Origin of the sequence: Teredinibacter haidensis, from assembly GCF_014211975.1 — a bacterium.
Taxonomy (GTDB): Bacteria; Pseudomonadota; Gammaproteobacteria; order Pseudomonadales; family Cellvibrionaceae; genus Teredinibacter; species Teredinibacter haidensis.
Map to the genome: position 1 here is coordinate 3,134,043 of NZ_CP060084.1, position 57,671 is coordinate 3,191,713.

Sequence of the window (57,671 nt, forward strand, 5' to 3'; positions counted from 1 at the left end):
ACCATGTTTTATTCCAGTCGTAATCGCCGCAACCAGCAAATAAATACCAACTAGTCTTATCCCAATCCCATAAAGCTCTTTTGATTTCATCATACTCTCAATAAAAATTTAACGTTTACATTTGTGGCGAAAACGAGCGCTAGCGAGTTTGAGTCCTAGCCCGGCGTTGCGAAGCAACGGCACTATAGGGCGATACAACATGTACTTGTTATGAGTTGACAAGTCGTTTAATGTACCTTTTAATTTCGGAAGTTTCACCAAAGATACCCGCATAAAAGTTTCCATCCAATAATTTTCCATGCTCCTCAACAGTAGCTTTAACATCTGCACCATTTTTTACTAATAGCTCAATGACTTTTGTAGAGTTGCGACTACAAGCCTTCAAGAATGCTGTTTTTTCCATATATGCTCTTAGTTCTAGATTAGCGCCAGCACTAATTAGTAGTTGCAAGATAGAAAGCGCTAACTCTTCTTTATGTTCTGAGACATTAACGATTTCCTGAACAGGTGTTTCTCCACACTCATTTAAATAGTTGGTGTCTGCTCCACGGTTTAGCGCATACATTACTAATTGCTTATTAAATCCCTTGCACGCCCAAAGTAATAACTTATCGCCACTATCATCGATAGAGTCGATATTCTCAAAGTCATCAAAGATTTCAATGATATCTTCATTGCTCATATCTCTAAAATCAAAGCCGTAATTGATATCAAAATCCATAGCTACTCATAACGCCTCAAACACCGGCATGGTGAAGTTGGCGGCTTTTTTGGAACAAAAAAGATGACAGCTTTACCATGTCCGCGTGCTTTGACTTGTTAGCTGTGTTACTCGTGGATGAAATAGACATCCGTTTCCTTTCCTTCATCTACCATTGGAACTTCTATTGACTTCAGTGTTTCCAATATAGCTATGAATTCATTCTCTGGGACAATACGCCCCTGCTTTTTACTATAAAGGTTTCTTAGCTCGTGCCTAGCAACGTTAATTTGATCAATATTCAAAAGACTCTTCTCATTCAGAAGCTCAGCTAGCTTTCTGATATCTTCAGATGGCGCTTCTGACTCTTGTACGTGCCAGATAAATTCTTGAACCTCTTCTGGGTCATTAATTTCGTAAATAACCACTCCGGAGATGCTTGTATCTGCTTCCTTCTGCCATTGAATTTCTTTGGCACCTAGAGCGCCTAGGAATTCCATAAGAAATTGCTTTCTTCGCATGACTCTCTCGTACAGATAACGCCCTAAGCAGAGGCGCCGCTTGCGGCGTCCTGCTGACTTAGCTTGTTAAATGTTTTACTGAACAAGAAACTGCTTAGGTAATATTTTTTCGGGTTCTGTTTGGAAAAACATTGATGTAGCACCAACGCCTTTTGAGCCACTGTAGTAGTTTGCTACCGCAAAAGCTGGCCCATTTTGATACTCCAATATGCCGATGATATAGCATGATTTTGATCCGAGAGCTTTTGTGCTTAAAACCGAAGCTGTTTCTATAGGGCCGAAAAATTGCTCGATTTGCCCTAGTGCTTGCGCCTGACTCAATGATCTCGTGTCATTTTCTAATGGACCATTTTTAAGAACGCGCTTCATAAAAGCTGTGCCACCTTCTTTCTTATATACCTCGACAGCCTGCGCAAACTCTTTAGACGCCTTATCGCAGACATCACCAGCAATTACATTGGTGCTAAAAATTCCAAGAATTCCAATAAGTAATAACTTCTTCATATTTCTTTCCATTAATAGTTTAGATCTTTCAGATATCGTGACATTTAACGTTTTGCTAAACGGCGCAGCTTGCTGCGTCCAGTGGAGGCCATCTTTTCGGCCGGAACGATGTTTAAGTAATTTGTTATAAGCGGAACCGCACTGAACTTTCTAGTGAGGACCACAATACCTTACTCAAAGACCCTTCTTCAATATTTTGACTTAGCCCACGCAAAGATGGTTGGAACGAAGTCAAACAACCAGCAACAAACCGATTGACTAAGCCAAGCTATATTGTTGCTCTTTAACAATTTAGATTGACTGGTATAACTCGCACCGAGAACGAACACTCTTAATCTCAAACTATGGCGGCCGACAGGCTGCCTTTTAGCTTAAAAATGATTCCACAAAACCTTCAGTAAAGCTCAGCGTTCAATTGAAACACGTAAAAGCATTACAACCAACTACGAGCGTTTATAACGCCGCAATTACCTGCCCCGAAAGTGGCGCTGGTTTAGTTTATAATAAAGCGTAGCGGAATGAAGAACTAAACCAGCGACGCTTTTGGGGTCAGGTAGATTGCCTTGTTAAATGCTGACACTTTGAGGCCCAATTTCAATATTTTTAGCCGTAACATAGCGATTGCCAGCATTGGTCTCCAATTTTATGGTTGTATAGCCACCCTCCTCTTTTATAACTGATACAGCCAGAATAGTTGGGTTGCCCTCGAATGGAATTTCTTCGACAAAATGGGAGTGATAGCCACTGAATCGTACTTCTTTTGGCACAAAAATATTTTGATCCCAGCTTTCAGGATACTGAATATTGTAGATCAAATAATCTTTAGCCGGAATCTCTATGACTGATTCAATTTCAGAATCATGCCAGTGTATTTCGTTTATATTATCCATTCTATCCTTGGTATATAACGCTCAAAAACTACTTTTTCTACGCTGCACTTCCGCCAGAGAAAAAATACACAATTACTCCAATGATTAAAAATACCACTATTACCTGCCCCATCATCGAGTCAGCTTTACGCTTACGTCCAGATTTAGTTGTCGGAATTCCTGTAGCTTTAGCAACACTCCTCTTCATGTTTCTTTTGGCTTTTTTTAGTGGATTCATACCCAATTCTCCTTGAAACATTTAACGTTGTTATAAACTGCACTTTTTATGTAATGGAATGTTGTGCAATTATGCCGCAGGCATGCACAACATGAAATGGAGTAAAAAGTGTCAGGTTTGATGACTTTGTTATAGCAAAGCAGCGTTCATACCTACAAACTTTCCCCATTTCTCTAACAAAGCCATCGCCGACAATAACGACCAGACCGCCCCGCCCTATTACCCTTTAAACACTGCCACCAACGACAAAAGCCGAGCAACAGCACAACATCCAAACTGGCAAAGACTCGTAGTTAAATACCACCAACGATAAAGAAACTACGTTAGCGATGCCGAATCTCGTAATTTACGACCCAACTGCTTGGCCAAGCCCCTACGAAGTAAGGTAAGGGATACTTGAGACTCACCTAAAAATGTAAAATGCTAAAGACCGTTATAACGCCTCAAACACCGGCTTGGTGAAGCTGGCGGCTTTTTTGGAGCAAAAAAGGTGACAGCTTTACCAAGTCCGCGTGCTTTGACTTGTTAGTAGCGATACTCGCAGAATGGCAAGATACGCTGCCATTTTTGTTGCTCTGATTCATTATTTTTGAAACCATATTTACAATTCTTATAAGCATCAATCATGAATTCAACTGCATACTCGTAACGTTGTTCAGCGGCCATTCGAATATAACTGAGGCCGACTTTTTCATTTCCATCAATTCCATTGCCGTGCAAGACATCTAAACCGTAACACCATTGTGCTGGCGCAGAATCTTCTTGTGCAGCTTTAAAATAGAACTCTATAGCTTCTCTTACTTTCCCAGAATCATAAAGATTACAGCCAAGTCTGTATTGCGCCTCCGGACAGCCACCTTCTGCAGCAAGACGTAGAAGATTTTCGTACATTTCATCTACCTTTTGATCTTCAAGAGGTAGCGAATCTTCAGCAAGGTTCGGCATTCCAGATTTTAGCCAAAGCGCTCTCGGGTGTGATTTAATCCAATACGGCTTTAAAATCGCTTTAGCCATACTAAGTAAAACGTCGTACTGTTCTTCATCAGAACACCAGCCAAGTGCATCAAGAATGGCCTCTGCCTGTCGTATTTCGCTTTCTATTTCCATTGCTCAATATCTAGGTGCTACTAACGCCGCTATAAATTGCCACCGAAGTGGAGTGACGTTTTGTGTGATAATTTGCGAAGCAAATACACCAAACGGCGCGTAGCTTCGGTGGTCAATTTGATAGCTTTGTTAGGCTAACGAATTTTTACTGACTCATACAGCTTTCCATTACAATCCCCAATAACATCATCACAATTAGCTAGAACAGCTCTGTACTTGCTATAAGACGCTGTTAACTCCAAATATTCATACAAGTCTACATACTCAACTTCAGTTTCAGAAACTATCAGCGTATGCTCTACAACATACCTCCCATCACACTCCCACACCCCAGACTCTTTCTGTGATTCATCTACAACGCCATCAGCAAAGTTAAATACCATTTCAAATGTTCCATCTTTATTAAAGGTGGATTGAAACGTTTTCTGGGATTGTATGCTGTACTCAAAACTACTACCAACCCAAGTACCGACTAAGTATTCACAATTCAACTCTTCTTCTGCCGAAGCGTATGCACCAACAAAGATTACCAAAAATATAGCGGATAATAATTTCATAAAATTTACGCCTAACGCCGAGCTCACCGGCGCATATTGCGGAGAGCGTTTTTATGTAAAATGGAGCACCGCGACATACATAAAAACGAGCGTAGCGATATGCGTCCGAGTGCAGCGATTTGTTATGAGCTGGGTGGCACTTACTTCCTACAACGCTCGTTGTGGAGCGAACGCGGAACTTTAGCCTATTAAAAACCCAACCAGTTTAAACTACTATTATTCTAGTTCGTACCTTCTTGATGAAGCCTTGAAGATGCGAGCCACTCACTTTTGTTTCGCAGTGAAATCTCAAACGGTGAACCAAGGAACGAATGGTTTTGCACTCACCTTATTCCAAGGATTTCTATTGTAACCACTTCGTGACACTCTTGCGCCGAGTGAAACTATTTATTCTTGCTCGAAGCTTGCACTTACTAAACTGCGAACTCTCAAATTAGAAAATATTCTGGAACCACAACTAAATTATTTAAACCCGCCATAACGTTGTTATAAACTGCACTTTTTACGTAATGTAATGTTGTGCGATTATGCCGCAGGCATGCACAACATGAAATGGAGTAAAAAGTGTCAGGTTTGATGACTTTGTTATAGCAAGGCAGCGTTCGTACCTACAAACTTTCCCCACTTCTCTAACAAAGCCATCGCCGACAATAACGACCAGACCGCCCCGCTCTATTACCCTTTAAACACTGCCACCAACGACAAAATCCGAGCAACAGCACAACATCCAAACTGGCAAAGACTCGTAGTTAAATACCACCAACGATAAAGAAACTACGTTAGCGATGTAGAATCTCGCAATTTACGATCCAACTGCTTGGCCAAGCCCCTACGAAGTAAGGTAAGGGATACTTGAGACTCACCTAAAAATGTAAAATGCTAAAGACCGCTATAACGTTGTTATAAACTGCACTTTTTACGTAATGTAATGTTGTGCAACTATGCCGCAGGCATGCACAACATGAAATGGAGTAAAAAGTGTCAGGTTTGATGACTTTGTTATAGCAAGGCAGCGTTCATACCTACAAACCTTCCCCATTTCTCTAACAAAGCCATTGCCGACAATAACGACCAAACCGCCCGCCCCTACTTTCCTTTAATCACTACCACTACTGACAAAAGCAGAGCAACAGCACAACATCCAAACTGGCAAAGACTCGTAGTTAAATACCACCAACGATAAAGAAACTACGTTAGCGATGCCGAATCTCGTAATTTACGACCCAACTGCTTGGCCAAGTCCCTACGAAGTAAGGCAAGGGATACTTGAGACTCACTTAAAAATGTAAAATGCTAAAGACCGCTATAACGCCCCGCTCACCCGCACATACTGCGGAGAGCATTTTTGTGTATAGTGGCGCGCAGCGACACACAAAAATGAGCGTAGCAGTATGTGTCGGCGTGCAGCGGTTTGTTATGCAAACCTGCCGTTTTATTCATATAGGTATTCCATTTTCCTATAATTATTAATATTTAACGATTCGTTCTCGGTTTTACTCTGTTTCAGCATATATTCCGACCCAAACTGGAAATAACCTTCTGGTAGCGGGTTTACCGCTAATGGATTATGAACTATCACATAATCACTGCCAGTTTCACATGGTCTTGACCAAAGAGAACTCTCTGAGAACAGCAGAGCGCTAATATTTTCAAATTCCTTGATTCGAAAGAAATTCGTGCAAATCGAATTATTATTGTATTTATCTATTTCCGGTCGATAATCAATTTGTCTAGATTCTACTGAGCCTGTAGCTTTATCAAAAATAAACTTATCGCTACCACCCTCAAACACAGCTTTTACGATCCTGGGCGTGAAATCATCGAGTCCAGGGCCCGGTGTGAGCAGCGAACCGTTGACTGCAATTATGAATGGTTCAGCCTCTTTACATATACACTGCTCTAAATAATGCTTATGCTTCCTATCTTTATCATAAATAGCGCTGGTTAACCTCAGCATAATTTTTTCACTATCAATACGCAGGGCCCGACCGGGCTCGCCTAGTGAAACCTCATCTAATGAGTTTCCTCTGGTTGCGCAGACCGCTTCGATCCAAATTCGATTTCCACCGGTATTGATTAGACACAGATCAGGCCCTTTATTTCCGCTATATTGTTCTGATAGTTTAAAGCCGCTATCAAGTAGGCTGCAGGCGAGATCCATCTCCCAAAAAGCCGAAAAGAACTCTAACTCGAATTTCCGTTTAAAATCTCTGTCCGAATACGGCTTGAACTTCGAGTATAGTTGATTGCAAAGTTCTCTTTTGTATCCTTCCCTTGATTCGGCAATCGATCTCCATGATTTGTGAGAATTCTTGCTTCCTTTACTATCAAATAGATTTTCATTCTTCATATACTTCTCTATTTAATACTCTCTTGCATAACGCCGAGCTCACCGGCGCATATTGCGGAGAGCGTTTTTATGTAAAATGGAGCACCGCGACATACATAAAAACGAGCGTAGCAATATGCGTCCGAGTGCAGCGATTTGTTATGAGCTGGGCGGCACTTAGTTCCTACAACGCTCTTTGTGGAGCGAACGCGGAACTTTAGCCTATTAAAAACCCAACTAGCTTAAACTACTATTATTTTAGTTCGTACCTTCTTGATGAAGCCTTGAAGATGCGAGCCACCCACTTTTGTTTCGCAGTGAAATCTTAAACGGTGAACCAAGGAACGAATGGTTTTGCTCTCACCTTATTCCAATGCTTTCTATTGTAACCACTTGGCTACTTTCTTGTGCCGAGTGAAACTATTTGTTCTTTCTCGACGATGGCACTTACTAAACTGCGAACTCTCAAATTCTTACGAATTCAAGAACGATATACAAATTATTTAAACCCGCCATAACGCCGGGCTCAACTGCGTAGCGAACTGGCGCTTTTTGTGCGGTTTTTTGCACAAAAAGTGACAGGTTGCGGAGTCAGATTGCAGCCCCTTGTTAGGCATTTACTATCTACGACAGCCAGTGCCCGAACAAGACTTGGTATTGAAATTATACAACGTAGAATGGCCTAGTTTTCCCTTCGGAAATGGAACACCTTTGTTTAAAAAGAAAGTGGCAGAATTACCACCGTATAGGCCTGAAGGAATAGTAATTTCCTTAAGTATTACATACCCGTTATGAATACTTCTTGGTCGAAATGTTGATGAGATAGAGCCTGAAGCTACTGGCGGCAATTCATCTTTATGCATCTCAGCTTTCATTTGTGCCCACCGCTCAGAGTCTTGTACAGTAGCTTTTCGAATTAATCCCTTCCTGACAAAATCTTCTAAACCGGCCTGACCTGCTAATGGAACGGTTTTATCAAAGAATAATTCCGGTGGAGTATCTTTAGATGTAAACAATTTGTCATTATGATTAATCTGGTCACCAAAAACCAAGCTACCTTTACTGGCATAATGCACTAATGTCACATCTTTATTAAAAACCTTCCTAGACAGAGGGTTAATTTTCCTTAGATTTTTTTCTGCTACATAGACGTAACCACACGGGCCACGATTATCATAGGAACTTATTAATATTGGTGTATCTTGAGGTAGACCTGCAACGGCTTGCCTATGATAGCCAGTGGCAACAACAGCAGATATTTTTGTTCCTTGTGTCCAGGCTATATTCCAAACAGAGGGTTCATAAGCCCCTAAAATTAATGCTACTGGATTATTGGGAGAGTTAACAATCACCTCAAATTGAGTTGCTTGATGCCCACTTTGATCGATTTGAAAGTTGATTTTTTTACCGCTATAAGATCCGCCAGCATAAATCTTTGTATCATCAAAAATCACTTCAGTATCAAAGCTACACGCACCTTTCACACCTTGAAACATACTTTTCTTTGAATATGTATATGGAATAAGGTTTTCGTGTTCCTTTCTAAGCTCTAGAATTCTCGTTTTGTAAAGTTCCACTAGACAAGTAGCATCATTGAAACCACACTCTACTGCTCTCTGCTTTAGCCATACCCTTTGATTCTTAAGGAATTTATCGGACTTTTTCTCATTAAGGGTTTCTTTAAGTTTAAAATAATAGGAAGACATATCCTCATCAAGTTTACTTAAATTTTTATTCAAGCAAATTGTTTTATCTAGTTCTCGGTCAGCCTTACTGCAATCAAAACTTGCAGCAAGGGATGCATTTGATAGAAATGCTGTAAGAAGTAATATAATTCTAATCATCTAATGTGAATTCCTTTTTTTGTTGCCTAACGTTCGCATATGGGGCGAGTAAAAAGCGCAGCTTTTTGCGAGTCCAAGACGCGAAGCGGCTGAACCATGATGCGCTTGTTATAACGGATAAACATTCGGTAAAACCACCATGCAAAATAAACACAACCCAGTAGAAACAGCCAGGTATGAAAGCCCTCTAATAATTTTTTTCTTAATTATTACAACCCAACTAAACAAGAAGGAAGTAATAGCCAAAGAATAAACAACAATAAGTATTGGCCCGTAGACATACCAGAGAAAATACTGAGGATTTATTGTTTCTTCCGATGGCGGAAAAAAGCTAATGCCGAATAAAGCAATTATAAAAATCAACGCTACAACTAAAATCTGTTGTGTGGATTTAGCCCAGCTATTGGGTAGAAGCCTCAAAACGTATCCTCGAATTAGTTATAACGCCGCCATAATTTGCCGCCTGAAGCGCAGCGTAAGACGGTCAAATTGATGGCTTTGTTAAGCATTTCTAGCCTCACGTAAAAAACTAAGTAATTCATCTCTTCTTTGGGTATTTTCGAAATCACGTTTTGGTAAAATGTGCCATTGAGCACCAGGCATCGTAATGTAGATTGTGCCTAGCCTAGTAAAGACATTCGATATGGCGTTGTATTTGTGATGTGATTTATTATATTCAGTAGACTCGACAAACTCATCGTCATTGAACTCAAAATCATGTGAACCGAGAACACCCTTTTTAAACATAGATCCAAATAAAGCCATAGCAACGCCGAAGCTACCAACAAAAAACAAGATGAGTATTAAATAGAAGAAAAATAAGTATACGAAAAAAAGTACCTCTACTACACCGAAAGAACTAAACAGCGAGTTCCACTCACCATAAGCAAAGAAAACAGCAAAAAATGAATACAAAACCTTATTGAAGGTCATACTTATTTGTGTAAAAAACGTGCCTATTGCCAAGTCCCTTCTATGAATTACAGATGTGTGCTTCATTAATTCTCCGTATGCTTAACGCCACGTTAAGCGGCAAATAATAGATGGCTAAAATGTGTGAGGCACGAACAACAGCCAGCTGTTATTTGTCCGTTTGAACGTCTTGTTAGCATTTTTTTACTTGAAATCGACATTAAAGGAGTTAATCCAAGCAATGCCCGCACCACTCATAATTTCAGTTCCTAATTCGATATCAGAAATATACCATTCTTGTTTCAGAATATCCTTTTCAATAGCATATTGAATAAGTTCAAGAGCATTAAAGCTACTCTTTAGATCTGAATTCGTTGCTCTAAAGGTAACATATGTCCATTTGTTATCATTTTCTCCTGATAAGTCTCCCCAATTCTTCTCTACCCATACTTCCCAGTTTTTATTTCCTGCTTTAAAAGTATCGTACAACTTACCAGCAGGATTAAAGTGCTCTGGTGTAGAGTATGTCCAAATCATTAATTCAGCCATTATTGAGGATTTACTTAACTTCTTTACCTCATTAGGAGAGTCAATTAGCCACATTGAAGTTGCCAAATTATGTTGACCGTTTGTATCGATTAAAACATCATGAGAAATAGTTAGTTCATTTAATTCCGATATTTTCAACGGAAACTGGTCATCAACAAGTGGTTTTGGATCCCAAGGGGAACTTCCAAGTTTAATTTGTGGGTAAGCATAAATAACATTGTTTGAGGAGGGCCAATCCCATGACCACCCATATATTTCACCACCGATGATCGGATTTTTCTCAAGGCATTGAGTCCATTTATAGCTTTTTGCTGCTTTCTTATTCCAGACATTGTTATACAAAGTTCCATCTGGACTTTTGATAGATAAATAGTCAGAGCAGCCCAAAGAATTGGATTCAGGTTTAATCCATGTCTCATTTTCACAAGAAAATAGCATAAACAGTAACGTTAAGAGACAAATTATTTTAGTTATTTTTATAACACCCATCCGTGGAGTTTCCCTAAATGCTAACGTTTTGCTAAACGGCGCAGCTTGCTGCGTCCAGTGGAGGCCGTCTTTTGGCCGGAACGATGTTTAAGTAATTTGTTATAAGCGAAACCGCGCTGAACTTTCTAGTGAGTACCACAATACTTTAACCAAAGGCCCAGTTTCAATATTTTGACCTAGCCCACGCAAAGATGGTTGGAACGAAGTCAAACAATCAGCAACAAACTGATTGGCTAAGCCAAGCTATATTGTTGCTCTTTAACAATTTAGTTTGGCTGGCATTACCCGCACCGGGAACGAACACTCTTAATCTCAAACTATGGCGGCCGACAGGCGGCCCTTTAGCTTAAAAGTGATTACACAAAACTCTCAGAAAGCTCGTTGCTCAATTGAAACACGTAAAAACATTACAACCAACCACGAGCGCTTATAACGTTTTGCTAAACGGCGCAGCTTGCTGCGTCCAGTGGAGGCCGTCTTTTGGCCGGAACGATGTTTAAGTAACTTGTTATAAGCGGAACCGCACAGAACCTGCTAGTGAGGACCACAATACCTTACTCAAAGACCCTTCTCCAATATTTTGACCTAGCCCACGCAAAGATGGTTGGAACGAAGCCAAACAACCAGCAACAAACTGATTAACTAAGCAAAACTATATTGTTGTGCTTTAACAATTTAGCTTGGCTGGTATAACTCGCACCGAGAACGAACACTCTTAACCTCAAACTTTGGCGGCCGACAGGCGGCCTTTTAGCCTAAAAGTGGTTCCACGAAACCCTCAGGGGCCTCAGCGCTCAATTGAAATATCTGAAAAACCTTACAACCAACTACGAGCGCTTATAACGTTTTGCTAAACGGCGCAGCTTGCTGCGTCCAGTGGAGGCCGTCTTTTCGGCCGGAACGATGTTTAAGTAATTTGTTATAAGCGGAACCGCACTGAACCTGCTAGTGAGGACCACAATGCCTTACTCAAAGAGCCTGCTTCAATATTTTGACTTAGCCCACGCAAAGATGGTTGAAACGAAGTCAAACAACCACCAACAAATTATTTACTAAGCCAAACTATATTGTTGTTCTTTAACAATTTAGTTTGGCTGGCATTACCCGCACCGGGAACGAACACTCTTAATCTCAAACTATGGCGGCCGACAGGCGGCCTTTTAACGTAAAGGTGATTCCACAAAACTCTCAGAAAAACTCAGAGTTCAATTGAAACACGTAAAAACTTTACAACCAACTACGAGCGCTTATAACGCTTACATAAGCGGAAAATGATAGTTGGCTATAATGTTTGAGGAACGAAAACAGCCAACTGTAATTTTTCCGTTTGATGTTCTTGTTAGCAGTCGTGATACTCTTTCATCATATCCATTAAATTCACTTCAACTCTTTTTATTTAACACTCTTATTTGACGATTAGCAAGACGAAGCATTTGATTAAACTTTGGGCATTCAAAATGATTTGGCTCAGGACAACTTGCCGCATGTCGCAGACCATCACGCATTGTACTTAAATGCATAATCTTTTGCTCTAACTCATCCGCTTTATTTGATAATTGTTGTCTATTTATTTTTGCAATACCATCGCGAGAAAACATCGTATTGATTTCTTCTAACGACATACCTGCAAGTCGCCCCAATGAAATCAAGGATAATCGATGCAGTACACTGACATCAAACATACGCCGCAACCCATGTCGGCCAACTGATTTAATTAAGCCTTTTTCTTCATAATAACGCAAAGTTGATGCAGGCAATCCCGCGCGTTTTACTACTTCGCCAATATCTAAGGATTTTTTTAACATTTACACTTGACCTCAAGTTAACTTGAAGTGTAATCATAGCGAACTAACACTGAAACACCAAATTAAAGCAAGTTTTGATATCAGCTGTAAATTTAACTTTTTATAACAAAATTTAAGAGAGAATTATTTAATGAATGATGAATTATTATTTAGACTGTTTACCAGTTCTGTCATTATTGGCACTGGTGCAACCTTGGTAATGGATCTTTGGGGCATTCTATTACAGCGTATTTTGGGTATTGTTCCACTTAATTATGCTTTGGTCGGTCGCTGGTTAGCAAATATACCTAGAGGTGCATTTTGTCATGAAAATATCAGTATGGTGAAGCCAGTTGCGTTAGAGTCAGTAATCGGTTGGGTATCACACTATTTGATCGGCATTACATTTGCGGCAGCACTAATAATATTTACCGGAAATAAATGGTTGATTGAGCCATCTATAGTGCCTGCGATAACATTTGGCGCATTAACCGTAGCTTTTCCCTTTTTTATAATACAGCCTTGCTTTGGTTTCGGTATTGCCGCAGCCAAGACCCCTAAGCCAAATGTGGCTCGCTTTCGCAGTTTATTAACTCATCTAGTCTTTGGCTTAGGCCTCTATTTCACTGCCATAATCAATCTATTGTTTTTGGAGTAATAAGTAAAAGCATGACGTTAATTAATTGTGAAGAGAAAACGAATGAGTCAAACTCACAAAAATCTAACTGTAAATATTGACTATAAAAGACTGCTAACGCCGCCAGCAACTGACGGAGTGAGGTGGCTGCTTTTTTGCGTGTTTTTGCAAAAAAGAAGACAGCTTACGGAGGTCAGATTGACTGGCCTTGTTAGTGTGATTCTCTACTTTATGTTGAATTACTAACATTAGAGCGATTCAACCATTTTTTTGATTTTTAATGCCTTCTCAAAATGATCTAATTTATGCGTCATAATCCACCATTCAGCGGCTTCCATTAGCAGTTCAGGATCATCATTTTTATTCGCGAAAAAAGCGTAGAACGACAAGCCAACATTCGTACCTTTTTTTTCAATTTTGTCGTCGCAAACTTTAATAATCTTTAATTTAAGGCTTTCTCTCATACTTCCCTACAATATTTTGATGATGCCCAGCTAAGCAAAAATGCTGATAGCACACTAACGCCCAAAGCACCGGCGCTGAAAGCGTCCGGTGCCTTTGATTGTTAGGTCATTTGTCGAAATTAAATGGGATCGTTTCATCATCGCCCATGCTATTAATTGCATCTTCAACTAGCTTGTCAGGATCCACGCCATTTCTGATCAAATTGAAGCCTTGTTCTAGATCTTCTTTGGTGAGAAGAATTATTCTATTTTCATGCAAATCTATTCCAGATGTCGCAACTTGATCTTTAGGTAGTCTGCATATCAGGGCACCATAGACAACTGAATGATGAGAACTTTCCTTAAGTGATTTTTCTAATCCTCCTCTCCGATCAACTAACTTTCCTACCTTAGAGGAAAAATCGGCGATTCGCGTGGTACATTCTATTAAAATTAGTTTTCCACCGGGGGTATAAGCAATCAAATCTGGTGAGTCTGTTTCAAGCTGTACAGCTGGAGTGAACCCCAGCATAAATAATAGAAGCGCAATACCTTCTTCAAATTTATTCGAATCCGGCAAGTCAAAAACGGCTCTTCTAGCCATTTTCAGTTCTTTGTCGAAATATTGAACTGGAATCTGCCTGTTATTTCTTGCTTTGTTAGCATCGAGAAGCCATTGTCTTCTCACTGTGCCGCCGTTTATAAGTAGTATAATTAGGACACTATCAGCACCTTTTAGGCTAATTTCCGCAATTCCTTCTTTGTATTGACCCTCCGAAATTGACCATTTAATTTCTGTCGTAATCTGCCTTCTTGAACTCACATGTTCCCTTGGAATTGGGCAGATAGCTACTTGAGCTGTATTTGTATCAAAATCTGGATGTGCCTTTAGGCACACAGTCAGGCCATCGTTAATTAACGAACAGTTCTCGAAATTCAGCTCTACTGGTGGATTGATCCATATGTTTATTTCGCTTGATCTAGACCCCAATAAATGTAAACCGCCAAGATCTAGCCAACCAAGAGCGTCATTTAAACCATCAAATGGAGGTGTAGACGATCTCAATTCATTTTCAATTCTGCGAAGTTCATTTTTCTGTGGAAGATAAATATTGTGGCCTGATATTTTAAGGTGAAGGTTATAAAACCATTTATCCGTATGAAGCATTTCTGAATAGTAACGAAGCGACGGATCAGGCTTAAGTGCCATCTCTTTGTCGTATACATTAACAGTCCCTTTAGAGCAACACTCAACAAAATCGATAAGATACTCTTTACTCATATCATTCTTTTGTAACTGTCCAATTACAAAGGAATCAGTTTCTATAATAAAGCTGTTGTCGTGTATTAGCGGCAATGGATTTAAACTAACGGAACAAGCCTGCATTAAAATATTTCCGTTTTCTTTAATAGAAAAAAAACGAATGTCGAGACTATAGTTCTCACAGATCCATTCTGATGACTCCTCAAGGAACGTATCTTTAAATTCATCACTCATCTAAAGCAACTTCCTCTTCAATTCAAAAATATCCATATATTTCTCTTCACCGGTTGGAGACCTAACGCCTTGCTCATTTGCGCAGCGGTTGTAGTGGATTTTTGTGCAACAATGAGCGAAGCGAATGCACAAAAAGGAGCGAAGAACGCTGCGTCAAATGGAGCAATTTGTTATACCCGGACCTACTATTTGATTGGTTTCTCATGAAGCACACCCAACCGTACTAATAGATTAAATCCTATCTCTGCCAGTTCCGATTCTGACAAGTCATGCCCAAATACCTTACTTTTATCATAATCATTAAAAGTAAAAAGAGTGTGGTATTGCCAAGGCCCTTTATCGGCTGAACTTAAGTTTTTTACATCATCGAATATCAGGCGCACTTTTCCATCGTCCAATTCCACTAAGGATGAAACAACTCCGGACTGGCTTCTTTTACCTTCATCGATACTCACGCAAAACTCCATTTGGTATAACGCCGTTATAACCTGTGCCGCGTATGGAGCGGATTTTTGGAGTAAAGTGGCGTAGCCACCCCAAAAAGAAGCGGAATATGCGGCATCAGGTTGATAACTTGGTTATATTTCTTTTCTCGCATATCTAACGAATTTACCATACTTCTCGTAGCATTTTGTGGCTAGCTTGTTCAGGTTTTCCTTATACTCCATTAGATCTAGTCGTTCTTCTCGATCGTTAAATCCAATATCAAGATTCCCACAACCATCACCCGCACATCTTTTTGAATACTCAGATAGAAATTCCTTCACTTGCTCGATAAAGGCAATTTTCAATCGCTCTATTTTCTTTACCTGAAACTCTTTATCAGCCTCAAACCAGTCCTCTCGGAGCTGATAAAAGGGAGTGAAAAGTCTTTGTGGGATAGCATCGGCCATATCCGTATCGCGAAGCATACGGATAGATGGCCCGTCAGAAGGCAACAACTCAAGAAACTCCGAAAGTAACAACCTATCCTTTTGCCGTTTATTCTTGTAATCGAAACCGACAAGCTTACTAAATGAACCCAGTAAAAACTCAATCATCAGTCAGCTCCAAAATATAACGTTTTGCTAAACGGCGCAGCTTGCTGCGTCCAGTGGAGGCCGTCTTTTGGCCGGAACGATGTTTAAGTAATTTGTTATAAGCGGAACCGCACTGAACTTTCTAGTGAGGACCACAATACCTTACTCAAAGACCCTTTTTCAATATTTTGACTTAGCCAACGCAAAGATGGTTGAAACGAAGTCAAACAGCCAACAACAAACTGATTGACTAAGCCAAACTATATTGTTGTTCTTTAACAATTTAGTTTGGCTGGTATAACTTGCACAGAGAACGAACACTCTTAACCTCAAACTGTGGCGGCCGACAGGCGGCCTTTTAGCTTAAAACTGATTCCACAGCACTCTCAGAAAACTCAGTGCTCAATTGAAACACGTAAAAACCTTACAACCAACTACGAGCGCTTATAACGTCGCCAGCAACTGCCGGAGTGAATTGGCTGCTTTTTTGCGTCTTTTTGCAAAAAAGAAGACAGTTTACGGAGGTCAGATTGACTGGCCTTGTTAGTGCTAGTTTTCAGGATCAAAACCATATCTTAGATCATTCAAAAGCCCATTAGAACTTTCAATAGAGTAGATATCCATAATCTCCTCCATGTACTCCAATCCACGCTCTAACTCTTCTGAGTCCATATACTGGAGAAGAACTCCTGAAGCTTCAAATAGTTTTAATACTCGAGAAATATTCAGCTCTGAACTCGGAGTATGAACTAAATCATCTATTAGGCTATCAATTACAGCCTGAGCCGCTTCTCTAATGGCTTCATTCGGTGCGCCAGGATAAAAAGGTAACTTCTCTTTAAACTTTACTTCTAGCTTTAAACTTGAAAGCTCTTCAATGATCTTCGGGGTATTTTCTATATTCATTTCTTTTTCGCTTGAGCAGGAAGCCAAAAATAGCAACAAAGTAATTATTAAGTATTTCATATCTTAAATATGGTGAGCACTAACGTTGTTATAAACTGCACTTTTTATGTAATGTAATGTTGTGCGATTATGCCGTAGGCATGCACAACATGGAATGCAGTAAAAAGTGTCAGGTTTGATGACTTTGTTATAGCAAGGCCGCGTTCATGCCTACAAACCTTCCCCATTTCTCTAACAAAGCCATTGCCGACAATAACGGCCAGACCGCCCGCCCCTACTTTCCTTTAAACACTACCACCACTGACAAAAGCTGAGCAACAGCACAACATCCAAACTGGTAAAGGCTCGTAGTTAAATACCACCAACGAAAAAGAAACTACGTTAGCGATGCCGAATCTCGCGATTTACGATCCAACTGCTTGACCAAGGCCCCTACGAAGTAAGGTAAGGGATACTTGAAACTCACCTAAAAATGTAAAATGCAAAAGACCGCTATAACGCCCCAAGCAGAGGCTTACTTTGCGTTTTGGAGCGAAGCGACAGCAAAGTAAGTCCTTCTGGCTTGGTTTGTTACTTGTACCAAACACCTACTCGCTTTGAACTACACTGCTACGCCAATTGCTTTATTTGTTTAAAAAGCCTGAAGCTTTGGTTAGACCCAACTATAACCGTGGGATAGCCAAAACAGAAGGCATAAAATTGACCCAAAACAACAAGTGATTATGGCAACCAACAGAAAGGAACGAACGGGAGTAATAAGCCGCAATTTCCCTTTGCTAGGTAAAGGTTGGTTACCTAAACTTGATGGAGGGTGACGAATTTAGGAACACCCTACTGAAACTTAAATACACACCAAACTTTTTTGAATAGACAAGTAACAATATTATTAGAATGTAAAACGCCGTATTAAATACGGCAAAATGCCGCCTTTCAACGCGTACATTATTGAAGCATACCGCCAAAACACCACAAATCCTAGGCTCCGGACTTATAAAGGATCGCTATAAGCGTTTTTCGAGCTTTTGCAGTCTAACTGCAGTTAGACTGCAACCCTCTTTTACTGTACAAATACACATGTTAACGATGTAGTTAATTTTGCTAGGCTATAGCCTTTTTTCCATAATGTAATCATCCATAAAGAATCCCCCTCCGATATTTTTTTTCTTTTCGTCTACCACAATAAAGCCCAATTTCTGGTACCACGCAACCGAGCGGGTATTGTATCGGTTTACGGTTAGCCAAACGCTGTCTAATTGTCCTGCTTTACAACTGCTTACCGCAAAATCAAAAAACGAACGCCCTATACCTTTACCACGAACGGACTGTCTTATGTAGATCTTGCTCACCATCAGTTTCTTCCTGTCGCGGTCTGGAACTAACCCCGTGTAGCCAACGGCTTCACCCTCCAGTTGTGCGAGATAGTAGTCTCCTCCGGACGCTATTTGTGCAGAAATAGCGTCGACACTTTGGAATTTGTCGAGCATATAGTCCACCTGCGCGGCCCCGATAATGGGAATAAAGTATTCCCTCCAGATTTCCTGGGCCAATTTTTCGACAAGCTGGATATCAGAAGACGTTTCGACCTTATAGATTGTTAATCTCTTTTCTTGCAATGTACCACCCGCTATATTCGCAGTTTTCCGCCCCCGTCAATATCGTCACTAGGCCGAAATATACCAGCTGTTTTCACCGTCCAATGGCCCTCCACCACTCTTAGGTGTAATTGCGCGCTCAACTCCGCTACACCTCTATGGCCAAATTTGCGCAGACTCATCAAAAAGCTTTTTATTTATTATTTTCTATCGTTAGGTAGAGCTTTAGAAATACTCGTCTTACCCCTAGGGCTCGACGAGCGCTCTCTGTGTATTCGAATATTTAACGCTTCACATTACCGGCAGAAAAGATGCAAAGACAGCTTCGGTAGTTACGCTTTATAAAACCGGAATAGAAGCTGCGTCTTTTTTCCTGCTTGTACCGCGCAGAACGGGTAACTATTCGGCTACATTATTGGGATCCATACCCAGAGCCACAGCAACCCCCGTGCCATAAGCAGGGTCGGCCTTTAAACAGTTACGTATATGACGCTTCCTTACCATTTCATCCACGCTACCTAACTCAGCCGCTGTATTTTCAAACAGAACTTGCTGCTGAGCAGGGGTCATAAGACGGAACAGATTCCCGGGTTGGGTGTAGTAATCGTCATCATCTTCACGGTAATCCCACTGATACGCGGCCCCCTCCAGCCCTAATGGTGGCTCTTTTACCTCTGGGCTCTCCTGCCACAAGCCCATACTGTTGGGTTCATACGCCTTAGTGCCGCCATGGTTGCCATCAACACGCATCATTCCATCCCGATGGAAGCTGGACACGGGACAGCGTGGCGCATTTACCGGAATCTGTGCGTGATTAACACCAAGGCGATAGCGCTGGGCATCGCCATAGGAAAACAGGCGGCCCTGGAGCATTTTGTCGGGAGAAAAGCCAATGCCCGGGACGATACTGGCCGGATTGAAAGCTGCCTGCTCGACATCTGCATGGTAGTTTTCCGGATTACGGTTGAGCTCAAGCACACCCAGATCCATAAGAGGATAGTCGGCGTGAGGCCATATTTTACTCAGATCGAAGGGGTGGAAGCGGTAATTCTGCGCATCCTTCTCAGGCATAATCTGCACCTTGAAATCCCAGCGAGGAAAGTCCCCCTGCTCAATGGATTCGTATAGGTCACGCTGATGGCTCTCTCTATCTTTGGCAACAACGGCGGCGGCCTCTTCATTGCTAAGGTTTTCAATTCCCTGCTGACTCTTAAAGTGAAACTTTACCCAATAACGCTCGTTATCTGAATTAATGAAACTGAACGTGTGGCTACCAAACCCGTGCATATGACGGTAGGTGCGGGGAATGCCTCGTTCACTCATAACAACCGTGATTTGATGCAAGGCCTCTGGCAACAATGTCCAAAAATCCCAATTGCTCTGCGCGCTGCGCATATTCGTGCGGGGATCACGCTTCACCGCATGATTCAGATCGGGAAACTTAAGCGGGTCGCGCAAGAAGAAAACAGGTGTGTTGTTACCCACCAGATCCCAGTTGCCTTCCTCACTATAGAACTTGATCGCAAAGCCTCGAATATCACGCTCGGCATCCGCGGCTCCACGCTCACCGGCAACGGTCGAAAAGCGCACAAAAACATCTGTTTTCTTACCTATCTCGGAAAACAGCTTTGCCTTTGTGTACTTAGAAATGTCATGGGTCACGGTAAAGGTTCCGAACGCACCCGAACCCTTCGCATGCATACGTCGCTCTGGAATCACCTCACGATCGAAGTGAGCAAGCTTCTCCAGGAACCAAACATCCTGTAAAAGCATCGGTCCACGCGGCCCTGCAGTCGCAACATTTTGATTGTCCGCAACCGGGCAACCGTTGGCAGTCGTTAACTTTGTCTTTTCATCTTTCATGTGAGCTCTCCTATAACTGCTTAATAGTGCGCAGCTAGCACAGGCATTACCTGCACCCGAAGTGGAGCTGGCTTAAAGCACCAACGGCTGTATACCAGCGTAGTTTTGGGCATCAGGTAGACACCCCTTATTTAAATTTCGTCTAGCTAAAATAATGGCTCCGTCAATGTTCACATTACGGCTCTTATTTATATGTTCCACATCGACTAATTTATCAATTTAAAGGCTTTCAAGCCCTTTACCATCCTTATTAATGACTAGCATTTCAACCCTACTTGACGCCCGAATTGCCTATTTTTTGCGACAACAACTTGTGACGCTATCCCATTCTTTTGACTAAGTTTACCCAAATATCCATTATAGCTTTCTGCGCCCACCGCGCTGTTTAGTTGCGCACCGGAGCGAAAGATTTCGACTTCCTTTAACTATTCACTTCGCAGCGCCTGAAATGCCCCTAACGGACATGTTCCTCGATTTATTTACACTGATTTGTCCAAATGCAATATTCAAGCTTAATCACATTCGCTGCGGAGTTAGGTAGATAGGCTAGGTTCAAGCCAGCTTACAAAGGAACACCCGAAAAACGGCTTCTAGAGAAGTGTTGTAGTCGTCATATCGGCGCTAGCGGCCGAGAACGAGGGAAGAAAAAATAATAAACCATTTTTTTCATCGTCGCTTGAGTGTAGATGCAGTGACTGTGATTACTACAGCCATAGAAATGAAACGGCGCTTAACATACGGGTTTTAGGTGAAATTAATATCAAAGTGATTGGCTTCGCGATCGTATCTCGCTCTTGTTTTCGGCACTGAAGGCATAATTGATAAGGGGATACGAACGCCTCCTCTTAGACATTGCAAGTGGGAATGATGATAGCAGATATCCGCGTCTTCTAATATTCAGTGTCTTTATGTGCGTGAATGAAAAAGGTCGATATGGCGTATATTGCGTTATCTAGCCCTGTGCTTTCTGCGGGGACAATAAGCCTATGGGCGCCCGCCATAAGCGGTGGATTTCTGTTCGCTTCCTCAGCCTTCCGATGGTGTAGCACAGGCCTAATATGTCTGGATAGACTCTGCATTCTTCCGATGAAGGCCTATACTCTCGTGAGCCCCACCACCTTAAACGTTTCGAAGCCAAACGACGGTGGATACTGTATCATTCGCCGAATTTCACCAAGGTTTCGCGGCGTATCGAGCTTTTTGCTCAACGCCCTTAGGTATATAGGTTCGAATATGAGAGTTTGTGGAGTAGAGATTAAGGGTAAGGAGGCTGTTATCTGCCTTCTTAGCAGTAACAATGGGCTGTTCGAGATTGCCGATTGCCGCGTGCGCAGCTTGGTTTTACAGGACCCTGATACCAGCGAGGGCTTGCGCGCTTTTCAGGTTACGATGGCGAAACTGGCTGAAGACTACCGAATCGACAAAATCGTTATCAAAGAACGGATGAAGAAAGGTAAGTTTGCAGGTGGCGCAGAAGGCTTCAAAATGGAAGCGGCCATTCAACTGATAGAGAATGTCGAGGTGAGCCTTATTTCTACTTCACGCTCTAAGGAACTCCTGAAAGCCAAGCCCTTACCCATTGCTTTTTCGGACACAGAGCTAAAGGCCTTTCAGGAAATCGCTTTTATTACGGCCTACGTTGCACTCGTAGAGATTAACGGAAATGGTCGCGTGCAATGAGCGAATTTAGTGAACTAGAGCTACACCCCTCGCTGTACAAGGCGATCGATAAGCTGGGTTTTACGCGCGCTACCGATGTGCAGGCAAAGACGATTCCCGCTGTTTTATCCGGCAACGATATTATGGTGTCAGCGCGAACGGGCAGTGGTAAAAGCGCCGCGTTCATTCTTCCAATGCTGCACCGCTTTTTAAACGACCCCCAACCACACTCGTCTACTCGCGCGTTGATATTGGTTCCCACTCGTGAGCTGGCCTTACAAACGGTAAAGACCTTTGAGCAGTTTGCGGCATTTACGCAGATTAAGATCGGCGTCATTATGGGCGGCGAATCCTATAGACACCAAGTGTCTACACTACGCAGAAATCCAGAAGTGCTCGTGGCAACTCCCGGACGCCTGATAGAACATATCAAAAACAACAATATTGATTTTTCCGATTTGGAAATATTAGTGCTGGATGAGTCTGACCGCATGCTCGATATGGGTTTTAAAGAATCGATGGTCACCATTGCTGAAACCTGTAACCCAAACCGTCAAAACCTGCTATTTTCAGCCACGCTGAAACATAAAGGCATAGGCGGCATTACGGAGCTTTTACAAAACCCCGAGCGTATCCAGGTGGATAGCGCAAAGGATGGTCACAGCAATATTACGCAACAACGCGTACTTGCCGACGATGACCAGCACAAAGAAAAATTATTGGTGCGCTTAATTGAAGAGGAAGAAGCGTCGCGCGTTATTGTGTTTTGCGCTACTCGCCTGCAATGCCAGAAAGTGAGCAATATCCTGCGGGCGAAGAAGTTAACGTCTGAATATATGCACGGAGAGGTCGCACAAAATGATAGAAAGCAGGTACTAAATCGATTTAGAGATGGAAAAATTCGGGTGCTGGTGGCCACCGATGTCGCTGCACGCGGTTTGGATATTAACGACGTTGATCTGGTGATTAATTTTACCATTGCCTTCTCGGGCGATGAACACGTGCATAGGATTGGCCGAACAGGCCGAGCCGATAAAAAGGGGCTAGCAATTACCCTAGTCAGCGCCAGAGAGTGGAACTCTATGTCTAGCATAGAGCGCTATTTAAACATACGCCTGAGCCCTCGCAAGGTTAAAGGCCTGGAGGCGAACTATAGCGGCCCTAAAAAACTGAAAAGCTCTGGAAAGGCCGCAGGAACTAAAAAGAAAAAGAGCAAATTGGCAGGCGGGAAAACAACGAAGAAAGCTGCCCCCAAAAAGACAAAAGCAACAAAAAAAGGCAGGGCCAGAAGCGAAACAAAAAGCAGGCCTGCAACCCCGCTAGGAGATGGCACTGCCCCCTTCAAGCGACGAAACACTTCGGATTAAGCTTTTCTCTATGCCGATTCAAAGGATGCCTGCTCGTAAAGGGTAGGCTTCTAACACTCGCAATGTAAAAATATGGCGACTGGAACAGTCGCAACGCTCACGTTAAGGCGCTCTTCCGCTTCCCTATCTGACCCATTCTGTACTGGATAAATTAGTGTTTAAGTGCAGCCTAAGGCTGCTTATCAAATACTGTTACTCCCTCGGGAATTTTATACCAATCCTGTTTTTCACTAACCCAGATATGCATGCTAGGGTCGATTACCCGTGTGTCCGATAGATTGCTGGGTTTTAGTTTAAGCTTTTCAGGGGCTTGTGGATCAAAGTGGTACATCCTGTTGCCACAGGTAGGACAAAATTTGGCGGCATTGATACTCCCGCTTTCGGAGCTGCGACTCCAATCACTCATATCGCCTGAAAATTCAACAGCGCTCGCCTTCACTATCGCCGTAATGCTAAATGCGCTGGTCGATAATTTTTGACATTCACGACAATGACAGGCGGCAACCATTAATGGCGGCTCCAATAGTTGATATGTCACGCCACCGCACTGACAAGAACCCTGGATCGGATATTTTATTGCGCTCATATTTCCCTCATATTCTACTTTTTGTATCGATTGACACCTGGCCAATTCGACGAAAAAAAGGGCAACACGATGTTGCCCTTTTGATTAATGAAAATAAATAGGCTTATGGTTGCTCAAGATCATCGATTAAAGATGAATGCATTTCAAATTGATGCAAATAGAAAACCGCATCATCATCCAAGACGCCTCTATCGCTGTAGATGCTAAGATTTCGAGAAGTAGACCCTTCTTGATACTGCTCCGCTTTCAGTACGCCCAGGAGCGATAAGCTGGCATCTGTCTGCCCGTCGGTTTCGATTTCATAAACATATAAGCCGGTATGATCCCAAGAATACCATTGAGTCGGTATACTGGGGTCGCCGCCACTAGGCAAACGATCATATACCTGCACAGGCAGAGAGAACCGAATGCCATTTTCGTCGTTTCTAAACGCGAACCCGCGAGCATCATAATTTACCGTCGTTTGCGAACCGCGCTTACCGATAATTTCACTACCTAAACTCCTTAGCATTGTTGGCTCGGAGATATCAAACAATTCTATTTTTACACCCTGAAACCAAGTCATATCCCGTTCTTCATCGTAGACAGCCTCTTTACCCACGCCAATAAGCAAGTTTTCACCAACGGGATGAAGGTAGGCAGAAAACCCGGTAACCTCTATTGCGCCGGCAATGTACGGATCCAAAGGATCGCTGAGATCTATCGCATACAACGGATCAACTTTTGCGAACGTTACGATGTAAGCGTGATCACCAAAACTTCGCATGGCGTAAATGTCCTCACCCGGCTTACCAATTGCGTCTGGACGCGCCTCATTAGGCAGCGTTGCAATCACCTCCAAACTTTCGGGGTTTTCGCTGGACTCCGCTATTAGAGCGAATCGATAAGGGGTGCCTCCGCTGCTACTGCTACTGCTACTGCTACTGCTACTGCTACTGCTACTGCTACTGTAGTTTGGATCGGAATAAAGTACACGTAAAACGCCATCCTTTTCTCCGAAGCAATATGACGCTGAACTACAGGGGATACTGCCATATATACGAATGCTACCGCGGTAATCCATGTCGTCATCTATCGAAAATTTATGGATTTTCATTCCACTGTGATAGCCATAATCAAAAGCGTATATCGCGTTTTGGGAGCCATAAATATCTGTGGCGGAGGCAGGAAGACAGCGAGAATTGATCTGGTTTGTATCATCCAAATTTATTTTCGTAAGTACCAGCAGAGAGCCTGCGTAGGTGTCTACATTTTCAGGCCATTCCGGCACAGTACAGTCGCTAGCGGACAGCAGTGGTTCACTGTTGCCATCTTCGTCGTACATATGTGGTAACAAATCTTCCAGCTCTGCGACATTAACGAGATTCTCATTTTCGTCTGCGGCCGATGAACTTGAGCTGCCACGGGTATCAAACCCCAACCGAGTCAAATTCGGACTATAGCGCATGGCCACATAAAGCATATTACCTATGCGTCGACTGGACACCAACGCACCGTCGAAACGCAGCCGTTCAATTTCGGTCATTGAACCGGGGTTATCTACATCGGCAATTGTGATCGTGACAGCATTCGACACTTGGTAATAGGGATAATGACTACCATCGCTGTAGGTCCAAATACCGCTATGGCTATCATCGGTTTCACCGATCACCGCTAAGCGCTTGCCAACATCGCTCGTCCTCAAGTAGGCACCGGAAATATTCAGGACGGCATTATCAGAGGGCAGCATTAAAGTCCCGACTAAGTCCGCTCTCGCATTAGCGGTGTCTACGTCGTAGGCCGTGATCACTACATTCGGATTACCGGCAGCTGAATCAGCGGCAGCGGATGAGGAGCTAAAACTGGAGGCGCTTGAGCTGTTAGAGGAAGAACTGGAAGTGGAGCTATTCGAGCTGCTGCCATAAGAGGTCCGAACCACAAAGAAATGCGTTCCGTCTGATTCAATAATATCTGCTTCATCCACACCCGCTTCTTGGGTATTGGTAATATCATCCGATGGCGCGGAACTACCAGAGGACGAAGCAGCTGAACTGGAAGAAAAAGAGCTAGAAGAAGTGTTTCGAATACCGAGATGGTTCAAAACGCCTCTTCTCAAATAATCGGCCAAAGCGCCTTCTTGCGGGTCCGCGTAACACACTGGAGTCTCAAAGTTACCATTATGGGAGCCCAAAAATCCAAACGATGCGCTTTGCCCTACATACAGAGTAGTATTCCATGAAACGTTAGATGCACTAATGGAATTGCCGGTAGTAACTAAATCAGCATTCCATGAATTACTGATACTGGGCGCCTGATTAAAGCTTAAAGTGACAATCCAGCTATTGATAGTCGAATCACCATCATTGAAGATGGTTACATTTGCAACATATCCGTTATTCCACGATCCCGCATTTACGACGCATGATATCTTCGCATAAGCGTTAATGCTGAACGCCATCAAAATCAGAGATAAAGATAACACTATTTTTCGAGACATTAGACAGCTCCTGTAAGGAGTACATCGTGAATGAAATTGAATTGGAATTACACATAAAAACATCAGCCTGAAACCGGCCGAATGAAGGAACATATTAATAATAGAGAGTGGGAACAACAGTAAACAGGCCAAAGACGTCGGCCCTGAGATGATCATTTTATGACTAAGCGTACCAATTCCAAGCGTTTCGCTTCACAAGCAAGCCTCTCAACATTCAACATTCGTGTCAAGCAAAAACCCTTTTACAAACGCCAAAATTACAACAGCCAAATGATACAAATACCAGTCGATTTATACTACCCCAAAAGACATACGTATCCCCTTTTCACTCACAGGCCATTAATAACGAGGCGCCATGCCATCGTAAGCGTCATGACACATAGCGAGTTAAAACTGATCGGCAAATTCACAACACCAGCAATTAGATGTAATAGAAACCCTCGAGCGGCACTTGTGTCTGGCGTTCAGCTACGACTTGCGTAAACGCCACTTCAACGTGGGAGAAGACTCCCGTTTTAACAAGATCTAACGTTTGCTTAAATTGACATTATTCAAGCGCAATACAAAACAGTCGATGCTAAATCTAGGCGAGATAAGCCAACAATAGCCTTAATGAGCCGCTCGCCCCAACTTTCTACGCGAATATAGCAATGATAGCGACAACAAAACTAACAGATCCATGATAGCAACCGCGCCACCACCACCGGTGTAACCTTCACGATGACTGACTTTAGCTTTGGCTGGATTATTTTTAATTGACTCTCTAAATTTCGATAGCTGGGTTTGCAAATTAATTACCATACTCTTCGCTGCTTGCTCAAACCCCGTAACACTATCAGCCCTGAGTTCCTCACTTAAATTCACAGGGGTGGACTTACCCGTTACCTTGCTCGTGCCGGGAGCCCGAAAAAGCATTTTTTTGCTTGCGATATCGTAGACCACAGTATCCATCAAGGTGTTCGTATCATTTTTTTCGCCAGACACCACATAGGCACCAACAATTGTCCAGTAGCTAAACGATAACATTCCTTCGTCCGTAAACTGAACCTGATCATAGGAAACCAATGCAATAACATCGATCCCATACATAGTCTGAATTTGTGACAGGTTATCGAATCCGCCACCAGGTGTTAAATACGCTGTTGGGATAACGTCGATACTGTCGACAAAATCTAGCCCCCTGAAATATGTCGCAACCTCTTCAAGAAGATCGCTTTTTTTTGCCTCAGAGATCGAGCCGGCATAGCGTTGGCCTGTCCAGAAATTGCTAGCGTGGGACTTACTACTGCTCTCAGGAACAAATGCCACGCCAACCCTCAAAGGAAGCTTTAGATGAGGTATTGACGGCATTATTTCGGTATCGGATAACTTGGGGTACAGATAGTCCACAACGCTACTCTTTGTATGAACTTTATGACTGGCACAACCAGACAGCACCAACATTGCCAACGCCAAAAACATGCAAGTTGATTTTACAACACGACTAATATTCATAAGCGCCTCAACATTTAATGTTTCAATTTTATTAAAACTAACGTTTTGCTAATGAGCCCCGCGCCAACGGAAAAATACCAGGCAATATAAACTAAACACATTAACGACGTTCAGATTAACCTTGTACTTTGCCGATCACTCTTTTTTGTCTTCAGCCTTTTTAACTCGTATTTTACTGTTGGCAATAGCCTTATTATTCAAGTTCTTCATAGCCGTTTTGGCTTCCCCTGGCTTCGGCATTTCAACAAAAGCAAAACCCTTCGAGTCACCGGTGACTTTATCTAAAACCAAATTGCAGGACTGCACCGCGCCATAGACTTCAAAGAGGGATTTCAGCTCATCTTCTGTGGTGCTACGAGAAAGATTACGAATTAATAACTTCATGGGTTAATACGCCATTGGGTGTAGAGTAAGTATGTAACGCCGCGCTCCGCAGCGAATCGGGATCGCGGCGGCCATGTTTCGGACAGCCACAACTTGATACTCGTATATTTTAGTATGTTTCATTTTCAGAACGTACAGATACTGAAGAGGAGCCATCGACGGATAAAACAACATTAAAAACGATTGGCCTACAGCAGACTTGGCAGTCTTCGACATACTCCTGGCTTTCATCCAATACTTCGACGGCAACGCTAATCTTCTCGCCACAGTAAGGACAATAAACACAGGTGTCTAATAGTTCGTTCAACTTATACCTCGTAGTTTAATAGGTTTTACAGCGCTAAAAAAATCGTGCGCTTATGCATGCCTTTGTCATTTGATTTTAGGGTGCTCACCAAAACAGTGCCTGCGATAACGGAGCTTATTGATCACGCTTCGTTTGCCCGCATGGTAATGCCCTCAATAGAAAACAATAAAACAGGAAATACACCAAAGAACATAAGCATCCACTCCCCGACAACCAGTAGGGCTGCCGTGCGGATAGCAAGAGGATCACAACCTCAAAGAAAGGCCGCACAAGGTTAGCGCTTAGATCTATTTTCCCAATTTGCCCAGGGCTGAACGTTACTCTCAGAAGGGGCTTTGGAAGTACTCGATGATTTGGCATCGTCGTTTGGCGTACGTGTATTCTTTCGATCTTTCGAATACGTGTTTCCTTCATTATCAGAGCTTTTTCCGAAACGGAAACCTTTACCATCACCACGTGCAGCTGACTTTTTATCGCGTTTTTCACGCAAGCGTTCAGCATCCTCCAAACTCAGCTCTGCGGGTTCACCTGGCTCTTGATCGTCTGGAACAATTCGATCTCGAGGCGATAATGCAAATTGCTCAGAAGACGCCCTCGGTAAATTTTTAAATTGATACAAATAGAAAGCTTCAACTTTTTCGCGCGCCCAATCCGTTTTTTTAAGAAATTTAACGCTCGAATCTATGCTTGGATTGGTCTTAAAACAATTGATAGATAGGTAGGCAAAAAGGATTTCAAAACCGTAATGATCCACCATCTCTACCAACAATGTCTTTAAACCAACGCCATGCAGAGGGCTGTTCTTGTAATTTATATCATTATTCATGCTAACATCCGGTAAAAGGGCGTAAATTGCAGCATTATACCTGTTCCAGTATGGGGGAACCTCTAAAAACTACACGGGACTCGTTATTTCTTCTGCATCAAATTGGGGTTATCAACACTCCCAAATGAATATTTCGGCGCCAGACCCTATCGGACTTTTCGGAGCACGTACTTTCGAACGCTTACGACCATATTTAGACCTCCCGCCCTCCGCTTAGCGACTAATTCACGTTATTTTGTATGTTGAAGATCCGCGCTAGTTGCATCGTTGCAGGGTAAGGTTAGAATGCTGTTATCCGAACCTATGGCCTGCCAATATGATCATGTCGCTGGCGCCACTCTCTCTTATAGTGTTTTTCTCTGTATTTATCGGAATGACACTCAATCGACGCAATACCACGGTAGCATTAGCTCGCAACGCTAACTCGGTGGCGCGCTAAGTGCGCATAAAGGAAAAACCATGCAACAACTAACCTCGGCTGGTGAAAACATTGTCAGCGATTTGTCGAATCGATATAACTTAAGCCGCGAGGCAATTATCCACATGCTGGTAGCGGTCAACAACGGCGGCGGCACTATGGCCCAGTTTAACTGCCCCGAATTGGGCGGTGGAGGTCAATGGATGCGTGGCGGCATGACCATGGTTGGCGATATGTTCAACCATGGTCTTAAAATGACCGTGGACAATCTCTGTTCTGAGCTGTCATCCTCCCTGGCCAATATGCAGCTTTTCCCGGTAATTCCGGCTGGCACTCCCGGTAGCAGCCAGTGGTGGCCAGCCGATTGCGGCACCCCTTTCAGTAGTGGCGCGCAAAACAATATACGCTATGCTGTGTTCCCTGGCAGATTAGCGGTAGAACTCAATGGGCAGGTAACGGTTTACGATACGCTCAACCACCATATTGGCGGCGTCAGCCAACAGCAGGGCAGTGATACTTCGCTAACATTTTCCAGCCAACTGGGTACAGTATCGGTGACTCAGCTGCCCATTATTTCTGGTTCAGGCTCTCTCCAAGCCCCCTCCAAAAACAACTTTGCCGAGCCCCTAACACAGCAACCAGTGAACACACCCGCGCCAACCCACACTCCTCCCGCGCAGACCACAACGCCCTCCTCTACCAATATATCAACAGACGAAATTATTAAGACCATCGAAAAACTGGCTGGATTGCGCGATGCTGGGGCCATCAATGAAGAAGACTTTAATACGAAAAAGAAAGATTTACTGAGCCGCATTTAAGAGATATTGGCATGGTAAAGCTTCGGAATAGATATTGACGCTACGCCTTGTAGCGCTGAGCGATGGAACGCCTTGATAGTAGACCAAGCGGTACGGCTTATCACCATGCGTAAGGGGTAGCCATTTTCTCTCGCGATACGCCGTACACATAAACTTAGAACTCGCGCACCACCACCATTTCGGCCTCATCAACGATCGAACGAAACACTTCGTGCGGAGGTGAAGCTGATTACATCATTGTTTGTTTTGATGAAGACATTGCCTTTTTAGTTAAGTGCTATACCCTAGAGGAACATCCTCGTTTTGTCATTTATCCCCGATAGCTGGCTTAGCGCTCAAATATTGAGGCAGCCTAATGACAGATCTACGCTTAAGCTACCAAACCGTTGAGTTTGGAAAAACAGATATCCACCTTTGTACTTTACGCAATAAACAAGAATTCCACGACCCTGAAGGTGTTGCCGAAAAGCTCGGGATATCCTCCGCTTCCTGGCCGATTTTTGGGGTAGTTTGGCCATCTAGCTTGGTTCTTGCTCACTTTATCTTTGACTACGAAACCGACTCAAAACGAATACTCGAAGTCGGATGCGGCATGGCTCTTTCCAGTTTACTCCTAAACAAACAATCTGCGGATATTACTGCAACCGACTACCACCCAGAGGCGCAAAAGTTTTTACAAAGAAATGCATTGCTCAACGGCGCTAAGTCAATTGCATTCGAACAAGCAGACTGGGCTAATAAAAGTGATAATCTCGGCCTTTTTGACCTAATAATAGGAAGCGATTTATTGTATGAGGACAGTCATATTGAATCGCTGTCTAGTTTCATTGAATGGCATTCAAAACCAAGTTGTGAAGTTATTATTGTTGACCCTGGGCGCGGAAGAAAAAACAAGCTAAGCTCTCGAATGATGGAATTCGGTTTTACCTCCTCTCAACAAAAGCCAAGTCATACAGATTATCTCGACCAGGCCTTCAAGGGGTACATTCTTAAATTTGAACGCTGAGATTTAGCATTTAAGATCCGCACCGACAAGCTCAAACATCTGCAGTTATTTTTCTTTTCTGGATATATTCTGGCCATAATAATACTTGCCGAGAGTCATCGTTAATATGCCACCGAGTATGATTACTGAAGATATAGATAAGCGCACCGATAAAGTTTCATTAGAAAACAGCACTCCTCCTAAACCTGCAATCACTGGAACAAGTAATTGTACAACTGCCGCCTGTACAGATGAAAGCCCCCCAAGCGCTTTATACCAGATAGCGTAACCAATACCAGACGCAATGCCGCCAGATAGCATTGCCAACAAAACCCCATCTTTAGACAATGCTGAGTATTTAATTGTGCTAGCAATTAAAATAATAACGAGCGGTAAGGTGCGTAAAAAATTATAGGTGGTATCACTCAATGGATTGCTCGACCCCTTACCGGCTAAGGTATAAAGCCCCCACGAAACTCCAGAAATAGACATAAGAAAAAATCCAACCAACGACGGAGCCTCCAATCCAGGAGCCATTAAATAGATAAAACCAAAAAAAGCAATAATTACACCTAGCCACTCAGCCTTATAAAGCCTATACCCCATGAGCATCCCAACCAAAATCATGGTGACTTTGACAGAAGAAAACAGAATCAAAGCACCGGTACCTGTCTCTAAGGATATATACGCAAAGGAAAATGTGATCGCATAAAGAAATAACAGAAATGAAGCTTTCCAACTTCCTTTCGAAGGAACAGCTCCCCTAGGCCGGGTCATTTTTAATGCAACAGCTAAAACGACGATGCCTGACAACAATCTGATTGCCGTAAAGCTTGCCGCGTCAATAGCATCTTCACCCAATGCCAACCTGCAGAACACTGAGTTACCCGCAAAAGCGAATAGAGCTAGAACTGTATATAGAATTATCTTCATGACTAAATATTAGAATTACGTATTATCACTTCTCATACCAAAACTACAGAGGCCGCAGTGAAGGGGAAGCCGCATTACGACAATGTTTCCTTCGCGATTTCTCTAGGAGCCTTATTTTACACTTACCTCCATTGCAGAAAACATTTTTATACGTTTTTCCATATTCCCAATCCTTAAAGTACCCCCTTCAGTTTTAGCTGGTGGGGCACGCCTTTTTAATATTTTTTTAGGCAATACCACTTGATGGAACCACCCGAAATACAAAATCAGTATAGGCGCATATATACAAGTTTTTTCCTCCGCAACGAGCAAGTCTGCCACACCACCCTTCAAACAAGGCGGCGCTTTACGCAGCTCTCTAACTTAAAATCATCTAGGCATTCCATCAGTTCCTCAAACTCAACTAACTTGAGGTTTTCACGAAACACGTTCCACCCTTTACTCGTTTCTTCCGCAAGCCATTGATAGTAGCCATAGTTGTCCGCATAGGCTTCTGACGCGATCTTGCTATCTTCCGAAAACAGTTTCCAGAATTTCCAATTGTTACTTATTTTTTCGCAAAGTGCGTTCCACTTACCGTCTATAGAGGTATGCGTCAGCGCCATTGCGCCGCAGTCTTTTAGTGGCCAAAGCGACCAACCTACGTCCTGCTCTTCCAGTAGTGCTATAAATAGTTTTAGGGCCTGGGGCTTGTCGTTCAGGTGTAAGGGGTGGCCTGTTTCGCCGCACCAGAGCGGCTTTTCTAGCTGTTTTAATTTTTCAAAGGTCACATCACGATATAAGCATTCCGTAACTTGTTGTTGTAGGTTTTCGCTCTCCAGTTCGCTGGCGATTTGAAGAAAGGGATAAAGGTGAAATGTGTAGGCGGAGTTTTCGTCCAGATTTCGCTCGAACATGGAAAAGTCTCTACCGTAGGTATTGCCCGTATAGATTAGTAGGTGATGACTATCTACTTTGCGAATTTCTTCCGTACACCGGGTGAAGAAGCGCAGCATTGCCTGTTCAGATGCCTCGCCAAAATAGCAGGGCTCGTTAATTAGGTCATAACCGCCCACAGCGGGCTCATCCCGATAGTACTGCGCTATATTTTTCCAGAGCTGCACCATTTCGGCTTGCGCCTTTTTATCTTGCCAGAAGTTGTCTCTTCCACTTTGGTTGTCGCTATGCCAATCTGGATTCTGCCCACCGGGAACTGCGTGCAGATCGATAATCCCCCAAATGTTATATTTCTTGCACAGTGCCAGCACTCTATCCAGCTCGCGAATAGCTGTTGATTTTTCGAAGGCGTTGTCCCGAAAAAGGCGATAATTGACGGGCAAGCGTAAATGATTAAAACCTTGTTCTTTGGCGAAGGCAATATCTGCTTCGGCCACATAAACAGCGTAATATTTTTTCCAAAAAACCTTTGATCTGCGCTCTCCGTAGGCCTCGTGTATTGCACGTCGAATCTGACTGTCGGTACCGGGCAGGCCCAGTAAAAAATGTTCGAGATTAGTCCAATTCCCCAGGCCCGCGCCGCGTAAGAGAACGTTCTGATTATCAGATGTGAACTGGCTACCTTTGGAAGTAAGGAAGTGCATGAAGCGTACCGCCTCTTTTTATTGTTATTTTTAGACCAATGCCATTTTTAACATTGGCCGCGAACCGTGTGGGCTCGGCGCAGGGAAATAAAGTGGGTCTATTTCCTCCGCCGAACCACCTATAAGGCGATATCGCTATGCATTCGCAAAAATGCGTCCACACACAGGTATTCTAAATCCGTGCATCCGACCTAGTATCGGGTATAAAGGCATGAACATCTCGCGTGGCCATTTCTTCATAGACTGACCACTTCTGGTTCACCACTTTCTGCGCTAGATTAATTAAGCGTTCCGCTTCTTTTGGATTTTTGTTGCGCAGGATTTTATAGCGGTTTTCCCGATATGCGTACTCCTGTATGTCAATTGAAGGGCGCAATGAATCCAGTATAAACGGATTGCGACCCGCCGAATGCAAACTCGGATTATAGCGATACAGCGGCCAATAGCCGGATTTAACCGCCAATTTCTGCTGCTGCAAACCATCATCCATACTTATACCGTGCTCGATGCAATGGCTGTACGCCAGAATAAGGGACGGACCTTTATAGGCTTCCGCCTCGCGAAATGCTTGCAGAGCCTGCTGGGGGTTAGCGCCCAACGCAATTCTCGCCACATATACATTCCCGTAGGCAACAGCCTGTAAACTTAAGTCTTTTTGCGGCACGACTTTACCACCCGCAGCAAACTTAGCGACAGCACCAATAGGTGTCGCTTTAGAGGCCTGCCCACCGGTGTTGGAGTACACTTCGGTATCCATCACTAAGATATTTACATCGCGTCCGCTGGCCAGGACATGATCTACCCCGCCGTAACCAATATCATAGGCCCAACCATCCCCGCCTACGATCCAAACACTACGACGAACAAGGTGGTCGATTACAGATAGAAGATCTTCCGCCCGCGGGTCTTCCAACGCTTCCAGCTGCGCACGCAGATTTGCGACGCGATTGCGCTGTTTGCGAATATCACTTTCCATGGATTGCTTGGCCTCAAGCGCGGCATCAACCAACTCATCATCCAGCTGATCGCGCAATTCCAATAACCGGGTCTTCGCCAATTGCAAATGCTGATCGGCCGTTAGACGATAACCAAAACCAAATTCTGCATTGTCTTCAAACAGCGAGTTACACCAGGCGGGACCTTTACCTTCAGGGTTTTGTGCCCAGGGCGTTGTCGGTAAATTCCCACCGTATATGGAAGAACAGCCAGTCGCGTTGGCAACGAGTGCGCGGTCTCCAAACAGCTGGCTAATCAGTTTTAAGTACGGAGTCTCGCCACAACCGGAGCAGGCACCACTAAATTCAAACAGTGGCTGTAAATACTGCACGCCGCGAACATTGGAAAAATCCACCATAGCGCGGTCGTTATAAGGTAGCGATTCGAAAAAATTGAGGTTCTCTTTTTCGTCTTCCAGCCACTCCGCTTTTAATTGCAGATTAATCGCATGATGGCTTTCATCTTTCGTATCGCTAACCGGGCAGGCGCGAACGCAAAGACCGCAGCCGGTACAGTCTTCAGGGTAGACCTGCAGGGTGTAACGTAAATCCGGGAAACCTCGCGCAGTGACATGGGCCGATTTAAACGCGTCTGGCGCTTTGCTTAGTTCTGGTTCGCGATAAAATTTTGCACGGATGGCCGCGTGGGGACAAACAATGGAACAGTTGCCACACTGAATACACAGATCCGATTCCCAGATGGGAATGTCGGCGGCGATATTACGCTTTTCCCACTGCGTTGTGCCCGTTGGATAGGTTCCATCGTCCGGCAACTGTGCAACCGGAATTAAGTCACCTTTGCCATGAATAATCTGACTAGTAACGGTTTTAACAAACTCGGGAGCCTTTTCAAAAGCGTCCATATAATCCGGGTTATAGTGGCTAGTAATCTCTTTGGGGTACTCCACTTTCTCCAGGTGGGCCAGCGCCTGGTCAATAGCCGCAAAGTTGCGTTTGACCATTTCCTGCCCTTTGGAAGCGTAGCTTTTCTCTGCTGCCTGTTTAATTTTTTCGATGGCCTCGTCCTTTGGCATTATGCCACTCAGGGCGAAAAAGCAGGTTTGCATTACGGTATTAATACGGCTACCCATACCCACCGAACGCGCCACTTTCGCACCATCGATAACGTAAAACGCGATGTCCTTTTCAATCATTTCCTGCTGAACACCGCGCGGTAGCTTATTCCATATATTATCTTTTCCATGGGGGCTGTTCAGTAAAAATGTGGCTCCGCATTTGGCGCGCGACAATATCTCCACATAGTCAATAAAATTATATTGATGACAGGCGACAAACGAAGCTGAGGTAATTAGATAGGGTGATTCGATATGGTCTGGACCAAAACGCAGATGTGAAGTGGTCATACTCCCAGCTTTTTTAGAATCGTAAACAAAATATCCCTGCGCAGAAAAACGATCTTCGTCGCCAATAATTTTAATGCTATTTTTATTGGCCCCTACGGTGCCATCGGCGCCCAAACCGTAAAACAACGCGCGAACGGTATCCTTACCTTCAATATCTAGGGGTTTTATGTTGTCGAGACTCGTATAAGAGCGATCGTCGGTTATACCCAGAGTAAAACCATTTTTTGGTTTATCCACCTGTAGTTCTTCGAATACGCGGGCGACCATAGCTGGTGTTAACTCTTTGCTGGACAAGCCATAACGGCCACCAACAATCAGTGGCAAGCTCGCCCGCTCGCCCCTACTGAAGGCCTGAGCCAGCTCAGTGACAACATCTTTATACAGAGGCTCACCGTTTGCCCCCGGCTCCTTGGTCCTATCCATAACCGCCAAGCGTTCCACGGATTGTGGCAACACTCGCAAAAAGTGTTCGGGACTGAAGGGGCGATATACGCGCACACGGATCAGGCCAACTTTTTCGCCGAGTGTATTTAAATACTCTACGGTGGATTTTGCGGTCTCGGTTGCAGAGCCCATTAGAATGATGATTCGTGTAGCATCGGGATCACCATAGTATTCAAACAACTGATAATGGCGACCAGTAAGCTCGGCGAACTTTTTGAAGCTGCTCTCAAAAATATCAATGCTTTTACTGTAATAGGTATTAACGGTTTCCCGGCTTTGAAAGTAGGTATCCGGATTCTGAGCGGTGCCCCGCAGAGTGGGCTTATCGGGATTTAGCGCGCGGGCACGATGAGCATATACATGTTTATCATCGATCATCGCTCGAATATGGGCATCCGGTAACAAATTTATTTTACTGACCTCATGGGAAGTACGGAAGCCGTCAAAAAAATGTACGATCGGCACGCGGCTTGTTAATGTGCATGCCTGCGCAATCAAGGCCATATCGTGACATTCCTGCACCGAGGCGGAAACCAACTGGGCAAAACCTGTTTGCCTGACGGCCATTACATCCTGATGATCACCAAATATGGATAAGCCCTGAGCGGCCAGTGAACGTGCGGCCACATGAAAAACGGTTGGTGTGAGTTCTCCGGCTATTTTGTACATATTGGGGATCATTAACATCAAGCCCTGGGAAGCGGTAAACGTTGTGGTCAGAGCGCCCGTTTGCAGCGCACCGTGTACCGTTCCCGCCGCACCACCTTCGCTTTGCAGTTCCGCTATAAGCGGTGTTTGCCCCCAAATATTTTTTAGCTTCATGCTCGACCACTGGTCGGCAAATTCAGCCATCGGGGAGGATGGTGTAATAGGATAGATGGAACACACTTCGTTGGTACGATAAGCCACATAGGCCGTTGCTTCGCAGCCATCGAGGGTTACTTGCTTGGGTTTGAAATTTGTCACGGCTGGCTCCTCACACTTTTTCAGTCATGTGAATGGCGGCGGTTGGACACTGCGAAGTGCAGGCACCACAGCCGGTACAAAGGGAGTAATCGATTTGATAAAAGCGTCCCGGGCCGAGTTTTATAATGGCGTGCTCCGGGCAGGCGCCATAACAGCCGTCGCACTCGAAACAATTTCCGCAGGAATAACAGCGACTGGTTTCGTATTGCACATTGGCTTCACTTAAACTACCCATAACTTCGTCAAAGCTCTTATTGCGCTTTTCCGGTGGCACAATCGGTTGCTGTGATTGACTGGCGTTGGCGTAATACCAGATATTTAAATAATCAAGGGAGACAACTTTTGTTTCTTTTTTCCTGGCATGGCCCTGCCCGCTGATAAACGCGTGAATATTACGCGCCGCTTTTTTCCCGTGGCCAGTGGCAATGGTAACGGTGCGCTCGCTGGGAACCATATCACCACCGGCAAAGATCCCAGGGTGACCCGTCATTAAATTTTCATCCACCTGCACTGTTCCGTCATCGGAAAACCCTATGCCCGGAATATTCTCCATTAGTTGGGAATCGATATTCTGACCAAGAGCGAGAATGAGCGCATCAGCAGAAAGGGTTTCAAACTCACCGGTGGGGTGGGGCCGACCATTTTCATCCAGCGCCATTTTTTCGACTTTAATCTGATCCTCGTCGATTTCGTGAATGGTGCGCAACCAGTTTATCTTCACGCCCTCTTCCATTGCCTCTTCCGCTTCGAATTTATGTGCAGGCATATGGGCCATATCGCGACGGTAAATAATCAGCGCTTCTTCGGCGCCCAATCGTTTCGCAGTGCGTGCAGCGTCCATGGCTGTGTTGCCCCCTCCGTAGATCGCCACGCGGCGTCCCAATAACGGCTTGTTGCCTTCGCTTACGTCATGGAGATACGAAACCGCATCCAGAATGCGTCCGGCTTCGCGCGCAGGTATGTTGACCTTTTTGGAAATATGCGCACCGACGGCTACGAAGACCGCATCGAAAGCGCCCTCCTCTTTTGCTCTCTGTAAATTCTCTACTTTGTGGTTAAGGGTAATTTTTACACCCATTTTTTCAATGCGTGCCACTTCAGCAATAAGCGATTTTCGCGGTAGGCGATAGGCGGGAATACCAAAGTGCATCATGCCTCCCGAAATTGTGCCTGCCTCCCGAATTTCGACGGTATGGCCCAATCGCGCCAGATGGTAAGCCGCACTTAAACCACTGGGCCCGGCGCCCACCACCAATACTCGTTTGCCGGTTTTGCGGCTAGTGTATTTGGGCATCCACCCCTGTTCTATCGCCATATCACCCAGAAAACGTTCCACTTGGTGAATGCTTACAGAGCCATCAACCTGCTCGCGATTACAGCCCGATTCACAGGGGTGGTAGCACACGCGCCCATGCACCGCCGGCATGGGGTTGTTTTCCATAATCAGCTGCCATGCATCTTCATAGCGACCATCGTGAACAAGAGAAAGCCAACCCTGAATATTTTCACCAGCAGGGCAGGCCTGGTTACAGGGCGGCATAAAATCCTGATACACAGGGCGCTTGTGGGCGGAGGGGCCAGTACCATCACTGAGCGTAAGGTCCGGAGGAACGGTCATGTCGGAGGTGCGCAGTTTCATTGTTATTACCCTTTTTTGAGGGGGACAACACTACAGTCCGCGATATAATTTGAACATGTGAATACCCGCGTTTTGCGAAGGTATTAAAACGGTGCGAAAGCTTTTTTCTATGACGAACGCTAAGAGGAAAAAGGCACCGCTGATAAAATCACATTAGGCTATCTACCTAGCGGCAAAGTTGATTTACCGCAACCTTTGCTGAACATTTAAGCAGTGACATTTTACAGTGTAGAACAAGGAAGAAAGACTTATATCGCCGAAGCCAATGCGACGACTTCTATCTCGTCGCCATGCTCATATTCCAGGTAGCGCCAACGAACATCGTAACAGTTGAGTTTCATGCCATAGGTACGTGTGCTATCCGTTTTCTGGTATCTCGGACGAGGGTCCTGCTGTAATACTTCTTTAATAAGTTGTTGTAATAGCTGGGGGTTTTCTGTTTTGACGATAAGCTGTATAACCTCTTCGGTAAAACGTACCGGCAGCATTGCCGGTGCAGCGTCGGCAATGCAATTAGTAGCCTCACCTACAATATCCACATAAGGAACGTAGGGTTTTATATCCAACACCGGTGTCGCATCTAAGAAATCACCACCACTAATATTTAACTGCACACCATTCCCCAAATTGATGGAGTCCAACTTAACCACAGAGAGCCCAATCGGCGAAGGTCGCACGGGCGAACGCGTGGCAAATACTCCGAGTGTTTTATTGCCCCCCAAACGCGGAGGCCGAACTTTGGGCCGCCATTCGTGCTGCAAACTTTGGTGAAAAACAAACTGTACCCATATATGGCTGCACTGATCTAAGCCATCAAATGCAGCAGGGTTATTATAGGGCGCTACTATTTCTATAGCTCCAGAAGCACTTGGAACCAGCCCAGGTTGTCGCGGAATGCCAAATTTTTCTTTGTAACAGGAGTGAATAATCCCAATTACTGGAAATTTAAAGCTTTCGTCACAAAATTTTTTAATCATATGGTTGTTTTCTTATATATTCATGGCAGAATTCGCGTGCCTGAGCCAAGGCGACTATATTGTTATACCTCACTTTACTTGTTACAAGGATAATCCATGAGAAAACTGGCTGTTCTGCTACTCTCTTTAACCACCCTACCCACAATTGCTGCAGAAGAAGCAAAAAGCTTTGGCGCAGAAGCGGAAGTAGGTACACTGCTTACCAGCGGTAATACCGATTCCACTACCTTCAAGGGAAAACTTAATATTAATCACGACCTGAATAACTGGTTGAATAACTATGTTGTTGAAGGCTTATACAGTGAAAATGAGGCCACAATAGGTGAAGGCCCCGACGCCATCACAGAGAGCCAGGTTACCGCCGAGAAGTACTTCCTTTCCGCCCAGAGTGATTACAAATTGAATCAAGAGCACCGCGGACTGTTTATGTACGGCTCTTATGAAGACGACAAGTTCAGTGGCTACGAATACCAGGGTACGATCGCTGGCGGTTACTCGGATCGTCTTTTTGAAACTGAAAATACATCGCTTGACTTCAGTGCTGGTCCAGGTGTGTCCTTTTCCAAGCCGGAGAGATTAGGCGCAGAATCCACAGAAACTAGCAAAGCCGCAATTGTCCACCTGGCCGGAAAGTTCCGGTGGCAAATCAGCCAAAACGCCAAATTCACCCAAACACTGGTGACCGACTACACGCCTGATTCTGACAAGAACTCAAAGACAAAAGCCGAATCGGCTTTGACCGCAACCTTAAACGGTAGCTTTGCTCTTAAGACTGGCTTTACCGTAACGAATAATTCTGTTGTTCCGGAAGATACAGAGAAGACTGATACTCAAACTTCCGTAACCCTGGTTTATACCTACTAAGCTTTTAGCTTGTTAAAAAGGGGCTTGCTACTCTATAGCAAGCCCCTTTTTTGTCGCCCCAAAAATACGTTTGTGGACAGTTAAATTTTAGCTCCATTACACTTAAAACTCTAAAGGCCACGGCGAAAAAACGGTAATGGCTACCCCTCTCGAAGGTGCTTCATCAACCGGGCTTTCAATGCAGAAGGAATCTTTCTTATCGTCAAGCTGTCTGAATCGGCATCATATACAACGGTTTCCCCTAAACAACCAGAGGCGAAACTCATACTGATCGACTCATCTCGCCCGCTGATACGCACATAATTTTTGACCTGTGAGCGATCCGCAATAAATTGTTTCTTTAACAAGGGTTTATTCGCCCGCACCTGCTCCTGAAATTCTTTTGGCGCACTGTGGTTAAGCTGTTCGGAAAGTTCCTGCAGCTCTACCGCTTGCCCGCGCTTATCCTGCTCCAAACAGTATTCAACAATTTTCCCACGTGTTACGGGAATGTCTTCTTCTGGCAGTTTTTCCACATAACTTTCTACCGCTTCCAAAAACATTTCGGTATCAGCTTTGGTATCCACTTTATCGGTAAAACCCAGCACATCCAAAAGTGCATCCGAGATTTCTTTTTCACCGCGCCAGCTGATAACACCCAGATAGTGTTGCGAATTCCCACCCTGCCATTCCTCCAGGTTAATTCGCGCTGCCCAGGCAACGTTACCGGAATCCAGCGTAACCACATCGTTAAAATTGAGTTCGCCATCCAGGGCTGCGGCCTGGTTCTGGTGAACCCAAAAACAATAGAGGCTGGAACCGACTTCGAGCGTTTCCAGACCAATAAAAAAGTGGCCTTCCAGTGCGAACTCTCCAGAATCGAAGGTGGTATTTAAATGCTTCATCAGATTTTCGGTAAAACTGGCAAAGGCCATTTTGTCTTCCAGTAATTCGGTCAACCAACTGGAAAGTGGAAACTGCCCAATATCCTCGGAAAAACGACCGTATTGCTTGCCCAGGCGCTTTAAATAGGACTGTTTCAATTCACGAAAAATTTCTTCGATTTTCCCATTCAAACCAAAAGGTTCGCTGCGCAATTGTAATTTGCAGCTTTCAGAAGGGGACAAGCGTTGTACACGGTGTGCAATAAAATGAGTTAAAGACATATAAAAACTTAATATTAAAGTGAAAAATAGCCGATATTTTTTCGGCTAAAGGGGTTTCGTCTTCATGTTGATGGCCACGCTGCTCGGGCTACCAGCCCCGGGTAAAGTTTGCTGACAATCGCGCTTCGGTGGTAAGCCCCCTCCCAACAAGCTCTGAAAACGTTACAGTGCACAGCGAATTAAAAATGTGTTTTACACACCTTTTTTTTGCACAGCAGCGAGAATCCCAGCAACGAGCACATCCGAAATAGCGCTAAACGAAGACTTCACCATTTCTCTATCGTTCAACATAAATTCCGGTGGCCACCGACCTTCCATACAGGCTGCGTGATTAACGTGCTTTGCAGCCAGCAGGCTAACACCATGCGCCATAGACCAACAGGCAAAAGTGCCAAGCCCTGTATTGTACTGCGAAGTTTCCACCCCGTGCTTTTCCAACAATGCACATATTACATCACGCACCTCAGTTTCAGCCGCCATACCGGCTGCCAACAGTTCTTCGGTGATAGATTCCTCTGAGGTCTCGTCTAAAAAAACTAACTCGAAATACTTTGGATGATCCACCGAATACTGAAAATAAGCACGCCCCAGGTTACAAATACGCTTCTCCGGCTCTTCCTCAGCGCAGGAGTTGGATCTCAGGTAGGCAGTAAAGTGCTTAATACAGCGCAGCTCAATTTCTGACATAAGCGCGTCTTTGTCCGAGAAATGGTTGTATACCGCCGTAGGCGCAACACCCACTTGGGATGCCAGTTTTCGCAAAGACAGTTTTTCTGCAGGAATGGTTTTTAGCAGTTCAAAATAGGCATCCACCAAGGCTTCTTTTAGATTGCCGTGGTGATAGCTGCCCTGCGGTCTGGTTGGTGTACCTTCTTGCAAATGCAAAGCCTCTTAAAAGTTAAAGGTAACGGAACCGTTAAGCGTATCATTTTTACGGAAAGGATATAACGTTGATGACCGGCTATTGTTCTGATAGGCAATTGCGGCAATTGCCAGCGCCCAACTATCAGAAAGATCGTAACTCATATCCCAGCGAAAGACCTGCGTTGCGTCGGCAACCATTGCCAGCACCCAGAACTGGTTAGTTAAGCGTTCATTTAACGCCGTGTGCTGTATTCGAAAAACATGACCTATTTGCCACTGCTCTGTTTCAGCCGGTGCCGGTGTATCGATACCCAGCACTTCCGGCGCATAGATGCTGTTGATCTCATAATTAATGGTTAAGTCATTTACCCCCGAATACTCGACGCCCACCATACTGCGCCACTGGTTCTGATGCTGCCAAGCATACTGCTCATGAACTTCCACCGCTTGCCCCCAATAACGCGCTAGCTCACCACGAAACAGCCAACTCCCGATCACACGGTTCGCGCCAGCACCAACCACGGTCACCCGGTTCTGCTCGAACATTAAGGTGGCAGGCATTTGCTCGAGGTCTATTTCAAACAGTGAAAATTCATTGTCGTTTACATCGCCAGCAATAACCGATATATCACCACCGTTCAACTGAAGGTCCCACTTGAGTGCGTATTCCCACTGGTTCTTAGGCTGCTGATGATGAATAGCCAAACCGCTTTCCTTTAAGCCAATGTAGGGATAAAACATTTGGTCTTTATCGGCATAGCGATTGTGATCGGCCTTGTAGGTTAGAACCGCCGTTACCACGCTGTCACCCGTAGGCAGTGACAACATAAGTGCCGGCACAGCCTCTCGTAGATCCTGTAATTCGGCCTGGCCAGGTTCGCGAGAATCCACGGGGCTGAGGATATCAATAATACTCAATCCCTCCGAATCTCCCCAGGCTAACACTTGATTCCCGGCACGCAACCAGACGCCATTTTCTAGCGTCGCATCGAGGTATGCGTCTTTCAGACGCAGCTGTTCCCGATGAAGTTGCCACCGGGCATCCCCCTGTTGCCATTGATACCAATCCAATTCCGTTTTTGCACTAAGCTGCCAATTCAAACTCTCGCTTAGCTGACCTCGAAATTCGACAAACGCATCACTGCGCACGCGGTCTAACCCTGTCTCATCGCGCTCAAAGGCGAGATTTTGATCCGGCGTTTGCCAGCCGTACTTGCCAATAAGCTGGATGTAACCTCGATAGCTAAACACCTCTGATGTCACAGCCTTATCCTCAGAAGAAGCATCCAAATCAACATCGACGCTGCTAAAAAAATCATCCTGCGCCTGCGCCTGAAGTAGGAATAATGCCAGTGGAATGGCCGTTAACCAGCGTTGATCAACTCCATTCATCCTAAATCCCCCGCTGCATCGCCTGAGTATCGAATAGGGTTTCGTCTACGCCCTTGTTGTACTGAATATTTTGGATTTTAAACACGCTGCTGTGCTCACGAGCGCCCTGCCGTGTTGTCACCATTTGCAGAGTTTTGGCTGTCCAGACGCCCTGAATTTTTTCGATATCTTTGGCTGAAAAGTATTTTGTGCGCTTACCTTTTTTTACCTGGATAATGGATTTAACCATCATATAACTGTCTTTTCGCACCCACGAAATAGATTCCGAATACCCCGTCTCTTTTATCACGGATCTATTTTTAGGCGTGGATTTAATAACCCAGCAGTCGAAGCCCTCGACTGGGTCACTAACATTCTCAAGTGTGTAGTCGAAGTCTTCGTAATCTGTGCCATTAATATCGGCATAGCTAAAATCGCTCCCCATAAATGCTCCCGACTCGTCCGATGCCGCAACTCGGCGCACTTTTTTTAAAGCCGGAAGGTACAACCAAGAATCATCTTCTTTGCTTTCATCACTCCAGTCATAGGCCATATAGGACGTATTTTTAACATCGGAGGGAGAACGAAAAAAAATAATGGATTTTTCCACTTCTGTATTCTCACTTGAAAACATACTCAGCTCTCTCACGCGCTGGCGGTCACGCTTGTCGATCAACACCAGTGTTGCTTCGGAATTACTTGTGTCACCGGTGTAGCGTTCATCAACTTTTTTCATAATGTCGGCTGCAGTTTCTGCCATGGCGCTGCCACTCAACCCTAGCGAAATCACAGCAACCCAAGTCAATATAATGTGTTTCATTTTTTCACTCCTATTCAGCAGCCAATTTTCGTTGGCTTTTTTGAGATTTTTTTTCCAACACCGTTTTTTTTACTGACAAATCTCTGGAATCCATTGCCGATTCGAATGTCTTTTCATCACCATCAACCAAGAACAAGAGCGCGGGCATAACGATAATATCGCCGATCAAAGCCATTACCATAATCATGGCTGAGAATAGGCCGACGTAAATATAGGAAACAAACGACCCCAACAGCATGACAGAAAACCCAGTTACTAAAATTATGGACGTCAACACGACTGCACGACCAGAGCTATTCATAGCAAACTGAATCGCCTCGTACACATTAAACCCGCGCCTGCGCATCAACAGGTAACGGCTCATCAGATGAATCGCGTCATCCACTGCGATCCCAATCGTCATCGCACCCACGATCATCGTTCCCAAATCCATTGCAATCCCGGCGTAAGATACCAACCCACCCGTTAATAGCACTGGAACAATACTTGGCGCCAGCGCAATAATGCCGTACTTAAACGATCGGAAGAGGAAAATAAAACATACGCCAATAGTGATGATTGCAATACCAAACGACCGAAACATACCATTATTGACATAACGGTTCTGGGCATTATTCATAATGAGATTGCCAGTTAGCTCCAGATCCAAATCGGCAAAATTCCGCCCCAACCCTTCTGTAAAATCGTTAATTAAGTGCGTAGTCGCCGTTTCATCCATATTGACAATGGGGATTCGAATACGCATATAACGATCTTCAAATAGAAGGTCAGTTAAATCTTCGTCTGGCCCAGTACTTTCGTACACCAATAGAAATTGCGCCGCCATTTCCCGAGAGCTGGGCAGTCGATAAAAGTCCGTATTGTCTTCATTTAACGATTGGTTTATCTGTTTGTAAAAATCGACTACAGAGGTTGGTTTACCTGTTTCTTTAAACGAAGTAAACCAAGACTGTAAAGCGTCTACTCGCTGAAGAATCACAGGATCTTTTATTCCGCCTTCCTCTCCTGTATCGACAATTACTTCAAGATTACTAATGCCTTTAAAATTATCATTAAAGTAGAACAAATCTTTGTTTATCCAACTGTCCTTTTTAAAATAATTGACAACGTTTGCATCCACTCGAATATGGGAAACACTGTATAAACTAAAAAGGGTAATCAGCGCGCCGACTGCGGCTATCCAGCGACGATGCTTCAGCGTGAAAAAAGGTATGTGGTGCGTAAGCCATAGCATTGGAGTTTCTTTTGCGCCCTGCTCTCGCGTGAGGATCGTTTCAACCGTTTGGCTCTTATCTGCGGTTATGCGATTTTTCTGGCTGCGTGGAACCCAAGGTACAAAACTCAGTATTGCGGGTAGCGTGCTCATTGCGAGCGAAAAGATAATAAGCGGCGAAATTGCTGCCAGCAGAGCAAACTCTCGTACCGGTTTTAACTCTGTAACCGATAATGCAATAAAACCCAAGGCGGTTGTTACACAGGTAAATAAAACCGCATAGAAAAGATCATTTACGGTACCCTGGGCAGCCTCTTTTGGCGTCTTTCCAGAATAGCGAAACTGAAAAAACTCCACGAGTACATGCACACAAGTACCAATACTGAGAATAATTACGGTGGGAATAAGTGCTGAGTTCACTGCTGTAAAGGGGAATTTCAACCATCCTTGAATACTGGTCACTAGTAGCATTGTCATTAATATCACGACGAGGGGAATGCTCATTGCAAAAAATGACCGGAAGATAATAAATAAAATCACCACCATAATGATACCCATGGTGGGGTTGATCCAGGCCATATCCGTTTGCGTTAGAGTTTCGAAACGTTCGCCGATGACCGGCATACCAGACATATGGATATTAAAACCCTGATCGCGATAGCCTTGAGCATCTACAAAATTGCGCAGCTCTTGTGTCAACTCTACATTGTGCGCATTTTCGCCTGGGCGATAGGTCGTACGCGCCATGACCTGGGTATGCTTAAAATCGCTCGTTAATAATAAATCCAGCGCCAGTTTTTCGCCCGCCATAATCTCGCGAGCATCGGCCAACAACTCTGGTTCCTCCGCCAGGTCTTCCACATATTCAAACAAATCATCCGTGGCCATCATCCCATTATCATCGTGAGTATATTGGTATTTACTCAGAGATCGTACCTGCGTAACGTGACGATGATCTTCCAGAAACTCGGTCAACGCATGAACCATTTGAATCGTTTCTACGTTAAAGACATCTTCATCCTGCTCTCTCGCTTCGATACCGAGAATGAGGTATTCCGGGTCTCCAAAACGGTCGACCAACTTATTAAATGAAACGAGGTTGGGGTCGTTTTCGACGAAATAACTTTCATTTGAATTGTCGTGATACAGACGATTAAACGATAGCGGCGCTAAGGCGACTAGCAACGCGGTTATCAGTAATATCGCAAACCGGTATTTCACAACCCAGCTTGCCCAGATCAGGCTAAATCGATTCATTGTGGTGAACTCCCACTCCATGTACGAAAAATCCCTGTCGAAACCGACAAGAAACGTGATGGCACCAAAATATACACACCGTAAATATACGCCGTGAATATATGTAAACAACGTTCATATTGCAAGTGCCCGGCGGAATTTTGGCGGGTAAATAGTTCAGAAAATCCGTTTTCCCATCACACTGCAAAACAATAGAACAAACACACGCAAGCGAAGCATTGGCTGGAAATTGTTTGTGTGTTGTTGTGCGACAGAATTTAATCGCCGATAAAAACAATTTCATTTTCCACGGCGAGATCGCTCTTGCCTGACAATATTGTCTTGGTTAAGGCGGTTTGAATGCGCTGCCTAAAAAGGACCTATGCGGTGACGTATAAGGACGTGGGATAAAACCGGCGGAGCTGGAGATGAATTAGCGTGAGAACAATATTAAGGAGAAGGACTAGGCGCTTCCATGCGCCCGAAATACGACATTAGGCTCCAAAAATGCTTTTAAACAAAAAGAAAAACACTATCGCAAGGCAGGCGCCAGCGGGCAGCGTTACAATCCAGGACATAAAAATTGAACCAATCACACCCAGATTAAGCGCGCCGATTCCGCGAGCTAAACCGACACCGAGAACTGCGCCAACCAGCGTATGAGTGGTAGAGATGGGCAGCCCCATACCGGAAGCCACAACAACGGTACCGGCGGCACCCAGCTCTGCGGCAAAACCACGACTTGGGGTAAGCTCGGTAATTTTTCGTCCGATAGTGGCAATCACTTTGTAACCGTAGCTCGCCAGACCAACTACAATGCCGAAACCACCCAGCAGCAACACCCAACCGGGCATTGCTGACTTCGACTCAATAGCGCCAGACTTAATCACGCTTACCACTGCGGCCAATGGGCCAACGGCATTGGCCACATCATTAGAACCATGAGCAAAAGCCATGGAGCAGGCGGTGAAGATCATAAGCACGGCAAAGGTTTTTTCAACGTTGGCATAGCGATTATCCGGATCCACTTCGCCGCTGGTATCCACACGACGCAGGAAGTAACAACCAATGGCCGCAACGATAAGCCCTAACACCAAGGCAATACTGAGATTTTGCAGGTAGCTCAGTTTCAGCCCATTGTCTTTCAGCACATGCTTGAGTCCTTTAAGCATGGTTACCATGGAGATCAAAAACCCTACCAGAAACATATAGACAGGAATAAAACGGCGGGCCGCAGCCTCAGGGTCTTGCTTGCTAAAAATTAGCCACTGCACGCTTTTAAATAACAGGAAGGACATACTCCCCGCCAGTACCGGTGAAACTACCCAGCTGGCGACAATCGTGCCCACCTTTCCCCAGGCAACGATATCCGCCGAGATTCCCACTGAAGCAAAGCCAACAATTGCTCCCACAATGGAGTGAGTTGTGGATACAGGCCAACCAAGAATACTGGCGATAACAAGCCATACACCCGCCGCTAGCAGCGAACTAAGCATGCCGTACACCAACAGATGTGGCACGGTCTCCATTACGGCCGGATCGATTATCCCCTTGCGCACGGTAGAGGTGACTTCACCCCCGGCCAGATACGCTCCGAGAAATTCAAACACCATCGCGATCATAATCGCTTGTCTAATGGTTAATGCACCTGAACCCACAGAGGTCCCCATGGCATTGGCCACATCGTTAGCGCCCACTCCCCAGGCCATAAAAACACAAAATATACAGCCCAGCACCAGCAAAATGGTGCCGTATTCAGCCAAAATTGACATGAAGTTTCCTCATGATTTTTATTTCAGAATTCAGATGAGAGGTTAACGAGCTAATAGCTGCAGTAAGCGCTGGCCTGTGCGCTGGGCTCTGTCGGCAAGATCACCAATTTCCTCGATAATGCGGTATAAAAAGATGACTTCTACCGGCGGCAGTTCAGCTTCCAGCTTAAACAAGCCAGCGCGGATATCTATTTGTTGGTTGTCGGTGGTTTGCTCCAGATCGTTCAGCTCGCTGACCATACGCTCAACGATATCCAGCTCGCGACCACCAAAACCCGTTTCCAGCAATTCGTCCAACTCATTAATGGCTTTGTGAGCCTGCTCGACAGTTGCCACAGCACTGCCAAAATACTCGCGTACAGTGGCCTGTAACGGCCCAGGAATCACCATTTTTCTGCCCAACATCAAACCCGAAATGTCTTTGCAGCGATTGGCGATTTTGTCTTGCTTGGTTAGCAGATCGAGAAGGTCTGAACGGGGAACTGGTAAAAACAGATTTTTAGGCAGGTGCAGACGTATCTGCTTTTTCAGCTCGTCGCCGCGGTGTTCCAACTCGCTAATTCGGTTGTAACACGCCTCGGCCTCCTCCCAGTTGTTAGCAATACTCGCCTCGTAAAAGGCCAGTAGCTTTTCAGCGGCCTTTTTTGATACTGTCATATGTTCTTCCATCGGCTTGATGGGTGAACGGCCAAACATCTCGGTGAGAGGATTTTTTATTTTCATAATCATTTTCCGGGTTTCACTTCTTGGCCAAATGGCTACAGGTGCGAATAGTACAGAAATATTTCACATTTGTGGCAGTCAAATTTTGATCAATAACAACCAAATCCCAAGCAGTAAAAACCCGGCTTAAGTTGTATTGGTGAAACGATAATCCCCCCAGACACAACCTATTTCTGTACTTTTTTAAACTTTAGCGTAAAACGGTCAGTACGGCCGGTAACATTCTTATTCCCAACTTCGTACTTCAGCTCATCAACTGGCTTGTAGTGCAGCTCGGAATAGTCCACCAATTCAAAACCTGCCGCCTGAATCTCCTTGATCGCCAGTACTGGGTCAAATCGACGGCCGTTTTCACCGTTGAGGGGCTCCATATGGCGACGGGTATGGTCAACCACGCCGTAAATGCCACCGACTTTTAGCATGCGGTAGACCTCATCGTTAAGCAGTTTACGACTGGTTTCATCGAAATTATGGTAATTGCGAAAGGTAAGCACCATATCGACGTTGGTCGCTTTGCTTGCGATATTTTCCAATTTATAGAACCGCTCGCCGTCCGGCTTATACAGCTTGCTCTCTGCAGCCAGCAGAGTGACATTTTCAAAACCGGGCTGCTGGAGAAGGTCGCCCATCCAATTGGCACCATAAGCGACATACAGTTTACCTTTTTCCCGCAAAGTTGGCGCCAATATGCGGGTGTACCAGCCACCGCCCGGCACCAGCTCCACAACGGACATATCGTCCTTCAGACCAAAAAAGCTAAGAGTTTCCAGCGGCTTGCGGTTTGCGTCGCGCTGTACATGCTTTTCCGGGCGGTTTTTATCGGCCATAGCCGCTTGAAGTTTGACCTTGAGCGCGACGTGTCCGTCCGCAAATACTGGCGCACTGCATAGCATTGCTGCAGACAGGCTCAGGGCTATAAGTAGTTTCATTTTCATCGCTACGTCTCCTTTATTTATTGTGTTGATGGCAAGGGACGAAATAATAATACGGATAGGGTGACAATATGGAGTATTGACTACACTTTAATGAAAGCTGTCATATTCTCCAGTGCGAGACACCCAATATGAATGATAAGGATGACAAAACGCTGGCCCAAAGCTACGAAAAAATGGCCTCCAAAGCCAGAGAGCTGTTTTCAGAGTCCAGCGAGAAAACCCTGGAAGCATTGGAAACGGCTATAGAAGCAGCTCGGGAGCACTTCGTTAAGGTAGGCGACATTACTCAAAAGGAGAGCGCCCACCTGAAGTATTACCTGCGACGCGACCTGGAGCAATCAGCAAAACACTTCCACACTCTTAGCGAGCAGGCAAAAATCAAGCTTAAAAGCGAAAACCTGCAAGCCGGCTTTCTGGATTTAACCGCACAACTGGCACACGGGGCCAGCGATTTATTTTCACGTCTGGCCGAGTGGGCCGAATCGGGCTCCAGCTACCACACAGGGCAGGTGACAGCCCCCGGAGTCTTACGCTGCCGCCAGTGCGGCAAGGAAATGCATTTCAAGAAAACTGGCAATATTCCACCCTGTTCCGGCTGTAGAGGTACCGATTTCGTGCGAGAGAGTTGTAGCACTAGTGAATAGCCGGATAATCGCGCAGAGGATCCAGCACGGCTTCCTGACCGTTAATCTTAATCTCCAATGCCAGGGCAAGCATTTGCCCCAACTCTCCAGAGGGGAACCCTTTGTGTGAAAACCACAACAAATACTCTTCTGGCAAATCGATCAGCACCCTGCCCTGATACCGTCCAAAGGGCATAGTCATATTTGCGAGCTTGATAAGGTGATTTTTATCCAGCATGGGCGACTCCACTAGGTGAAAACAGGGCGCAACATTGCACCACAAATACTGCTGTGACAAGGCCAAAACAGCGAGAAAAAACAACTTAACGTTAACAATAGTGTCACACAGCATGACAGGAGAGCTTGAAAAACTGCCCGTAACACCATAAGTTTAGATACATGGGGCAATACTTCTTTTACCCCCTACCACGGGCGCCTTCCCCGGCGCTCAAGCACAAAAACAGGAAAGGTTCTATGCAAATTAATATTTCTGGACGTCATGTCGAAATCACTGAAGGTATTCGCGAATCTGTAAATCATAAGTTCACCAAAGTACAAAGCCACTTCCCTCAACTGGACGCCCTATCCGTTATTCTCACGGTAGAAAGACACGAACAAAAAGTAGAGGCCCAAACCCAATACCTAGGTGCTTCGGTATCTGTTCACGCCTCGAACGAAGACCTCTATGCCGCCATTGCAGGAACCGCTAAAAAACTTGAGGCAGCCCTTTCCCACCGCAAAGGTTCGGTTAAATCAAACCTACATGAAAAACCTGCTACCTAAGCTTATTAAAAGAATGGGAGGGCTTGTCAGCCCTCCCCAGCCCCCACCCAAATGAGGTTAGAGTCATGACAGACGAAAGCCGCAACATCAAGTCTCTCGCCAACCAATTGCTCGACGAGCTAAGCAACGCCGACAACCCGGATGTTGAAGCGCTGGAACTGCTGGAAAACCTGGGTTCCAACCTGCAGGAGGTTATCGAACGCACGCGAAGCAGCAATGAAATCACCGACCTGCTCGCAAATCTGGAGTCTCGCTTCGCCGTTAGCCACCCCATTGCCGAACGTTATATACGCGACATTATTGATTCCCTGAGTAAAATGGGCATCTAAATTCACCGACATTGAGTATTACTGTGACTGAACAATTCCGTTCCGTAAAAGATTCCCAAGTTATTCTGAAAGAACTGATGGTACCCTCCTACGCCAACTTTGGCGGCAAAGTCCATGGCGGCATAATTCTCTCGCTAATGGATAAAATCGCTTACACCTGTGCAGCCAGCCACGCAAAAAGCTATTGTGTAACCGCCTCTGTTGATTCGGTCAACTTCCTTAACCCCGTGGAAGTGGGCGAACTGCTCACACTATATGCCTCGGTAAACTATGTGGGTCGCTCATCCATGGAGGTGGGCATCCGCGTCGAATCAGAAGATTTTAAGCAGGGCCTGAGCAAACACACCAATACCTCCTACTTCAGCATGGTTGCGCTAGACGAAGAGACACGAAAGCCGGTGCATGTCCCTGGTCTGATACTGCAGAGCGAAACCGAGATCCGACGTTTTATTCAGGGTAAATACCGCAAGCAGGCCAAGCGTCAACATGGCGAAGAATTCAAACAGCTCCGTAAAACGCTGGATTTTTCTGTCGAAGCGCAAAAGCTTTCCAAGGAGAATTGCTCAATAAAATTCCCAAAAGAATGAACTTTGCCCCGGCAGGCTATTCTATAAAGAACCTCTGCCTGTTATCGAGAGCACTTTATGCCCAAATTACGCTGGCCGCTTATTCCCCAATATCGCCACTACGGTCTTACTGAAAACGATGTTACCAGCGAGCAGTTATACCTTTCACGGCGTAACTTTATTGGACTAAGCGCAAGTAGTGCGATCGGGCTTGCCAGCTATTTACCACAACTGGCACAGGCAAAGGCCTCCGAGTTACAGCAGAAACTGACTGTAGCCAAGCGTACCCACACACACCCCGAGCCCTTAACCCCGTACAACGATATAACCCAATACAACAACTTCTATGAGTTGGGTACCGCCAAGACTGATCCGGTAGAGCGCGCTTCAGCGCTGCAAACCACGCCCTGGAGTATTGCCGTTGAGGGGGAATGTGCAAAACCCGGCCACTTCACCCTAGAACAAATTCTGGCGGGGCACGAGCTGGAAGAGCGTATATACAAACTGCGATGCGTAGAAGCCTGGTCGATGGTTATTCCGTGGACGGGTTTTCCCCTGGCCGACCTGCTGAAACGCTTCGAACCGACCAGCGATGCCAAATATGTAGCCTTTGAAACCCTGTACAACGCAGACCTCCCCCTGCCAGGACAAAAACGCAAAACCATAGCCTGGCCCTACCGCGAGGGTCTGCGTATGGACGAAGCAATGCACCCGCTCAGTTTTATGGCGGTCGGGCTCTACGGCAAATCACTCCCCAATCAGAATGGCGCACCTATTCGGTTGGTTGTGCCCTGGAAATATGGTTTCAAAAGTATTAAATCCATTGTCAAAATTCGTTTTACCAAAACAGAACCCCAAACCAGCTGGAATATGATTGCACCAGAGGAATACGGTTTTTATTCCAATGTGAATCCCAATGCCAACCACCCCCGGTGGAGCCAAAAGCGCGAACGCCGTATCGGTGAATTATTTAAAGTAAAAACAGAAATGTTTAATGGTTATGAAGCCGATGTCGCACAGCTTTATAACGGCATGAACTTAAAAACATTTTATTAATGCCGTTACGCCCATTTACTTTTATTACACTGCTAATTCCCTTGCTTCTGCTAAGTTGGCAGTTTTTTAACCGACAACTCGGTGCAAATCCGGTAGAAGCCCTCACCCATGAAACAGGAAAATGGGCCTTTATTTGCCTGTTGCTTAGTTTAAGTGCCACCCCAATTAAATCTATCACTGGCGTAAAAAAAGTGATGCAATTACGCCGCATGACCGGACTTTACGCCTTTTTTTATGCCTGCTTACACTTCACTATTTACTGGGTTTTCGATCAATCACTTTCACTGCAATACGTGTGGGACGATATTATTGATCGCCCCTATATTACCCTGGGGTTCAGCGCATGGTTATTGTTAATACCTCTCACCATAACATCTACCAAAAAAATGCGGAAAAAACTCGGGCGGCAGTGGCTAAATTTACACAAACTTGTATACCTTATCGCCCTGCTGGCTATCGCCCATTACATTTGGCTAATTCGTGCAGATTATGCAGAAGTAATTATTTATAGTATTTGGTTAACCGCTTTACTTGGGCACCGGCTTTATAAATCCTTTTTCATTCCCTCTATTCCACATTAATTTGATTTATCTCTTAGACGCTGTGTTTTTACAAGCGTATACCTTCTACTATAAATTTAACTGATGTGGAAATGGCGATGAACTTACACGGAGTGGATCTCAACTTAATGGTGGCACTAAATGTGCTTCTACGTGAAAAAAGCGTGACCCGAGCGGCAGAGTTTTTGGGAATAACACAACCGGCAATGTCCAACGCACTAAAGCGCTTGCGCCAACTCTTCGATGACCCGTTGTTGGTTCGCACCAGCGAAGGAATGAAACCAACCGAAAGAGCACAGGAATTAGAGCCCCACGTCCGTGACCTACTTATTCAAGTAGAACAGGTCGTTCAACCCGTTTCGCAGTTTGCGCCGGAAAAAAGTGAACACTTCTACCGTATCGCCGTCAGCGATTACGGCGAATCGGCATTAATGCCCCTCGTTCTGGAACGTTTGCGCGAAGCCGCGCCGCATATTTCCATTGATATCATGGCGCCCAGCGATGTCAGCTCACACGACGTAGAGCAGGGCTTTGTCGATTTCGTAATTAACCGCTTCGATGAACTTCCACAAAGTTTCTACCAAACACTCCTCTGGCGTGACAACTTCACTTGTGTGTTTGCCAAAGACAACTCCATAGCCGATCACTTCAGCTTTGAAAGCTATATGGCCGCTCAACATATCTGGGTAAGTAAAACAGGAATGGGGGTGGGTGTTGGCGTAAACCCAGACGACGTACAGCGGCTGGGCTGGGTTGATGCCGCGCTCAACTGCATTGGAGAAAAACGTCGTATCAACGTTTTTACCCGTCACTACCAGGCTGCATTGCAAATGGCGGAGGTGAGCGAACTGATTGTGACGCTTCCGACCAAGGCAGCACAACTCCAAAAACACAACCCCAACCTCATTTTCACTCCACCACCCTTCGTGATTCCACCACTAGAGTTGACCATGGCCTGGAGCCCATTACTGCATTTCAACCCCGCACACCAATGGCTGCGACGGCTGGTCGCCGATGTTGCTCACGAATACGCCGACCCAAGTATTCGTCCCAATTACGAATACAGCAACAGGGAAATGGAAGAGGCAACTGTTCATCCATAGCTTTTCGAGCGAACAAAAAAAGGCGCGTAGCCCAACGACTACGCGCCTTTTTTTAATGAGGCTAGCTAGTAAGCCTGGCTAACCAAATGCAGGTTAGTCACATCTTGGCTTTTTAAACTGGCAAGCACACCTTTCGCCTGCTGATAGGCCTCGTTGGCCTCGTTTAAGTGTCGAAAGCATTCTTTGCGCTCATCTCCAACGGTACCTGAGCAGAACTTCCTTAACTCTTTATAATCTGCGACCACCGCCTTGGCCGTAGACAACTCCTGCTCACTGATAGTACTCGCCCCCACAGATGCAGATGCCAGAATACACGATATAAGAATAATTCTTATGTGCACAACAGTTCCCTCCCCCTCAAAGACAATCGATACGGTCGGTAACATTATACACAGCAATATGACAATGCAAAGACAAGTGCCAGAGGCAAATTGCGCCAAAACGTGGCTATAGGTAACGAAAATATATTTTTGTGACATTATTACTGTGACATTTCGCACAAAATACGCCGCTAGAGATATGCCCCTAGCGGCATGAGCGAATATTAGCGGACGCTTTGGGATTCAACCAGGCAAGCATGCAAGCTCTGAACAGCTACTTCGTAGTCTTCTTCATCGATAACAAACTGCATATCAACCTGCCGCATAGACTGATGCATTGCCAGTACACAGATATTCTTCTCTGCCAAAGCCGTTACCGTCCTAGCGAGTATTCCCGAGACCTGCATATCACTGCCAATAGCGGAAACAATGGCAACCGTGCGCTGCTCAAGCTCGGCTTCCGGAAAGGTTTCTTCCAACACATCGCTGATACGTTTTACGGTCTTCAGGTTAGTCGCCAAGTAGTGAGTCACAGTATTGGCGTTAACATCCTTGGATATGATGTGTGCTTTAAATCGACTCAGGACGGCGAGAATTTCACGGTCGTACTCATCTACCGCACCGGTCATATTCTGGTCAAATAGTTCAATGGCGTACACGCCTTTACGACCCGCGATAATTTCAACTCGGGGCGATTCACTTATATAGTCGCCGGTAATCAGTGTGCCGTCGTGATCTGGCTCGAAAGTATTTTTCACTCGCAAAGGGATTTTACTCTGGCGCATACCTTTTGCCGCCCGCGGGTG

General features: G+C 44.9%; 55 protein-coding genes (2 of these 55 cut by a window edge). 13 read left to right on the forward strand and 42 right to left on the reverse strand.

Going from position 1 to position 57,671, the window contains the following annotated elements:
* The 13 genes from H5715_RS12440 to H5715_RS12500 all read right to left on the reverse strand — a co-directional run.
* Positions 1-90, reverse strand: partial view of a hypothetical protein gene (locus H5715_RS12440; RefSeq protein WP_075188202.1) — the start only. 432 nt of this gene lie to the left of the window's left edge; the window shows 90 of its 522 coding nt (coding positions 1-90); its start codon is at positions 88-90; its stop codon lies off the left edge, out of view.
* Between the two features lie 118 nt (positions 91-208).
* A complete protein-coding gene (locus tag H5715_RS12445; RefSeq protein WP_075188203.1) occupies positions 209-721 on the reverse strand; it encodes an ankyrin repeat domain-containing protein in 513 nt (170 codons plus the stop codon).
* 107 nt (positions 722-828) lie between these two features.
* Positions 829-1,221 carry a hypothetical protein gene (locus H5715_RS12450; RefSeq protein ID WP_075188204.1) on the reverse strand — a complete coding sequence of 131 codons (393 nt, stop codon included), beginning with the start codon at positions 1,219-1,221 and terminating at the stop codon, positions 829-831.
* Positions 1,222-1,296: 75 nt separating this feature from the next.
* Complete coding sequence (locus tag H5715_RS12455; protein WP_075187539.1) at positions 1,297-1,725, reverse strand: hypothetical protein; 429 nt, start codon at positions 1,723-1,725, stop codon at positions 1,297-1,299.
* A 566-nt stretch (positions 1,726-2,291) separates the two neighbouring features.
* A complete protein-coding gene (locus tag H5715_RS12460; RefSeq protein WP_075186518.1) occupies positions 2,292-2,615 on the reverse strand; it encodes a hypothetical protein in 324 nt (107 codons plus the stop codon).
* Positions 2,616-2,652: 37 nt separating this feature from the next.
* The gene (locus H5715_RS12465) at positions 2,653-2,832 is read right to left on the reverse strand and encodes a hypothetical protein (protein WP_075186519.1); all 180 of its coding nucleotides are present in this window, start codon (positions 2,830-2,832) and stop codon (positions 2,653-2,655) included.
* A gap of 525 nt (positions 2,833-3,357) precedes the next feature.
* Positions 3,358-3,939 (reverse strand): tetratricopeptide repeat protein, encoded by a 582-nt coding sequence (locus H5715_RS12470; protein WP_075188192.1) that lies wholly within the window; start codon positions 3,937-3,939, stop codon positions 3,358-3,360.
* Positions 3,940-4,073: 134 nt separating this feature from the next.
* The gene (locus tag H5715_RS12475; protein WP_185906528.1) at positions 4,074-4,496 is read right to left on the reverse strand and encodes a lipocalin family protein; all 423 of its coding nucleotides are present in this window, start codon (positions 4,494-4,496) and stop codon (positions 4,074-4,076) included.
* Positions 4,497-5,928: 1,432 nt separating this feature from the next.
* Positions 5,929-6,846, reverse strand: coding sequence for a hypothetical protein (locus tag H5715_RS12480; protein WP_075187880.1), 918 nt, complete (start codon positions 6,844-6,846; stop codon positions 5,929-5,931).
* 599 nt (positions 6,847-7,445) lie between these two features.
* Entirely contained in the window at positions 7,446-8,669 is a 1,224-nt protein-coding gene (locus H5715_RS12485) for a lysozyme inhibitor LprI family protein (protein WP_075185003.1), read from the reverse strand.
* A gap of 501 nt (positions 8,670-9,170) precedes the next feature.
* The gene (locus tag H5715_RS12490; RefSeq protein ID WP_075185457.1) at positions 9,171-9,668 is read right to left on the reverse strand and encodes a YcxB family protein; all 498 of its coding nucleotides are present in this window, start codon (positions 9,666-9,668) and stop codon (positions 9,171-9,173) included.
* A gap of 117 nt (positions 9,669-9,785) precedes the next feature.
* Positions 9,786-10,619, reverse strand: a complete 834-nt coding sequence (locus tag H5715_RS12495; RefSeq protein WP_139309768.1) for a GH12 family glycosyl hydrolase domain-containing protein — start codon at positions 10,617-10,619, stop codon at positions 9,786-9,788.
* Positions 10,620-12,001: 1,382 nt separating this feature from the next.
* Positions 12,002-12,424: a helix-turn-helix domain-containing protein gene (locus H5715_RS12500; RefSeq protein ID WP_075188199.1), complete on the reverse strand. Its 423-nt coding sequence runs from the start codon at positions 12,422-12,424 to the stop codon at positions 12,002-12,004.
* Positions 12,425-12,554: 130 nt separating this feature from the next.
* On the opposite strand from H5715_RS12500, the gene H5715_RS12505 reads away from it, so the two are divergent.
* Complete coding sequence (locus tag H5715_RS12505) at positions 12,555-13,061, forward strand: DUF2938 domain-containing protein (protein ID WP_075188200.1); 507 nt, start codon at positions 12,555-12,557, stop codon at positions 13,059-13,061.
* Positions 13,062-13,288: 227 nt separating this feature from the next.
* On the opposite strand, the gene H5715_RS12510 is transcribed toward H5715_RS12505, so the two are convergent.
* The 7 genes from H5715_RS12510 to H5715_RS12540 all read right to left on the reverse strand — a co-directional run bounded on the left by H5715_RS12510 (position 13,289) and on the right by H5715_RS12540 (position 20,361).
* A complete protein-coding gene (locus tag H5715_RS12510) occupies positions 13,289-13,504 on the reverse strand; it encodes a DUF6500 family protein (RefSeq protein WP_075188412.1) in 216 nt (71 codons plus the stop codon).
* Positions 13,505-13,610: 106 nt separating this feature from the next.
* Complete coding sequence (locus H5715_RS12515) at positions 13,611-14,981, reverse strand: hypothetical protein (RefSeq protein WP_075188413.1); 1,371 nt, start codon at positions 14,979-14,981, stop codon at positions 13,611-13,613.
* Between the two features lie 185 nt (positions 14,982-15,166).
* Positions 15,167-15,436 (reverse strand): hypothetical protein, encoded by a 270-nt coding sequence (locus H5715_RS12520; protein WP_139309962.1) that lies wholly within the window; start codon positions 15,434-15,436, stop codon positions 15,167-15,169.
* A gap of 123 nt (positions 15,437-15,559) precedes the next feature.
* Positions 15,560-16,021 (reverse strand): hypothetical protein, encoded by a 462-nt coding sequence (locus tag H5715_RS12525; protein ID WP_075188415.1) that lies wholly within the window; start codon positions 16,019-16,021, stop codon positions 15,560-15,562.
* A gap of 528 nt (positions 16,022-16,549) precedes the next feature.
* Complete coding sequence (locus tag H5715_RS12530) at positions 16,550-16,966, reverse strand: DUF4844 domain-containing protein (protein ID WP_075185375.1); 417 nt, start codon at positions 16,964-16,966, stop codon at positions 16,550-16,552.
* Between the two features lie 1,043 nt (positions 16,967-18,009).
* Positions 18,010-18,519, reverse strand: a complete 510-nt coding sequence (locus H5715_RS12535) for a GNAT family N-acetyltransferase (RefSeq protein WP_075185376.1) — start codon at positions 18,517-18,519, stop codon at positions 18,010-18,012.
* Between the two features lie 378 nt (positions 18,520-18,897).
* The gene (locus tag H5715_RS12540; RefSeq protein WP_075185377.1) at positions 18,898-20,361 is read right to left on the reverse strand and encodes a catalase; all 1,464 of its coding nucleotides are present in this window, start codon (positions 20,359-20,361) and stop codon (positions 18,898-18,900) included.
* A 1,233-nt stretch (positions 20,362-21,594) separates the two neighbouring features.
* Here H5715_RS12540 and H5715_RS12545 point away from each other — a divergent pair.
* Together H5715_RS12545 and H5715_RS12550 are read left to right on the forward strand one after the other, a co-directional pair.
* Positions 21,595-22,041: a DUF3010 family protein gene (locus H5715_RS12545; protein WP_075185378.1), complete on the forward strand. Its 447-nt coding sequence runs from the start codon at positions 21,595-21,597 to the stop codon at positions 22,039-22,041.
* A complete protein-coding gene (locus H5715_RS12550) occupies positions 22,038-23,387 on the forward strand; it encodes a DEAD/DEAH box helicase (protein ID WP_075185379.1) in 1,350 nt (449 codons plus the stop codon). The genes H5715_RS12545 and H5715_RS12550 overlap by 4 nt, the downstream gene beginning before the upstream one ends.
* 169 nt (positions 23,388-23,556) lie before the next feature.
* Here H5715_RS12550 and H5715_RS12555 read toward each other — a convergent pair whose 3' ends face one another.
* The 6 genes from H5715_RS12555 to H5715_RS12580 all read right to left on the reverse strand — a co-directional run bounded on the left by H5715_RS12555 (position 23,557) and on the right by H5715_RS12580 (position 29,460).
* Positions 23,557-23,973, reverse strand: a complete 417-nt coding sequence (locus H5715_RS12555; protein WP_075185380.1) for a GFA family protein — start codon at positions 23,971-23,973, stop codon at positions 23,557-23,559.
* Positions 23,974-24,076: 103 nt separating this feature from the next.
* Entirely contained in the window at positions 24,077-26,449 is a 2,373-nt protein-coding gene (locus tag H5715_RS12560) for a beta-propeller domain-containing protein (RefSeq protein ID WP_075185381.1), read from the reverse strand.
* A 609-nt stretch (positions 26,450-27,058) separates the two neighbouring features.
* On the reverse strand, positions 27,059-27,943 hold the full coding sequence (gene rhlP / locus H5715_RS12565) for a rhombotarget lipoprotein (RefSeq protein ID WP_075185382.1): 885 nt from the start codon (positions 27,941-27,943) through the stop codon (positions 27,059-27,061).
* A 135-nt stretch (positions 27,944-28,078) separates the two neighbouring features.
* Positions 28,079-28,327, reverse strand: a complete 249-nt coding sequence (locus H5715_RS12570) for an RNA recognition motif domain-containing protein (protein ID WP_075185383.1) — start codon at positions 28,325-28,327, stop codon at positions 28,079-28,081.
* 109 nt (positions 28,328-28,436) lie between these two features.
* Complete coding sequence (locus H5715_RS12575; RefSeq protein ID WP_075185384.1) at positions 28,437-28,634, reverse strand: CPXCG motif-containing cysteine-rich protein; 198 nt, start codon at positions 28,632-28,634, stop codon at positions 28,437-28,439.
* A 274-nt stretch (positions 28,635-28,908) separates the two neighbouring features.
* Positions 28,909-29,460 (reverse strand): VF530 family protein, encoded by a 552-nt coding sequence (locus H5715_RS12580; RefSeq protein WP_075185385.1) that lies wholly within the window; start codon positions 29,458-29,460, stop codon positions 28,909-28,911.
* 459 nt (positions 29,461-29,919) lie between these two features.
* Here H5715_RS12580 and H5715_RS12585 point away from each other — a divergent pair, with 459 nt between their 5' ends.
* Positions 29,920-30,699, forward strand: coding sequence for an SHOCT domain-containing protein (locus tag H5715_RS12585; protein ID WP_075185386.1), 780 nt, complete (start codon positions 29,920-29,922; stop codon positions 30,697-30,699).
* A 355-nt stretch (positions 30,700-31,054) separates the two neighbouring features.
* Positions 31,055-31,705: a class I SAM-dependent methyltransferase gene (locus H5715_RS12590; protein ID WP_075185387.1), complete on the forward strand. Its 651-nt coding sequence runs from the start codon at positions 31,055-31,057 to the stop codon at positions 31,703-31,705.
* Between the two features lie 45 nt (positions 31,706-31,750).
* Here the strand turns inward: H5715_RS12590 and H5715_RS12595 are convergent, their stop codons facing one another.
* From H5715_RS12595 to tsaA, 5 genes are all read right to left on the reverse strand, one after another.
* The gene (locus tag H5715_RS12595) at positions 31,751-32,545 is read right to left on the reverse strand and encodes a DMT family transporter (protein ID WP_484600446.1); all 795 of its coding nucleotides are present in this window, start codon (positions 32,543-32,545) and stop codon (positions 31,751-31,753) included.
* A 401-nt stretch (positions 32,546-32,946) separates the two neighbouring features.
* A complete protein-coding gene (locus tag H5715_RS12600; RefSeq protein ID WP_075185390.1) occupies positions 32,947-34,197 on the reverse strand; it encodes a glycoside hydrolase family 5 protein in 1,251 nt (416 codons plus the stop codon).
* 172 nt (positions 34,198-34,369) lie between these two features.
* Positions 34,370-37,966 carry a pyruvate:ferredoxin (flavodoxin) oxidoreductase gene (nifJ, locus tag H5715_RS12605; protein WP_075185391.1) on the reverse strand — a complete coding sequence of 1,199 codons (3,597 nt, stop codon included), beginning with the start codon at positions 37,964-37,966 and terminating at the stop codon, positions 34,370-34,372.
* A gap of 10 nt (positions 37,967-37,976) precedes the next feature.
* A complete protein-coding gene (locus H5715_RS12610) occupies positions 37,977-39,605 on the reverse strand; it encodes an NAD(P)-binding protein (protein ID WP_075185392.1) in 1,629 nt (542 codons plus the stop codon).
* A 248-nt stretch (positions 39,606-39,853) separates the two neighbouring features.
* Positions 39,854-40,582 carry a tRNA (N6-threonylcarbamoyladenosine(37)-N6)-methyltransferase TrmO gene (tsaA, locus tag H5715_RS12615; protein WP_075185393.1) on the reverse strand — a complete coding sequence of 243 codons (729 nt, stop codon included), beginning with the start codon at positions 40,580-40,582 and terminating at the stop codon, positions 39,854-39,856.
* Positions 40,583-40,678: 96 nt separating this feature from the next.
* Here tsaA and H5715_RS12620 point away from each other — a divergent pair, with 96 nt between their 5' ends.
* The gene (locus H5715_RS12620; protein ID WP_075185394.1) at positions 40,679-41,446 is read left to right on the forward strand and encodes a DUF481 domain-containing protein; all 768 of its coding nucleotides are present in this window, start codon (positions 40,679-40,681) and stop codon (positions 41,444-41,446) included.
* A 140-nt stretch (positions 41,447-41,586) separates the two neighbouring features.
* Here H5715_RS12620 and H5715_RS12625 read toward each other — a convergent pair whose 3' ends face one another.
* The 8 genes from H5715_RS12625 to H5715_RS12660 form a co-directional block, all read right to left on the reverse strand.
* Complete coding sequence (locus H5715_RS12625; protein WP_075185395.1) at positions 41,587-42,591, reverse strand: nucleoid-associated protein; 1,005 nt, start codon at positions 42,589-42,591, stop codon at positions 41,587-41,589.
* 192 nt (positions 42,592-42,783) lie between these two features.
* Complete coding sequence (locus H5715_RS12630) at positions 42,784-43,470, reverse strand: TetR/AcrR family transcriptional regulator (RefSeq protein WP_075185396.1); 687 nt, start codon at positions 43,468-43,470, stop codon at positions 42,784-42,786.
* Between the two features lie 12 nt (positions 43,471-43,482).
* Complete coding sequence (locus H5715_RS12635) at positions 43,483-44,847, reverse strand: DUF1302 family protein (RefSeq protein WP_075185397.1); 1,365 nt, start codon at positions 44,845-44,847, stop codon at positions 43,483-43,485.
* 1 nt (position 44,848) lies between these two features.
* Positions 44,849-45,646, reverse strand: coding sequence for an outer membrane lipoprotein-sorting protein (locus H5715_RS12640; protein ID WP_083607997.1), 798 nt, complete (start codon positions 45,644-45,646; stop codon positions 44,849-44,851).
* Positions 45,647-45,656: 10 nt separating this feature from the next.
* The gene (locus tag H5715_RS12645) at positions 45,657-48,116 is read right to left on the reverse strand and encodes an efflux RND transporter permease subunit (protein WP_083608000.1); all 2,460 of its coding nucleotides are present in this window, start codon (positions 48,114-48,116) and stop codon (positions 45,657-45,659) included.
* A gap of 473 nt (positions 48,117-48,589) precedes the next feature.
* Positions 48,590-49,867 (reverse strand): inorganic phosphate transporter, encoded by a 1,278-nt coding sequence (locus tag H5715_RS12650; protein WP_075185399.1) that lies wholly within the window; start codon positions 49,865-49,867, stop codon positions 48,590-48,592.
* A 42-nt stretch (positions 49,868-49,909) separates the two neighbouring features.
* Positions 49,910-50,590, reverse strand: coding sequence for a TIGR00153 family protein (locus H5715_RS12655; RefSeq protein ID WP_075185400.1), 681 nt, complete (start codon positions 50,588-50,590; stop codon positions 49,910-49,912).
* 167 nt (positions 50,591-50,757) lie between these two features.
* Entirely contained in the window at positions 50,758-51,525 is a 768-nt protein-coding gene (locus H5715_RS12660; RefSeq protein WP_075185401.1) for a class I SAM-dependent methyltransferase, read from the reverse strand.
* A 128-nt stretch (positions 51,526-51,653) separates the two neighbouring features.
* On the opposite strand from H5715_RS12660, the gene H5715_RS12665 reads away from it, so the two are divergent.
* Complete coding sequence (locus H5715_RS12665) at positions 51,654-52,169, forward strand: zinc ribbon-containing protein (protein ID WP_075185402.1); 516 nt, start codon at positions 51,654-51,656, stop codon at positions 52,167-52,169.
* Here the strand turns inward: H5715_RS12665 and H5715_RS12670 are convergent.
* Entirely contained in the window at positions 52,159-52,386 is a 228-nt protein-coding gene (locus H5715_RS12670) for a DUF3820 family protein (RefSeq protein ID WP_075185410.1), read from the reverse strand. The two genes, H5715_RS12665 and H5715_RS12670, sit on opposite strands and share 11 nt — an antisense overlap.
* Before the next feature lie 236 nt (positions 52,387-52,622).
* Here H5715_RS12670 and hpf point away from each other — a divergent pair, with 236 nt between their 5' ends.
* From hpf to H5715_RS12700, 6 genes are all read left to right on the forward strand, one after another.
* Positions 52,623-52,931 (forward strand): ribosome hibernation-promoting factor, HPF/YfiA family, encoded by a 309-nt coding sequence (gene hpf / locus H5715_RS12675; protein WP_075185403.1) that lies wholly within the window; start codon positions 52,623-52,625, stop codon positions 52,929-52,931.
* Between the two features lie 65 nt (positions 52,932-52,996).
* Positions 52,997-53,260: a DUF4404 family protein gene (locus tag H5715_RS12680; protein ID WP_185906529.1), complete on the forward strand. Its 264-nt coding sequence runs from the start codon at positions 52,997-52,999 to the stop codon at positions 53,258-53,260.
* A 77-nt stretch (positions 53,261-53,337) separates the two neighbouring features.
* Entirely contained in the window at positions 53,338-53,847 is a 510-nt protein-coding gene (locus tag H5715_RS12685) for an acyl-CoA thioesterase (protein WP_075185411.1), read from the forward strand.
* 57 nt (positions 53,848-53,904) lie between these two features.
* The gene (msrP, locus tag H5715_RS12690; RefSeq protein WP_075185405.1) at positions 53,905-54,882 is read left to right on the forward strand and encodes a protein-methionine-sulfoxide reductase catalytic subunit MsrP; all 978 of its coding nucleotides are present in this window, start codon (positions 53,905-53,907) and stop codon (positions 54,880-54,882) included.
* On the forward strand, positions 54,882-55,463 hold the full coding sequence (locus H5715_RS12695; RefSeq protein WP_075185406.1) for a protein-methionine-sulfoxide reductase heme-binding subunit MsrQ: 582 nt from the start codon (positions 54,882-54,884) through the stop codon (positions 55,461-55,463). Before msrP ends, H5715_RS12695 begins: the two co-directional genes overlap by 1 nt.
* A gap of 77 nt (positions 55,464-55,540) precedes the next feature.
* Positions 55,541-56,545, forward strand: coding sequence for a LysR family transcriptional regulator (locus H5715_RS12700; RefSeq protein ID WP_075185407.1), 1,005 nt, complete (start codon positions 55,541-55,543; stop codon positions 56,543-56,545).
* Positions 56,546-56,610: 65 nt separating this feature from the next.
* Here H5715_RS12700 and H5715_RS12705 read toward each other — a convergent pair whose 3' ends face one another.
* Both H5715_RS12705 and H5715_RS12710 read right to left on the reverse strand, forming a co-directional pair.
* The gene (locus tag H5715_RS12705; protein ID WP_139309766.1) at positions 56,611-56,886 is read right to left on the reverse strand and encodes a hypothetical protein; all 276 of its coding nucleotides are present in this window, start codon (positions 56,884-56,886) and stop codon (positions 56,611-56,613) included.
* 203 nt (positions 56,887-57,089) lie between these two features.
* A protein-coding gene (locus H5715_RS12710) for an aspartate kinase (protein WP_075185408.1) crosses the window boundary here: on the reverse strand, positions 57,090-57,671 show its 3' portion. The gene runs 870 nt beyond the window's last position; 582 of the gene's 1,452 nt are visible here — the last part of the coding sequence; the start codon falls outside the window, past its right edge; its stop codon occupies positions 57,090-57,092.

Bases quoted from the DNA above. Each gene is read 5' to 3' on its own strand.
- H5715_RS12445 (WP_075188203.1), bottom strand. From the start codon at position 721: ATGGATTTTGATATCAATTACGGCTTTGATTTTAGAGATATGAGCAAT.
- H5715_RS12450 (WP_075188204.1), bottom strand. From the start codon at position 1,221: ATGCGAAGAAAGCAATTTCTTATGGAATTCCTAGGCGCTCTAGGTGCC.
- H5715_RS12455 (WP_075187539.1), bottom strand. From the start codon at position 1,725: ATGAAGAAGTTATTACTTATTGGAATTCTTGGAATTTTTAGCACCAAT.
- H5715_RS12460 (WP_075186518.1), bottom strand. From the start codon at position 2,615: ATGGATAATATAAACGAAATACACTGGCATGATTCTGAAATTGAATCA.
- H5715_RS12465 (WP_075186519.1), bottom strand. From the start codon at position 2,832: ATGAATCCACTAAAAAAAGCCAAAAGAAACATGAAGAGGAGTGTTGCT.
- H5715_RS12470 (WP_075188192.1), bottom strand. From the start codon at position 3,939: ATGGAAATAGAAAGCGAAATACGACAGGCAGAGGCCATTCTTGATGCA.
- H5715_RS12475 (WP_185906528.1), bottom strand. From the start codon at position 4,496: ATGAAATTATTATCCGCTATATTTTTGGTAATCTTTGTTGGTGCATAC.
- H5715_RS12480 (WP_075187880.1), bottom strand. From the start codon at position 6,846: ATGAAGAATGAAAATCTATTTGATAGTAAAGGAAGCAAGAATTCTCAC.
- H5715_RS12485 (WP_075185003.1), bottom strand. From the start codon at position 8,669: ATGATTAGAATTATATTACTTCTTACAGCATTTCTATCAAATGCATCC.
- H5715_RS12490 (WP_075185457.1), bottom strand. From the start codon at position 9,668: ATGAAGCACACATCTGTAATTCATAGAAGGGACTTGGCAATAGGCACG.
- H5715_RS12495 (WP_139309768.1), bottom strand. From the start codon at position 10,619: ATGGGTGTTATAAAAATAACTAAAATAATTTGTCTCTTAACGTTACTG.
- H5715_RS12500 (WP_075188199.1), bottom strand. From the start codon at position 12,424: ATGTTAAAAAAATCCTTAGATATTGGCGAAGTAGTAAAACGCGCGGGA.
- H5715_RS12505 (WP_075188200.1), top strand. From the start codon at position 12,555: ATGAATGATGAATTATTATTTAGACTGTTTACCAGTTCTGTCATTATT.
- H5715_RS12510 (WP_075188412.1), bottom strand. From the start codon at position 13,504: ATGAGAGAAAGCCTTAAATTAAAGATTATTAAAGTTTGCGACGACAAA.
- H5715_RS12515 (WP_075188413.1), bottom strand. From the start codon at position 14,981: ATGAGTGATGAATTTAAAGATACGTTCCTTGAGGAGTCATCAGAATGG.
- H5715_RS12525 (WP_075188415.1), bottom strand. From the start codon at position 16,021: ATGATTGAGTTTTTACTGGGTTCATTTAGTAAGCTTGTCGGTTTCGAT.
- H5715_RS12530 (WP_075185375.1), bottom strand. From the start codon at position 16,966: ATGAAATACTTAATAATTACTTTGTTGCTATTTTTGGCTTCCTGCTCA.
- H5715_RS12540 (WP_075185377.1), bottom strand. From the start codon at position 20,361: ATGAAAGATGAAAAGACAAAGTTAACGACTGCCAACGGTTGCCCGGTT.
- H5715_RS12545 (WP_075185378.1), top strand. From the start codon at position 21,595: ATGAGAGTTTGTGGAGTAGAGATTAAGGGTAAGGAGGCTGTTATCTGC.
- H5715_RS12550 (WP_075185379.1), top strand. From the start codon at position 22,038: ATGAGCGAATTTAGTGAACTAGAGCTACACCCCTCGCTGTACAAGGCG.
- H5715_RS12555 (WP_075185380.1), bottom strand. From the start codon at position 23,973: ATGAGCGCAATAAAATATCCGATCCAGGGTTCTTGTCAGTGCGGTGGC.
- H5715_RS12560 (WP_075185381.1), bottom strand. From the start codon at position 26,449: ATGTCTCGAAAAATAGTGTTATCTTTATCTCTGATTTTGATGGCGTTC.
- rhlP (WP_075185382.1), bottom strand. From the start codon at position 27,943: ATGAATATTAGTCGTGTTGTAAAATCAACTTGCATGTTTTTGGCGTTG.
- H5715_RS12570 (WP_075185383.1), bottom strand. From the start codon at position 28,327: ATGAAGTTATTAATTCGTAATCTTTCTCGTAGCACCACAGAAGATGAG.
- H5715_RS12580 (WP_075185385.1), bottom strand. From the start codon at position 29,460: ATGAATAATGATATAAATTACAAGAACAGCCCTCTGCATGGCGTTGGT.
- H5715_RS12585 (WP_075185386.1), top strand. From the start codon at position 29,920: ATGCAACAACTAACCTCGGCTGGTGAAAACATTGTCAGCGATTTGTCG.
- H5715_RS12590 (WP_075185387.1), top strand. From the start codon at position 31,055: ATGACAGATCTACGCTTAAGCTACCAAACCGTTGAGTTTGGAAAAACA.
- H5715_RS12600 (WP_075185390.1), bottom strand. From the start codon at position 34,197: ATGCACTTCCTTACTTCCAAAGGTAGCCAGTTCACATCTGATAATCAG.
- H5715_RS12610 (WP_075185392.1), bottom strand. From the start codon at position 39,605: ATGAAACTGCGCACCTCCGACATGACCGTTCCTCCGGACCTTACGCTC.
- tsaA (WP_075185393.1), bottom strand. From the start codon at position 40,582: ATGATTAAAAAATTTTGTGACGAAAGCTTTAAATTTCCAGTAATTGGG.
- H5715_RS12620 (WP_075185394.1), top strand. From the start codon at position 40,679: ATGAGAAAACTGGCTGTTCTGCTACTCTCTTTAACCACCCTACCCACA.
- H5715_RS12625 (WP_075185395.1), bottom strand. From the start codon at position 42,591: ATGTCTTTAACTCATTTTATTGCACACCGTGTACAACGCTTGTCCCCT.
- H5715_RS12635 (WP_075185397.1), bottom strand. From the start codon at position 44,847: ATGAATGGAGTTGATCAACGCTGGTTAACGGCCATTCCACTGGCATTA.
- H5715_RS12640 (WP_083607997.1), bottom strand. From the start codon at position 45,646: ATGAAACACATTATATTGACTTGGGTTGCTGTGATTTCGCTAGGGTTG.
- H5715_RS12645 (WP_083608000.1), bottom strand. From the start codon at position 48,116: ATGAATCGATTTAGCCTGATCTGGGCAAGCTGGGTTGTGAAATACCGG.
- H5715_RS12650 (WP_075185399.1), bottom strand. From the start codon at position 49,867: ATGTCAATTTTGGCTGAATACGGCACCATTTTGCTGGTGCTGGGCTGT.
- H5715_RS12655 (WP_075185400.1), bottom strand. From the start codon at position 50,590: ATGAAAATAAAAAATCCTCTCACCGAGATGTTTGGCCGTTCACCCATC.
- H5715_RS12660 (WP_075185401.1), bottom strand. From the start codon at position 51,525: ATGAAAATGAAACTACTTATAGCCCTGAGCCTGTCTGCAGCAATGCTA.
- H5715_RS12665 (WP_075185402.1), top strand. From the start codon at position 51,654: ATGAATGATAAGGATGACAAAACGCTGGCCCAAAGCTACGAAAAAATG.
- H5715_RS12670 (WP_075185410.1), bottom strand. From the start codon at position 52,386: ATGCTGGATAAAAATCACCTTATCAAGCTCGCAAATATGACTATGCCC.
- hpf (WP_075185403.1), top strand. From the start codon at position 52,623: ATGCAAATTAATATTTCTGGACGTCATGTCGAAATCACTGAAGGTATT.
- H5715_RS12680 (WP_185906529.1), top strand. From the start codon at position 52,997: ATGACAGACGAAAGCCGCAACATCAAGTCTCTCGCCAACCAATTGCTC.
- H5715_RS12685 (WP_075185411.1), top strand. From the start codon at position 53,338: ATGGTACCCTCCTACGCCAACTTTGGCGGCAAAGTCCATGGCGGCATA.
- msrP (WP_075185405.1), top strand. From the start codon at position 53,905: ATGCCCAAATTACGCTGGCCGCTTATTCCCCAATATCGCCACTACGGT.
- H5715_RS12695 (WP_075185406.1), top strand. From the start codon at position 54,882: ATGCCGTTACGCCCATTTACTTTTATTACACTGCTAATTCCCTTGCTT.
- H5715_RS12700 (WP_075185407.1), top strand. From the start codon at position 55,541: ATGAACTTACACGGAGTGGATCTCAACTTAATGGTGGCACTAAATGTG.